Raw genomic sequence first — 57,671 nt, forward strand, 5'->3', positions numbered from 1 at the left:
TGCGTTTGTAAACGTTTGTAAACGGATAAAGCATCCTTCACAGTGAATTCCGGAATCCAATTTTTACATAAATATTCACTAAATTCACGGCTCTATAATCGCGCGACTATGAGCATTGATAAGGCATATGATGAATGGTCCGGGCAGTACGACACCAACAAGAACAGAACCCGGGATCTTGACGAAATGGTCACAAAGAACATTCTGAAAGATATTCCCTTTAGTAAAGTTCTTGAACTTGGCTGCGGAACGGGGAAAAACACCCAATGGCTCAGCAAACATGCTGATGAAATACTCGCAGTAGACTTTTCAGAAAAGATGCTGGAAATAGCGAAAGAAAAGGTCACTGACTCGAAGGTGAGATTCCAAAAAGCAGATATCATAAAAGACTGGGACTGGACTTCAGTAAAATACGATCTTGTTACCTGCAACCTTATCCTTGAACATGTTGAGGAGCTCAAACCCGTGTTTGAAAAGGCCTTTTCCAACCTGGAACATCACAGTTATTTTTTTGTTTCTGAATTACATCCCTTTAAGCAATATAAAGGCACTAAAGCAAGGTTTGAAAGCACAAATGGAAAAATCGAGCTAGAAACCTATACCCACCATATTTCGGAATTCATATCAGCTGCCAACGATGCAGGATTTGAACTTGAAAAACTAAATGAATGGTTCGATGAAGACCTGCGTGAAACACCAAGATTAATAAGCTTTCTATTTCATAAAAAATGATCGCAAATACACCCCGCCCGCCTTATTATGCCGTGATCTTCACTTCCATAAAAAAAGAAGCAGATATTGGCTATCACGAAATGGCCGTAAAAATGGAAGAACTTGCTAAAGAACAGCCTGGTTATCTTGGTTTCGAATCGGCCAGGGAAGAACTGGGAATAAGCATTTCCTACTGGAAAGACCTGGGAAGCATTAAAAACTGGAAGGCCAATTCAGAACATCTTATAGCCCAGAAGTTAGGCAAAAAAGACTGGTATAAGGCTTATAAAATCCGGATTGCCAAAGTAGAAAGGGACTATAATTTTTCGATCTAAAAATTAGTACGCAACCATTTCCCATTTTAGTCATCTCATTAAAAAGAACCTGATCATCCAGATAAAAAAATAAAATGAGAACTTACCTAAATCTATTTTTTGCTTTCCTATTTATAACGATGAACACTTCCTGTAATGAAGACGATGTGGAAGTAGATTGTATTACCGGCGAGGCAGCTATTATCAATGAGGTGGAGGCACCAGAAACTGCTAAAGTTGGCGAGGTAGTCTCGATAGAAGTCACATTTTCTATGAAAAACACCTGTGGGAGCTTTGCAGAATTTAAGGAGAGTTCTACCGAAGAAGGAAAGATCATTAAAGTTTTAGTGAGTTACTTTGGCTGTACCTGCGGCCAGGCAATCATAGAAGACACTCAAAGCTATGAATTCACTCCCGAATCTGCAGGAGTTTATCAACTGAATTTCCGGTCTTCCACTTCCGAATTGACCACCATCAATATTGAAGTGACTGAATAGCCCTAAGATCTGATCTTAAAACATTAATTCCATTTTTTATTTATATTTAAGAATGGAAAAAACCTGTCTGGAATGCGGAGAGAAAATAATAGGCAGAACCGATAAGAAATTCTGTAGTGACTATTGCCGCAATTCCCATCATAATAAGGCTAATAAGGAAACATCAAACCTTGTTAGGAATATAAATAATCTACTTCGGCGAAATCACCGAATCCTGGAGAGTCTGAACCCCACAGGTAAAACCTCTGTTAATAAAAGTAAACTGCTTTCCCGCGGATTTGATTTTGAACACTTCACCAGCATCTATACTACAAAGACTGGCAACCAGTATTTCTTTGTATATGACCAGGGTTATCTTAAACTGGATAATGATTATTATGCTCTGGTAAGGAAAAATCAATAGTTTTTTTAAACGATACAGTTATAAAATACCCCGAAAATGGTATGTGTGCTAAGTTCATTTTTACTAGTTTAACCCGCAGTTTTAATTTTAATGATTGCCGAAAGAATCTACCATAGCCAGAAAACTTCAATAATCTACACATATGAAACCGTTTATCACCCAATTCTTAACTACAGGGTTTTTGATTTTTGTAAGCCTTCCTGTCCTAGCTCAAAATGAGGAAAAAACTATCCTGGGATTATGGTATAATTCAGATAAATCAGCAAAAGTGGAAATCTACAAATGCAAGGATGTAAAGAATGAATATTGCGGAAAAATTGTATGGCTTGAAGAACCCACAGACGAAGCTGGAAAACCAAGGTTAGATAGGAAAAATCCGGATGTGGAACTACGAAGCAGGCCCGTGATGGGAATTCATTTAATGAGTGGTTTTGAGTACACGGGTGGTAGTGAATGGGAAGATGGGGAAATATATGACCCGGAAAAAGGAAAAACTTATGCTTGTAATATGAAATTACAAGAGAATGGAGAACTCGAGATAATCGGTTACATAGGTTTCTCACTAATGGGACGCAAAATGGTTTGGACAAGGGCCGAGTAAACTTTATGTTCATATAAAGAGAAATTAGCATTTCTTTCAGACAATCAATGGTTTAGGCTTTCTATATTTCGGCCATGAAAAGGATATTGCCTGTTTTAGTTTGCCTGTTCAGCTTTTATATGATGTGGTCCCAAAACCCTGCGGATTATAAATGGGAAAATAGAGCCGTGGTGGTTTTTACCGATTCTGCTAACTCTGAAAAATTCGAAGCTCAGAGAAAGGAACTAATAGCTGATATGAAAGGCTTTGAAGAAAGAAAGCTCGTGCTTCTGCACTCCACACCGGGGAAGTTCAGGAGAAGCCTGCCTGTAGACTCTGAATGGATAGAAAATATGGAAATCCATAATGAAATGCTGGATAAGGATTCAGACTTTGAAGTGATCCTGATTGGCCTGGATGGTAGTGTAAAATTAAGGCAGAGGGAACTTCTTGAGGCCAGGTATCTTTTTAATCTTATAGATTCCATGCCTATACGCCAGGCCGAAATAAAAAGAAATAATTATTAGAGCTGAAATAATGGATCATGGAACATTTGTTCGTATACGGGACATTGCAGGATAAAAGAATTCAGCAAAAGTTGTTTGGTAGATCTGTAGATGGCAAAGATGATCTCCTTTCAGGCTATGAAAAATATCGTATAAGAATCCCTGATAATCCCTCAGGAATTTTCTACCCGGCCATAAAATCTTCAGCAGACCAAAAAAACATCGTGCAGGGCACATTGCTTCAACTAGATCGAGAAGAGCTTATAAAGGCTGACCGATATGAGGGTAATTCATATTTACGTAAGAAACTTAATCTGGAATCTGGAATTACGGCCTGGGTATACGTGGCCAAAAGTTAAATCAGTGATGCCAGTTTTGACCTTTAAGTTTTAAAGCGGCATACAATACGTCTCTCTGACTTATTTGCCCTATAAGTTTCCCATTCTCCACAATTGGAAATCTCCTAAATTTCAACTCTATAAACTTTTTGGCGGCATCCATCACATTCATATTCCCGTCAATGGTTTCCACCTTACAGTTCATTCGTTTACCCACCGTAAGATCGGCCATGGGCATATTATAATAGCGGCTGTCTGAGATTTGTTTCATGCAGTCACCTTCAGAGATTATCCCCAGCAATTCGTTCTTTTCATTTACAACACAACCTCCGGAAATACCATGCTTGATGAGTTTTTCCATCACATCCATGATATTTTCATTCTCCCTGAAGGTCACCAGGTCTGAAGTCATATAATCCCTTACTAAAATCGGTACTTCGGCAGGCTTTTCAGGCTCTGCTCTTTTTCCCATGAAACTTTTGATTCCCATTATTTAAAGCTTTTGATTCTTAATTACTTAAATATACTAATTTTTAGTTTATACTAAGCTTGCTTATTTTGATAGCAGGAATAATCAAAAAACTTGGTTAACTTTAAGATTTCTGAACCTAATTGCATGAATAACAAGTTTACCGGCTTATTCGCCTTCCTTCTGATAATTATTATGGTATGGCTTAATTTCAATTTTGATCAGCCAGAATTCGACCCCGATGCAAATAAATCTCAAACAGAATTTTCCACAGTCCGCGCCTTTGAACATGTTAAGGCTATAGCGCAGAAACCACATTATGTGGGGAGTCCTGCTCATAGCAAGGTAAGGAATTACATCGTTGAGCAGTTACAGGAAATGGGGCTGGAAGTACAAACACAGGAGGCCTATAACCTGAATGAAGAAGGTGTGCTGGCAAAGCCTCAAAATATTCTGGCAAGGATGAAAGGTTCAGGCAATGGAGATGCTTTAGTGCTTATGAGCCATTACGACAGCGCTACGCATTCTTCTTTGGGCGCCAGCGATGCCGGTAGTGGGGTGGCAACTATTCTTGAAGGAATAAGAGCCTTCAGGGAAAAGAATTCTTCTCACAAGAACGATATCATTCTACTTTTTACCGATGCTGAAGAACTTGGACTGAACGGTGCAGCTCTCTTTATTGAGGATCATCCCTGGGCGAAAGATGCAAAACTCGCTCTTAATTTTGAAGCCAGGGGAAGCGGAGGGAATCCGTTTATGCTATTAGAGACTAATGGAAAAAATGCGCGGCTTATCGAAGCCTTTAAAGAAGCAGGTCCCGCTTATCCCGTAACAAATTCCCTCGCCTACAGCATCTATAAAATGCTGCCCAATGACACCGATCTAACGGTACTCAGAGAGCAGGCCAATATCAATGGCTATAATTTCGCATTTATAGACGACCATTATGATTATCACACGGCGACCGATATTCCTAAAAACCTGGATATGGAAACGCTCGCGCATCAGGGAAGTTATCTAATGCCCCTTCTTGGTTACTTCAGCGACAAGGATCTTAATAATTTAACCAGTGACCGGGATCTTATTTATTTCAGCCTGCCATTCGGTGAATTTTTCACATATCCTTTTGACTGGATAATGCCAATGCTTGTACTGGCCATTATTATTTTTCTAGGGCTGATAGTTTATGGGTTCAAAAAAGAAAGACTTCGGTTAAAAGACATATTTCAGGGGTTTCTTCCTCTCATTTTAAACCTTGTTGTCTCCGGATTAATTATGTGGGCCTTCTGGAAGTTCTGTCTTTATATCTATCCTGAATATCCTGAAATGGAACAGGGTTTCACTTACAATGGATATATATACATAGCGGTTTCTATTTTCCTAGCTCTTTCGGTAAGTTTTATGCTGTATCATGCCTTTAGAAAAAAGACAAAAGCAGCTTCTGTTTTTATAGCTCCTCTTTTTACCTGGCTTTTCATCTGTTCGCTTATCGCGGTTTATTTAAAGGGTGCTTCCTATTTCATAATCCCTGTATATTTTGGCCTGCTTCAGCTTTTTATAATGATAAGACAGAAGAAACCTAACAGGTTGTTGATGGCCCTGTTATCGGGTCCGGCAATATTCATTCTTCTGCCCTTTATTTGGAGTCTTCCAGTAGCCCTGGGCTTAAAAATGCTCTTTGTCACCGCGATTCTGACATGCCTGCTATTCTTTTTATTTATCCCTGTTTTCACTTATTTCAGAAAACTGAAATCCTTCGCGGTGCTTTGTTTTCTGACCTTCAACGTGCTGATCTTTACCGCTCACTTTTATTCCGATTTCAATGCGGAACGGCCAAAACCGAACAGCCTCGTTTATCTTAAAGACGTGGATAAAAATAAGGCGACCTGGTATTCCTATGACCAAATGATTGATGATTGGACCGCTGAGATTTTTGGTCAGGATCCAATTGAGAGATCGAATACCGAATCCAATTTTAGTAGTAAATACGGAAGTGCTTTCAAATATAGAAACGAAGCTCCTTTGATCGCCATTCCCGAACCGGGAGTAATCCTGGAAAAGAAAGGCATAGACAGTCTTCAAAATCGGTTATACTCCCTTAAGATAGCTCCGAACAGGCAGATCAACAGGATAGAACTATATGAAACAAAAGATGTTGATTTTAAGGAATTCAAAGTAAACGGGCTTGAAGCTGATGATATTTATCTCGGGGAGAACGCATTTCATATGTTCAAAAGGCGATGGAAAGAAAGACTCCTCACCTATTATGCTGCCAATCAGGATACCCTGAGAATTGAATTCAGTATAGACGGGGAAGACGAACCAGAATTTGTACTTTACGAGTCGGCATACGACCTTATTGGGAATAAGGATTTGAAGGTTGAGGAAAGACCGGATGGAATGATCCCGAAACCTTTTATTCTTAACGATGCGACAATTTTAAAGAAAACAATACACTTAAAAAACTAGGATGAAAATTGCAATACTGGGATGTGGATGGCTTGGACTGGAGTTGGGAAAAAGACTAAGAAAACAGAATCATGAAGTAAAAGGCTCAGTGACCAGGATGGAAAGAATGGGAGAGTTAAGAACCGCGGGGCTCATCCCTTACTCGATAAAACTATACGAAAAAGGCGTACAGGGAGATATCAGGTCTTTTCTTTCTGGAGTTAACGTTCTTATTGTAGATATTCCACCGGGACTCCGGAAAAACCCTGAAATCGATTTTGTAAAGAAGATCAGGAATCTCATCCCCTATATTGAAAAAGCTTATGTGCAAAAAGTGATCTTTACAAGTTCAACCTCGGTTTACCAGGATATGGAAGACTTCCCTATATATACGGAAGAAGATAAAACAGATAATTCGAACAATACTGCAATACAGCTTCGAAATACTGAGCTGCTTTTTTTGAACAATGAGAACTTTGACGCCTCTGTTTTAAGATTTGGAGGTTTAATCGGAAGTAAAAGACACCCAATAAAACATCTTTCTGGCCGAAAGAATGTCAAAAATCCGGATGCACCTGTAAACCTGGTTCACCAGGAAGACTGTATCTCGGCCATTCTCATATTGATGGAAAAACAAAAGGATAATTCGGTCTGGAATGTGGTTTACCCTGAACATCCGTCAAAAAAAGACTATTATTCAAAAGTCGCTTCAGAAAAAGAGCTACCGAAACCAGAATTTGAACATTCCAAAACATCAAAGGGGAAAAAGATAAGTTCGGAGAAGATCATAAAAGAATTAGGTTTTAAATTTAATAATCCAATAGCTTAAATTTATTCTTTATAGTAGACACTAAACTCTGCATTTATTAGCTTAGACTTCGACGGATCATTTGCATTGAAAGCACGGTAATTCATTATCCCTTCAATGTGATACCCCGAATCTAAAATAATTTTTATGGTTCCTATATCAGAGCGGTAGGCATCCGAATTCCATGAAACCCCGTGTTCAAAATAGTGGCAATAGTTGTGATTCCTACTAGTTCCAATATAATAGATCCCCGGACCGTAATATTTTTGTATAAAACCGCCCATAGCCTGCATATTCTTTCCACCTTCTTCTATCGAAGCTCTAACTTTCAATGCAGAGAATGTATTTTTATCTTTATCAATCCAGGTATAAATTTCGGCCTCCACCTCGTGGTTAAGAAACTCAGATCTCTGGTTTTCTACTAGCCAGTCTTCCTCGTCAATTTTTGCTCTAAAGTACTCTTCTATTAATATGAATGGCTCATCGGCAACCTCTATTCCAGGCTCTTCGATAAATTCTTCAACTTCGTCTGCCTCGCAGGATAAAAAGATGACAAAGAGTATAAAAAGGACGGATAATCTAAGATAAAAATACATGACCCCGAAGTTTAGATTGAACAAACTGCAGGGTCTTAAGTATATTAAGATAAAACTTTAAGTGTTGATTATCAATGTTTTATAAATTTTTTCGATAAAAGAAATAAAAAATCAGCCCCAAGTGGGGCTGACATTTATAGAGTTCAAATTTTTCTTACTTATTTATGGATTATAAGCTTCAGCATAGGGTGACCAGATCTCGTACATTGGGTCTCCTTTCGAGCTTTTTCCTGAGTGATGCCAATCACCATCCTTAACTTCATAATCAAAACCAAGGCTCGCTCCTACCCTGCTATTATCCCTTGAGAAGAATTCGATATTTTCGGTATATTTTCCATTTTCAGCGGTATAGGTCCCTCCTCCTGTACCAAAGAATTCGCGCGTCTCGGAATTAAAGGCTACCCACTGGAAACGGTCACCTCCAAGAATTTTTATCGTCCTACGGTCACCAGGGGTCATTCGGCTAAGCTCACCATCTCTTTTTCTTCCCGTAATAACCCAGTTACCGCTCAGGTCATTTTCATTATCTGAAATTCGTTCCCAAATCTCATCCTGAGTTACATCGTTGATCTCTATCTTATTGTTACCATCCAAAAATGTAAGCTTGGGATCCAGGGTCTCTCCAACCTTTTCGGGGTATTCCGTATGAAAATCAAGGCTTTCGGTATAATCGCCGGACTCATATTCTCCTCCCTGCGCCCACAGAAATTCATTAGATCCTGACTTCTTTGCTCCTTCGGCAAAATAACCATCCTGATAAATTCTTATCACCTCCTTATCGGTTATCTCTTTTCCATTTTTCTCGATAAGCTTCCAGGAACCTTCCAGGGATTGCGCATAGAAAGCAGTACTAAATAAGAAAACTGATAATAAAATTATTCTTCTCATAACTTATAAGTATTTGATACTTATAAATTTAAAAAGAATACTTCCAAATAGCGTTAAAGCTTTATTAAGCTACTTTTTCTCCCCGTATTTATCGTATTCAGGATACAGGAAGTTATTATAAGGGAAACGGGTTATATGTATCTTTCTTACGGCTTCGTATACCTTTCTTCGGAAATCTTCGAGGTTCTCCTTATTTAATGCTGAAATGAAAAGGACATTATCTCCCAGCCTGTTCATCCAGGTCTTTTTCCATTCTTTTAATGAATAATGAGCTGAAGTTTTTTCGGTGATCAGGTCATCCTCGTCCAGCTGCTCCGGTTCATAGGCGTCAATCTTATTAAATACCATCAACGTAGGTTTTCCGAGAGCTTCTATCTCGGAAAGAATCTGGTTAACCGAATCTATATGCTCTTCAAAGTTAGGATGAGAAATGTCCACCACATGAAGCAGAAGATCAGATTCCCTAACCTCATCCAGTGTAGATTTAAACGACTCCACAAGCTGGGTAGGCAGTTTTCTGATGAATCCTACCGTATCGGTAAGCAGGAAGGGTAAATTGCGAATCACAACCTTCCTAACGGTCGTATCAAGCGTGGCAAAGAGTTTATTTTCAGCAAAGACCTCACTTTTACTTATTACGTTCATTAGTGTAGATTTTCCCACATTGGTATAACCTACCAGCGCAACCCTAACCAACTGGCCACGGTTACCTCTCTGAACTTCCATCTGTTTGTCGATGGTTGCAAGTTTCTTTTTAAGGAGACTGATCTTATCCCTAACGATCCTACGGTCGGTTTCGATCTCGGTTTCACCCGGACCACGCATTCCAATACCACCACGCTGTCTTTCAAGGTGAGTCCACATTCCGGCAAGCCTAGGGAGTAAATATTCATATTGAGCCAGCTCTACCTGTGTACGCGCATAACTGGTCTTGGCTCTTTGAGCGAAAATATCAAGGATAAGCCCTGTTCTGTCCAGGATCTTACATTTCAGTATCTTTTCAATATTCTTTTGCTGAGCGGGAGAAAGTTCATCATCAAAGATCACCGCCCCGATCTCTTCCTCTTTAACGAACTGTTTTACATCTTCCATCTTACCCGATCCAATGAAGGTCTTTGGATTAGGCACATCCATTTTCTGGCTAAAACGCTTTATAACCTCTCCTCCCGCGGTATAGGTTAAAAATTCCAGTTCATCCAGGTATTCCTCAAGTTTGTCTTCATCCTGTTCCCTGGTAACAATACCAATAAGAACGGCTCTTTCAAAGGATAAGTCGGTTTTTTCAATCATAAGTACAAAGGTAATCAATAGATAGCTTTTGCATCCCAGCCTTACTTACTTCAACAAAAATTTAACTGAAAAGCAAAAGCCTGCAAAATTTACAAGTTTGCAGGCAGTGTATAAGTTCTAATTTAGTGTGTTCCTAAAACCCGTAATTAATTCCGAGTCCGAAGACTTCTCTTATCTGAAAAGCGCCAACAGCATTATCATCATAGATAGCCTGGAAGAGTAAATTTGCAGACAGGTATTTATTGATTCCCATTTCAAGGTTCATCAAATAATCTATATCCACATTGCCCGGTTCTTCCAGATAATTGGAATAAAGGCTCAGGGAATTTTGCATATTCACATTTTCAAGCAATTCAAAATTCGCCAGGGCACTTAAGGATGCTCCAAATTCAAATCTGGTGCTTTCTCCAGCGTCTACTCCAAAATAATCGCCATCTACATAATCTGCTCCCGAAGTGAATTTATCGTCAACAATAATCAGCCTCGCTGTTGCCGGAGCAAGATTGACCATTAGATCGTCACTTTTTTTCCACATGATTCCAGGCCCGGTCTGTAAGTATCCAGGTGAAAGGAAGTGCGTGGTTTCAGTACGAAGGGTTTCTCCCGTATCGGGATCTTCACTAAACACATAACCCTTCGCAAACTGGGTTCTGAAATTAAGGAACCAGGAATAATAAAAGTTGGTCTCTTTTATCTGTTTACCCGCAATCGAATTGATCTCCAGCCTGTCACTGGTCTTTCTTGCAAAATCATCATCCTTTACCTTGGTAAGACCATAGTTTCCAATAATCTTATTATCCCAGGTAAAATCATCCATTCGATAATTAAAATCGTAGTTTACCGTTAAGTTTCCGGCGATACTCGAGGTTCCTCCTCCGGTCCATTCCTTATTAAAGGCTGACTGGTTAAAGAGCAACTGAATATTTCCTTTGGTATTCCACCCGTTAGGAGGGATTGAATCTTTTTCTTTTTTATCCTGGGCTTTAACAACGCCTATTGATGAAAGGATTAAAGCGGCAAGTAAAAATTTCTTCATAACTATTTTTTTGGTTGTTTATATAAAGGAACCGAGGAACAAGCCTCACCATACATAAGGCTTTTCACTATCGGTTGCAGTTTATTTATAAGAAATAGATATGCGTTTTTAGGTACAAGCTTATTAGAACAACCTTTTATGATAACTGGCTTGTCCTTTAAATCGGAAACATCGAGTTTATCAATTACCTCCTGATAGAGATGACTTTCAAGGTTTTCAAGATCCCCGATCACAACTTTTTTAGCATACGGCTGAAGATATGTCGTAATAAGCATATATGCCCATGCCGGGACTATTGCATCGGTAGAACAGGTGAGAGCGATATACTTGTCACCATACTGTGACCAGTCATGTTCCTTCGCCTGATCCCTGAAATCTTTTTCACGCAAAACAAAACCTTCATATAACCACTGGCTGAGATCAAATAGAATACGTTCTCCCTTTGGATAATGATCTTCCAGGTTAAAGGTTATCAGTTTACTTTGCGCTACGCGATTTAAAATTTCTTCAGCCATTATGAATAATTATAAAAGTCCCAGCTCCAGTTTAGCTCCCTCACTCATCAGATCCTGGCTCCATGGCGGATCAAAGGTTATTTCAACCTCACAATCCTTAACCATATCCAGAGATTTTACCTTCTCTTCTACCTCCATAGGAAGAGATTCTGCAACGGGGCAGTTTGGAGTGGTAAGGGTCATTAATATTTTAACATCATAATCGGTACTTACCATCACATCGTAAATAAGCCCTAATTCATAAATGTCTACCGGAATCTCCGGGTCATAAATCGTTTTGAGAACGGTAACGATCTTCTCTCCCAGTTCCTGTGTATTTATTTCCTGTTCCATTTTAATTCAGTTGAGTTTGATATGCCACTGCATACATTTTAAGTTGTTTTATCATGCTTACAAGTCCGTTGGCTCTTGTAGGCGATAAATGCTCTTTTAAACCAATTTCATCTATAAAGGCGGTATCAGCCTCAATGATCTCGGATGGGTGCTGATTAGAAAATACCCTTATAAGGATAGCCACGATACCTTTAGTGATAATAGCATCGCTATCGGCGGTAAACGCAAGCTTATCCCCATCGAGTTCCGCATGAACCCAAACCTTACTCTGACAACCTTTAATAAGGTTCTCATCAATCTTATATTTTTCGTCAATCAGAGGTAGTGATTTCCCTAGTTCTATCATATATTCATAACGCTGCATCCAGTCATCGAACATGGAAAACTCATCGATTACCTCCTGTTGTTTCTCCTGTATCGTCATATCTCAATTTTAAGCAAAAGTACAATAACAAGTACTGCTATTCAACATTTTCTGCCAATCTTAAGATAGCTTCAATTAATGGTTTGATAGTAGTGGGCGCATTACCGTGATCGAACGAATTAGTCTTATAAATGGTATCATTCTTACGAATGCTTAAAATAGCGTGTGGAGCTGCATCAGATGCTCTGGCATCGGAGGGCGCTTTTAACTGGCTGATCTTCGAAACTTCCACTCCTTCAAGTTTTTCCAAAAGCTCACTCCACTGATTTACTTTTAAATTCATAGAAGATTCAGAACTGTTTAATCCCGATGATTTTATTTCAAGGCTATCCGGCGAGACCTTATAAATGGTAGAAGAACCTCGGGTAAAAGTTTCGTAACTGATATAGGTTATTGAAGTCTGCTCAGATTGTTTACAATCATTCGCAGTGAAGATCATTAATATTATGGCTATAATTGAAGTTCTCATATCTTTCGTTTTAGGAATTAATGCATAATACGAAAAAAGGCGCCACGAGGGCGCCTCTTTTATATATAATTAACTCAATGTTAATCGGCCATTGTCGCACGGAAACCTCCGTTAGCAAATACACTAAGCATTCTTGATTTCTGGCCTTCGGTAAACATGTTCAAACAAGGATCATCTGAATAATCCATGAAGTTCATGGTCATATCGGCCGTTCCACAGTTAATCGTTGGATAGCCCGGACATCCACGGCTAGGAGCATCAGAATCTGGAGTATCATCTACATAATCTGTAGCTCCACATCCGCCATCGCCCCAGATATGACGAAGGTTCAACCAGTGACCAACTTCGTGAGTCGCTGTTCTTCCGGTAGAATACTGAGTCGTCCCTGTAAATCTGTGATCAAGGACCACCCCGTCTGTAGACCAGCTTCCGCCCGGGAACTGCGCATAACCAAGAATATTTCCACCTCTGTATGGCATGTTGCTAACCACCCAGATGTTTAAAAACTCCTGTGGGTTTACAACATCAGAACCATCACTTGAAGAAAATTTCATGCTATCGTCTGGTCTCCACTGACGTTTTTTCGTTTTTACACGAATTACATCTTCCAGAACGAAGCGTATATCAATATTCGCTTCAACTGCTGAAAACTCAGAAGGAATAGTGTTTCTTCCAGGGTTTTGAAGGTTAAAATCTTCATTCAAAGCATCAACCTGCTCCTGAAGCTGCGAAAGAGGAATATTCTCATCGCTGGAATTGTACAATACATGAAAAACGACAGGGATTTCAATTTTCCCATCGGCTGCAAGACGTTTTGTCCATCCGTTGTTGATAGCTTCTTTGGTATGCTCTTCAACAGCAGCCATCTTAGTTGCCAGTTCGGGGTTTTCAGCGAGCTTATCTCCTAAAACGCCCATGGTTCCACATTGATCTTCAGCGATTGCAAGAGATTCTTCCTGCGGTAAAGCCATAGTCTCTTCTGCAGCTTCATCTGCAGACTTTTGACAGGAGGCAAAAACTAAGGTTAAGGCCGAGGCCAGTAAATAAATTCTTTTCATTTAAAAAGTTTTGGGTTAATGAATTGTTTCCTGCCGACAACATTAGATGTATAGGTCAAAAAATATTAACATTGCCGACTTTCTAATTGTTTGGTTTAAGCTTAAACATTTTGACACTTTTTCGAAGTTTTTTCGAAAAATACTCGCCGAATATAGCTAAAGTTTTAAGCAATCCTTAACAGGATAAAAAAGAATTATTAACACAAAAAGGTATTTCATCGCAAAAGGAGGTTCTTTTAACGATGAAAATGTTAAGAAAATGTAAGAATTTTATTGAAGCATCATCTTGGCTTTCTTTACCCCTTCTATAAATCTATCTACCTCATCATGAGTATTATAAAAGGAAAAAGAAGCTCTCACGGTGCCCGGTATTTTGAAGAAGTCCATTACAGGTTGGGCACAATGATGACCTGTACGAACGGCAATTCCCATTTTATCCAGAAGAGTCCCTATATCATAAGGATGTAAGCCTTCAATGTTGAATGAGATCACGGCTGTTTTCTCGGCAGCTTCGCCATATATTTTCATGCCATCGATCTCCTTAAGCTTCTGGGTGGCATATTCAAGTAGTTCATACTCATAGGCAGCAATCTCATCGTAACCTATCTGGTTCATATAATCCAAAGCCGCACCAAAGGCAATTCCCCCACAGATATTTGGAGTTCCAGCCTCGAACTTATGGGGCAGACCGGCATAGGTGGTTTTTTCAAAAGAAACAGTGGCGATCATTTCGCCACCTCCCTGGTATGGAGGGAGTTTTTCAAGCCAGTCCTCTTTCCCGTATAAGATGCCTACCCCTGTAGGGCCGCACATCTTGTGAGCCGAAGCAACATAAAAATCAACATCCAGGGCCTGCACATCGGCTTTGATATGAGGAGCCGCCTGGGCTCCATCAATTAAAACGGCCGCATCAACAGAATGCGCTTTTTCAATAATATCAGCTATGGGATTAACACTCCCCAGGGCATTGGATACATGATTTACAAATACCAGCCTCGTATTCTCATTAATAAGTTTTTCGTATTCCGAATAAATGAGCTCCCCCTTTTCATCCATAGGGATTACTTTAAGAACGGCACCTGTCCTTTCACATAGCATCTGCCAGGGAACTATATTGGAATGATGCTCCATAGCAGAAACAATAATTTCGTCACCTTCTTTCAGAAATTCAGAAAATCCGCTGGCAACCAGGTTTATCCCATGAGTAGTACCCGAAGTGAAAATGATCTCATATGCTTTTTCGGCATTGAAATGCTTTTGAATCTTTATCCGTGCCTGTTCATATTTATCAGTTGCCTCCTGTGAAAGGGAATGAACCCCACGATGAATATTCGCGTTATAATTAGAGTAATAATCTGAAATTACATCTATGACCTGCTGTGGAGTCTGGGAGGTCGCGGCATTATCAAAATAAACCAAAGGATAGCCATTAACCTTACGGTTAAGAATTGGAAAATCCTTACGGATCTTTTCAACCTCAAAAGTCTTTGCCTGAGTTTGATGACTCATCCTGAATGGTTTTAGATATTAAAGTTACAGATTAAAGCCCAGATCAACTTCAAGTTTTGAAGCGATAAGTTTATTGATCCTCTTTTTAACTTCTGGGATCTTCACGCTTTCAAGCACATTATTGGCAAAAGCGTACATCAATAAACCTCGGGCCTCTTTACGCGGAATTCCTCTTGATTGTAGATAGAACAAGGCTTCTTCGTCCAGCTGACCAATGGTACAACCATGGCTACATCTTACATCATCTGCAAAGATCTCTAACTGAGGTTTTGAATTGATGGTAGCCTTGTCGTCTGCCAGTATATTATTATTAGCCTGATATGCATTGGTTTTCTGAGCTTCCTTCTCCACCACAACTTTTCCATTGAAAACTCCTGTAGAGCGGTCTCCAAAGATCCCTTTATAATCCTGGTGGCTTTCACAATTAGGCTCAATATGATGCACAAGTGTATTATGATCTACATGTTGTTTATCTTCTATAATGGTCACACCCTTCATTGTAGAATCGATACGCTCACCTTTCTGATAAAAATTCAGATTATTCCTGGTTAGCTTTCCACCAAATGAGAAAGTATGAACAGAAACAGTGCTTTCACCCTGCTGCTCAATAAAGGTATTGTCGATTAAAGATGCAGAATCCTTATCGTTCTGGATCTTATAATAATCTACAATCGCTCTTTTGTCAGCATAGATCTCGGTCACCGAATTTGTAAGAACAGGATGATCTGTCAGACTTTGATGTCTTTCGATGATCTGAACCTGAGAATTCTCATCTACCACGACAAGATTACGTGGCTGAAGAAGTAAAGCTGACTCATTTCCGGTTGCAAAATTGATGATCTGGATTGGCTTATCGGCCTGCTTGTTCTTATGAATATGGATAAATGCTCCTTCTCTTGCAAATGCAGTATTAAGAGAATTAAGTCCCGATTTTGGCGCCAACTTATTGAAATAATTTTCAATTACAGGGCGGTATTTATCGCTATTCAAAGCGGAAGACATCAGGCATACATCAATCTTATCATGCGTGGTTTGTGAAAGATGAGAAGAATAGATCCCATCTATAAAAACCAGATCGTAAGTATCGATATCATGAATAAAATATTTTTTGACATCCTTATAATCTATCGCGTCTTCCTTCTTCGGAAAAACACTATAATCATGCTTTAAGATCGAGTTAAGCGATGTATATTTCCAGTTCTCATCCTTTCGGTTCGGAAAACCAAGGTTCTCAAAATCCTTGATTGCCTGATTCCTGATATTATAAATACCATTGTCTGTATCCAGTCCTTCTTCAAAGGCAAAAAATGATGAGATAAGTTTATCTTTTAATTCCATTTTTTTAAAGTTTAAAGCTGAAAGCGCTAAGCTTCTATTTCAACTTTGATTTTAATCCTCGAATTAATTAGTAATTCTCAAATTAATTAAACTGCTTTTTCCTGCTTCACCCAGTCGTAACCTCTTTCTTCGAGTTCATAAGCAAGCTCTTTTCCACCTGACTTCACGATCTTACCATCTACCATTACATGAACCACATCTGGAACGATATAATTAAGCAGTCTCTGGTAGTGAGTAATAAGCAATACCCCATTGTCTTCTCTACGCAGTTTGTTTACTCCATTGGCCACTACTTTAAGAGCATCGATATCCAGACCTGAATCTGTTTCGTCCAGAATAGAAAGTTTAGGATCCAGCATAGCCATCTGGAAGATCTCATTACGCTTCTTTTCTCCTCCTGAAAAACCTTCATTAAGAGAACGTGAAAGAAACTTTCTGTCAATTTCCAGCATCTCCGCTTTTTCACGAATCATTTTCAACATTTCGTTGGCAGGCATATCTTCCTTTCCGTGGGCCTTGCGCTGAGCGTTGATCGCTGTCTTAATAAAGTTGGTCACCGATACACCCGGAATTTCCACCGGGTACTGAAAAGAAAGGAAAACACCCTTATGTGCTCTTTCTTCAGGATCAAGCTCGGTAAGATCCTCTCCTTCAAAAAAGATCTCTCCATCGGTCATTTCATATTCCTCTCTACCGGCTATCACAGACGACAAAGTACTTTTTCCTGAACCATTGGGGCCCATGATCGCATGAACCTCACCTGGTTTGATCTCAAGGTCTATTCCCTTAAGTATTTCCTTATCTTCTATGCTGGCGTGTAAATTCTTTATTTTAAGCATTTCTATCGATTCTGAATCTGCCTTAGGCAGAAGTTTAATTTTTCCTTTTTTATTCTTTTATCGTGTCTGAAACATTTTCTGCTTCGGGAACTTCAATTATTTCTCTGATCTCAATAACCTCATCCCATCCCTCCTGTTGAGGATTTGGGAGGATCTTTGCTTTCACAGTTACCGGGATCATATCAAAGTCATCAGATTTTAAGGGAGCTACTTTTCCGGCGAGTATCTTCGAAAGGGAGTCCATAGTTACTCCATAAACAAAATCCTCTCCTCTTATAACCGCCGCGTTTGTCCCATATACGATCTCTCCTGTTAAAACCTGAATGCTGTCAGTAACTTTTTCTGTCTCTGGTTGTTCCATCAACTCCTTTCTGTCTTCATCCTGACAGGAGAAAAATATCAGTGTTAATAATAATACTCCTAATAACCTCTTCATATCAAGTCCACCGAACTATATTATCCAACTGAACCTTCCAGTGAAATTTCAAGTAATTTCTGAGCCTCCACTGCGAATTCCATAGGCAATTTATTAAGCACTTCTTTACTGAAACCGTTTACGATAAGAGCGATAGCCTTTTCGGTATCGATACCTCTCTGGTTACAATAAAAGATCTGGTCTTCACCAATCTTACTCGTAGTAGCCTCATGCTCTACCTGTGCCGATTTATTTTTTACCTCTATATATGGAAATGTATGAGCTCCACATTTATTACCCATTAGCAGGGAATCACACTGAGAAAAATTCCTTGCGTTCTCTGCCCGTGGATTTATCTGCACCAGACCACGATAAGAATTCTGTGATTTACCTGCAGAGATCCCTTTCGAAATAATGGTACTCTTAGTGTTCTTGCCAAGGTGGATCATTTTAGTTCCGGTATCTGCCTGCTGGAAATTGTTGGTAACCGCGATGGAATAGAATTCTCCAACTGAATTATCCCCTTTCAGGATACAGCTGGGATATTTCCAGGTTACCGCTGATCCTGTCTCTACCTGGGTCCAGGAAATCTTAGCATTCTTCTCACAGAGTCCTCTTTTAGTCACAAAATTAAAAACCCCTCCTTTACCTTCTTTATTTCCAGGGTACCAGTTTTGAACAGTACTGTATTTTATCTCTGCATCATCCAGCGCGATTAATTCTACCACGGCTGCATGCAGCTGATTCTCATCCCTTGTAGGAGCCGTACAACCTTCCAGATAACTTACATAACTACCAGGTTCAGCGATTACAAGTGTTCTTTCAAACTGTCCTGTTCCCGCCTGATTAATACGGAAATAAGTAGATAATTCCATTGGGCATCTTACACCCTTAGGAATATAACAGAAAGAACCATCACTAAACACAGCCGAATTCAATGCTGCATAAAAGTTGTCTTTCTTGGGAACAACAGTTCCAAGATATTTTTTAACCAGTTCAGGATGTTCCTGAATAGCTTCCGAAATTGAGCAGAAGATAATCCCCTTTTCAGCCAGGGTCTTCTTAAAGGTAGTAGTAACAGAAACAGAGTCCATCACCACGTCTACCGCTACTCCGGCAAGCTTTTTCTGCTCGTCCAAAGAAATCCCAAGTTTCTTAAAGGTTTCCAGTAATTCCGGGTCTACCTCGTCTAAACTTTCATACTTCGGTTTCTTGTTCGGTGCCGAGTAATAAGAAATATTCTGAAAATCGGGTTTTGGATATTTAACGTTCGCCCATTCCGGCTCGGTCATTTCTTCCCACGCACGGAAGGCTTCCAGACGCCATTCCGTCATCCATTCCGGCTCATTCTTCTTTTTGGAAATTGCACGAACGATATCCTCATTCAAACCAACGGGGAGGGTATCAGACTCTATATCTGTATAAAATCCGTACTCATACTCTTTGGTTTCGAGTTCTTTTTTTAAATCGTCTTCAGTATATGCCATGTTCTCTTAATTCTAAATTTAGATTTATGCCACCAGTCGTGGCAAGCAATTCTTCTTACAGTGAAAAACTTTCACCGCATCCGCAGGTTCTTTGTGCGTTTGGATTATTAAACACAAAACCCTTGCCGTTTAGCCCTCCTGAGTACTCAAGAATGGTCCCGGCCAGGTAGAGAACACTGCGCTTATCGACAACAATCTTCACATTGTTATCCTCAAAAACCTTATCTCCTTCGCTCTGCGCCTTATCGAACTTTAATTCGTAAGACAATCCTGAACATCCACCACTCTTAACACCTACACGAACGTAATCAGATTCTACACTGAAACCTTCCTCAGTCATCAGGGCGGAAATTTTCGTTTTAGCCTCTTCGCTAACTTTAATCATAAGTTATAAAGATTAATTCTAAATTGGGAACAAATATACTACAAAGCATGTGTTTTACCATAGACCAGGCATATGTTTTAAGAATTGTCTGATAGAGCCCTTCAATGAGGAACCAGGAAACTCTTACATCCTTAAAAAGCGGACTTACTGATAAACAAAATGCCCTGCCGGGTTTATGCTTTGATTGAATTTTATATGCTTACTTTTGCAATTAAATTCAATAACAATGTTTCAGAATAGTCAGGAAAGCAGAACAAACCTTTCAGAATTAGGAGAATTTGGACTTATTGATCATCTTACCAAAGATTTTAGCCCGAAGCTCGATTCAACGGTAAAAGCAATTGGAGATGATGCTGCCGTTCTCAATTTTGAAAATCAGCAAACCCTGGTAAGTACCGATCTGCTTGTTGAAGGAGTACATTTTGATCTTTCTTACATGCCTTTGAAGCACTTAGGCTACAAAGCCGTAATGGTAAACCTTTCAGACATTTATGCTATGAACGGAACAGCGACCCAGGTTACTGTGTCTATTGCTGTATCAAACCGTTTTCCTGTTGAAGCTCTGGAAGAATTGTATGCAGGTATTCAGCTTGCCTCAAAAATATATAATGTAGATGTGGTTGGAGGCGACACCACCTCTTCCACTTCAGGCCTGCTCATTAGCGTAACTGCTCTTGGAGTTGCTGAAAAAAACGAAGTAGTTTACCGCGAAGGAGCAAAACCAAATGATCTTCTCGTTCTTACCGGTGATCTTGGCGCTGCCTATATGGGACTTCAGGTGCTGGAACGTGAAAAGGAAGTTTTCAAGGCTAATCCCAATGCACAACCAGATCTTGACCAATATACTTATCTTATCGAAAGACAATTAAAGCCGGAAGCCAGAAAAGATATTCCACCTTTGCTAAAAAAACTGGAAGTTAAACCAACTTCCATGATCGATATAAGCGACGGACTCTCTTCTGAAATAATTCATTTATGTAAAAGCTCAAAAGTAGGCGCGAACCTCTTTGAGGAAAAGATTCCATTAGACCCGGCAGTAATATCAGTATGTGAGGAGTTTGAACTGGACAGTACCACAATAGCTTTAAGCGGCGGGGAGGATTATGAACTATTATTCACAATCTCTCAAAGCGATTATGATAAGATAAAAGGAAACCCGCATTTAACGGTGATTGGCCATATGACAGAAGAAAAAGAAGGTATGCATCTTATTACGCGGGCCAGTCAGAAACTTCCGCTAATTGCACGAGGCTGGAACTCTATGGGTCAAAAGGAAGAATAAATTAAGAAGCTTTTGCGAGGAATACCTGCTTACGTTTTTTGTGAATTTTAGCAAGGTAAGCATTAGTCTCCTTGAATTTTGGAGTAAGCCTCGCCAGAAGGCCGTCCGCAGTATCTGTCATTTCCATCCCGCACTTTTTACACTTGTATTCATGTATGTGATTTGTGATGTTTTTAGACACTCTTAATTTGTGACCGAAAATACTGCAATGAACCTTCGCAAATGAGAATAAAGTAGGGTTTGCTTTTTTCATATAAGTTAAATTTCTGGTTTCTAGATTACTAAAGTATAAAAAAAAGTTAATGGTTCGACAAAAAGCGTTAATTAATCGATAAAATGCAACTTTTGTGTTAAATTTGATGGGTCTTCCATATATGAATTATGGCCGTTTCTCATCTTATATAATTCACACCCGGTCAGCTCGGAAACCCTTACTAATTCTTTGATTTCCAATATCGGATCATCTTCTGAAGCCGCTATGATTTTCTGTCCTTTGAAAGCTTCAAGCTCCTTTAAATAATTTGTGCGAATTTTCATACCTATTAAGGCTGCCTGAATGTTTTTTACTTCCATTTGCATGGCCCGGGACTTTAATTCTTCGATCTCTTCAGCATATTTCCGCTTACTATTATCTGCATACAGGTTAGAGATCGCCACATTCACATATGCCTTTTTATTTTCTCCGACCAGTTTAACAGATCTTTCACGAATTTTCCGCTTTTCCACAGAATCCTCAACCGGTGTTGAATTTATCAACATAACGCTCTTCAACATCATAGGAAAATTTTTCAGGAATTCCAAACTAACATAACCTCCCATGCTATGTCCGGCGATGCTTATTTGCTGTATGTTCAGGCTTTTAAGCACTTCATTCACCACATCGCTCATAAGTTCCATGGAATGTATTTCTGAAACTCCTTGCGACTTTCCATGACCGGGTAAATCAATGCAAATAACCTGCCGCTCTTTTTGCAGTTCCTTAACAATTGGCCACCATATTTGAAGGTCTTCCAAAAATCCATGCAACAAGACAAGCGGAACCTTAGCTCCCCCACCATAACATTCATAATTGATATTTGCTCCTTTATACTTCAGCTTGCTCATTTTTTATAAAAAAAAAGCCGCGGAATCCAGGAATGATAATTCAGGAATCCGCGGCAAGTATTATATATTAAAGTATTCCTAAGCGTCGAAGCTTTAGGAATTCATGATCTCTTCGATCTCTTCTGCCTCAATAGGTATATTTCTCATCAAATTGAATGGTTCACCTTTCTCCTGAATTACCACATCATCTTCAAGCCTTATTCCAAAACCTTCATCCGGAATATATATTCCCGGCTCGACGGTAAATACCTGGTTCGCTTTCATAGGCTCGGTAAGAATACCATAATCATGAGTGTCCAAACCAATATGATGCGAAGTACCATGCATGAAATATTTCTTATAAGCAGGCCAGTCCGGATCCTCGTTTTGAACATCAGCTTTATCAAGTAATCCCAGATCCAGTAATTCTGAAGTCATCATCTTACCAACCTCAACATGGTACTCTTTCCAAAGAGTTCCGGGAACCAGCAATTTAGTCGCTTCTTTCTTAACCTTATTCACAGCATTGTAAACCTGTTTCTGCCTGTCAGTAAACCTACCGGAAACCGGAATAGTCCTACTAAGGTCACTCGAATAATTAGCATATTCAGCCCCGGTATCAAGGAGAATTAGTTCCCCTTCTTTACACTGTTGATTATTCTCAATATAATGTAATACACAGGCATTTTTTCCGCTGGCAATTATAGGCGTGTAAGCGAAACCTCTGGAACGGTTCCTTATCATCTCATGATAATACTCGGCTTCGATCTCATATTCCCAGACTCCGGGCTTCACAAAATTTAGAGTTCTTCTAAAAGCTTTTTCGGTTATATCGCAAGCTTTCTGCATAAGATCAAGCTCAATAGGATCTTTTACAGATCTTAATCTCTGTAGGATAGGATTAGCCTTGGCCACCTGGTGAGCCGGATATTTCTCCTTACACCATTTTATAAAACGAGCGTCTCTGGTTTCCGTCTTATGAGCTGCACGATAATGTTCATTAGTATTAAGGTAAACTGTTTCACATTGGGTCATTACCTCAAAAAAGATCTTTTCAAAATCTTTCATCCAGTAAACGGTTTTAATACCGCCTACTTCAAACGCATCCTCTTTGGTTAGTTTAGCTCCTTCCCAAACCGCGATATGATCGTTGGTTTCAGTAAGAAATAAAATCTCTCGATGCTTTTCTTCAGGCGCATCAGGAAACAGAACCAAAATACTTTCTTCCTGGTCTACTCCACTTAAATAGAAGATATCCCGGTTTTGCTGAAATGGCATAGTACTATCGGCGCCAATGGGGTAAATATCATTGGAATTGAAAACCGCAAGGCTTTTAGGCTTCATTTGAGCCATGAAGTTTTTGCGGTTCTTTATAAAGAGTTTTGAGTCGATTCTATCGTATTTCATAAATAAATCTTTTCGTTTTTTCAAAATTAAAGGATTTTAATCCAATAGCTATAAAAGCGAATTAAAATTTCGAATAATACAAGGTTTTGCTATTTTTAGGCTCTTACTTTAAAAAATCATGAAATACAGCTACACATTTTTCAGTCTGCTTCTTCTATCTTTTTCACCCATTTTTCCGCAACAATCTGCCACTTCAGGTTCTGCCATCAAAATGGCTATTGAGAAAAAAGAAGCCCTCACACAAAATTCAATTGTTAAGAACATTCCTCTAAAGAATATTGGCCCTACCGTAATGAGTGGAAGGATAACCGATATTGCCGTTAATCCGGAAGACCCTACCGAATTTTACGCGGCCTATGCTTCCGGTGGATTATGGTATACCAATAATAATGGAACAACCTTTACTCCTGTAATGGATAACAGTCCTACACAGAACATTGGAGATATCGCGGTAGACTGGAAAAATGGAACCATCTGGGTTGGTACAGGTGAGGTAAATGCTTCCAGATCGTCTTATGCCGGAATTGGTTTACTGAAATCTGAAGACCATGGAAAAACCTGGCAATTTATGGGGTTACCAGACTCACACCATATTAGCCGCATCCTGATAAATCCTGCAAATCCCGATGAAATAATCGTTGGTGTTACAGGTCATTTATATTCGACAAATAAAGAACGTGGGGTCTATAAAACCACCGATGGCGGTAAGACCTGGACCAATAAGCTTTTTATCAATGACGAAACCGGAATCATAGATGTTGCAGTAAATCCAAATAATTTCAATGAAATGTATGCTGCAGCCTGGGATAAAGATCGTAAGGCATGGAATTTCAGGGAGAGCGGTGAGAACAGTGGCATTTATAAAAGTACCGATGCCGGAGAAACCTGGACAAAAGTTTCTACCAAAGGCTCAGGATTCCCAACGGGAGACGGAGTGGGAAGAATTGGTCTTGCTATTTATGATTCAAACACCGTTTACGCAATTGTAGACAACCAGGATCGAAGAGAAAAGACCGAAGATGAAATAGAAGAGAAAGGACTTCAGAAGGATGATTTCAAAAAGATGAAAAAATCTGAGTTCCTTAAACTCGATGAAGAAGAACTTGAATCATTTCTAAGAGATAATGGCTTTAAGGAAAAATATACTGCCAAATCGGTCAAGGAATTGATCAGAAAAGACGAGGCAAAACCTGAAGATCTGGCCATCTACCTGGAAGATGCTAATTCGCTCATGATTGAAACTCCTGTGATTGGCGCCCAGGTTTACAAGAGTACCGATGGCGGAAAAACATGGAAGAAAACTCACGAAGATTATCTTGATGATGTTTATTACAGCTACGGATATTATTTCGGGATGATACATGTTGATCCACAAAATAAAAATGCTATCTACATCTATGGCGTACCGATCCTTAAATCTAAAGACGGTGGAAAAACCTTCAAATCTATCGATGCCGAAAATGTTCATGCCGATCATCACGCACTATGGATAAACCCGAATAGAAGTGGACATCTTATTAATGGAAATGACGGAGGGATCAATATCTCATACGATGATGGCGAAAACTGGATCAAGAACAACTCTCCTTCGGTTGGCCAGTTTTATGCTATCAATATAGACAACCAAAGCCCTTATCATGTTTACGGAGGTCTGCAGGACAACGGAGTCTGGGCAGCTCCCCACAACAACGAAGAAAGTGTTAACTGGACCGCAGAAGGAGATTATGCTTATGAACGGCTTCTTGGCGGAGACGGAATGCAGGTTGAGATAGACAGCCGAAATCCCGATATCGTTTACACAGGGTTTCAGTTTGGAAACTATTTCAGAATAAACCGTAAAACCGGTGACAGGCTTTATATTCATCCGAAACACGACTTAGGTGAAAGCCCTTATCGCTATAACTGGCAAACCCCCATCCTGCTATCGCCGCACAACCAGGATATTCTCTATATGGGAGGAAACAAACTGATGCGTAGTATGGATCAGGGAGAGACCTGGACAAGCATTTCCGAAGATCTTACCGGAGGTGGTAAAAAAGGCGATGTTCCCTACGGAACACTTGCCAGCATAAGCGAATCTCCATTTCAATTCGGCCTCATCTATACCGGGAGTGATGACGGTTATATCTATCTGACTAAAAATGGTGGTGGCAGCTGGACCAATATTGGAGAAGATCTTCCTGATGATCTCTGGGTTTCTAGGGTGATCGCTTCAAAACATTCAAAAGAACGAGTTTATGCAACGCTTAATGGCTATCGCTGGGACGATTTCAAAGCTTACGTCTATGTTTCAAACAACTATGGAGAAACCTGGAAAGACATTAGTTCAAATCTTCCATTATCCCCAGTGAATGTTATCAGGGAAGATCCAGATAATGAAAATGTACTTTACCTGGGAACCGATAACGGCGTGTATGTTTCGCTGGATCGCGGTGAAAACTGGCAGCCTTTCAGTACCAATTTCCCTCATGTCGCAGTACACGATCTAAGGGTTCACCCTAAAGAGAAGGATCTTGTCGTTGGAACTCATGGCCGGTCAATATACATTGTAGATATCGCTGCGATATCTGCTTTAAAGACCGAAGAATTGAAAGATGCCCTGACTGTTTCCTCGGCCGAATCGATTCGTTTTTCTTCGCGTTGGGGTAATTCTTACAGTAAATGGATAGACCCATACAAACCGGAATTGCCACTCACATGGTATTCTGCTAAAGCCGGAATGGCAAAATTTACAGTGAAGTCTGAGTCGGGTGATATTCTCCAGGAATTTGAATTTGAAACGGAAAAAGGTTTCAATACAGGCAAATATGACCTTACGATTACCGAGTCGGCTTCAGAAAAACTCGAGAAGAAAAATGAAAAGATTGATATTAAGAAAGCCGCTGATGAGAAATTCTATATTCCAAAAGGGAAATATAAAATAGAACTAAAGCTTAATGGCAAAACCGCCGAAACTGAATTTGAAGTAAAATAAAACCTTTTATTCATAGAGACCCAGGCGGTTTCTTAGCCGCCTGTTGTCTTTTTGAAGCTCACGGATCTGTTTTAAAAGATGGTTTACAGCTTCAAGGCCTTCCAGGTTTATATCGAGATCTCGGTGTAGACGTATCATTTTCTCGAAATCGGCCAGGTAATCATAATGAATATATTCGGTTTCCTCGATCTTCACGATTTCTATGATACCGCTTTCATATAAGGAATTAACAAACTGATATTCCACTTCGTATCTTACGCAGATCTCCTGGGCTGGGATTAAATCTTCCTTGTTCATAATCCTGATTTTTTCAGTTCTTCGAATAATTCTTTCTGTTTCGCAGAAAGGTGCGTTGGGATCTTCACTTTATAAGTAATGTAAAGATCCCCAAACTGATTCTCTCTTTTGTATTTTGGAAAGCCTTTCCCTTTTAATTTCACCTGTGCACCATTCTGAGTTCCGGGCTTCACCTTTAGTTTTACTTTTCCGTCGAATGTCTTCACGTGTATCTCTCCTCCAAGAACCGCTGTGCTCAAATCTAACTGTTCGGTAGAATAAAGATTTTCCTTTTCTCTGCGGAAACTGGTATCGTTAAGAATATTGAAAGTGATATAGAGATCACCTTTGGGCCCACCCTGGATACCTGGACCCCCATGTCCTTTAATCTTTATCGTCTGACCATTCTCCACACCTGCCGGAATAGTAAGACGAATATTCTTTCCGTTTACGGTAAGTGTATGTTTCTGACTCTTATAGACTTCGCTTAATCTTAGTTGAAGCTCGGCATTGTAATCCTGTCCTTTAAAATGGCCTCCCCGGTGTGAACCCCGGGCGCGGGCACGACCTCCGAACATCTGTTCAAAAAAATCTGAAAAGGTATCATCATCAAAACTACCGGAATAGCTATACGACTGCCCGCTTCCTCCAAAACCTCCGCCGAATCCACCACCGCTAGCAGCCTGTTGCCTTTTTGCCTCCTCAAACTGGTCAGCATGCTTCCAGTCTTTGCCGTATTCATCATATTTTTTTCGTTTTTCAGGATCACTAAGCACTTCGTGAGCCTCATTGATCTGCTGAAAACGCAATTGCGCATCTTTATCATTTGGATTAAGATCGGGGTGATATTTTCGCGCGAGTTTTCTGTAAGCTTTTTTGATATCGGCCTGTGATGCCGACTTATCCAGTTCTAAAAGTTTATAGTAGTCTATAAATTCCATGTTAGAGATCAAGCTTTAAAAACACCAGAATCCAGTTCTTTTCTTTTCAACTGACTTTCTATAAGTCCAATTTGACCTATATGGTAAATATCATGCTGAATGATTCCCCTTATAAGATATTCAAAATCATAATCTTTTCCTTTCACCTTTTCATCCAGATAGGAATCATCTGTCTGTTCATTCAGAAGTTCATATATACTGCTCTGGGCAGCAACCAGTTTTGCCTTTAAAGCCTCCCATTCTTCTGCCGAGTTTACTTCCACTTTAGGCCAGTCCCTTTCCGAATCGATATCAATATCATAGACCTCATTCGATTCGAGTTTTTCAATAGCAAATGTCTTCCACGCAATAAGGTGTCCAACGATCTCAGCCACGGTATGAGACTCGGGAATACAGGTCTTGTAACCAATCTTATGAGGAACATTCTCCAGTTTTCGCATTACTGATTGCCCGTACCATGGCTCCCCCTCGAATATCTCTGAAAGGGATCTTATCAGCTTGTTTGTTCTCTTTTTCATTTCAATGTAGGATGAAAAAGAAAATTACGAAAATTGAATTTTAGCACCCGTTAAGCTTTTGCCAAAAACCGCTTTCTGCCAGCTAGAGAAGGCTGTTAAGGCTTGAGAATGCAAAATGTCTCAAGTCGCTCAATTTCAAAAGAATCAACAAATTATAAAGTATTTTAAACTAGTTCTAAATAGACCTTAAAAAGACTGCCAAAGTTTGTTAAAAAACATTATGAAGTGTATTTTTGCTGCACTTTATCAAAATAATTCAAAACATTTATGGCGAAATCTGCGCTTTTAAAGTCATCTCTTGCGAAAAAATACTGGATGGCTTTCACCGGCCTTTTTCTGTGCCTGTTTTTAGTTGGACACCTTTTCGGAAATTTGCAATTATTAATCCCTGTAAGTGAAGGAGCCAGGGATCAGTTCAACGAATATGCACTATTCATGACTACCAATCCTGCTGTTAAGGTATTATCCTATCTTACTTATTTCAGTATCATTTTTCATGCTATTGACGGGATTGCACTTACTATCAATAACCGAAAGGCAAGACCTCAGGGTTATGTGAGTTTTAAACCTTCTACAAACACTATGTGGTCCTCGAGAAATATGGGGATTCTCGGAACTGTAATTCTGGCGTTTATCGTAGTACATATGACAATGTTCTGGGGAGAAATGAAATTTGGCGGACTGGACGAAACGATCTATACCACTGCAAATGGTGAAGAGGTAAAAGATCTTTACACTTTAACTATTAAGACCTTTCAGGATGCTGAATTCGGACTGCTTTGGGCAATAGCCTACGGCGTAGCTATGCTTGCTATCGCATTTCACCTTTCTCATGGTTTCTCTAGCGGATTTCAGTCACTTGGTATTAATCATCCAAAATACAATGTTTTTATAAAGAAGATCGGAATGGCTTTCGCGATCCTTATTCCGCTGGCCTTTGCCGTGATCCCTTTTTATATTCACTTTGTATTAGAAAAAATTTAAGCTATGGGAGTATTTGAATCTAAAGCACCTAAAGGCCCATTGGCAGAAAAGTGGACCAATCACAAAAACGATATAAACCTTGTTAACCCTGCCAACAAACGTAATATTGATGTTATAGTTGTTGGAACCGGACTTGCCGGTGGTAGTGCCGCCGCAACCCTGGCTGAACTGGGATACAACGTAAAAACATTCTGCTATCAGGATTCTCCCCGTAGAGCTCACTCCATTGCGGCTCAGGGAGGTATCAACGCAGCAAAGAATTACCAGGGAGACGGTGATTCTATCTACCGTCTTTTCTACGATACTATCAAAGGTGGTGATTACCGCTCAAGAGAGGCGAACGTTTACCGACTTGCAGAAGTTTCCGGTAACATCATCGATCAGTGTGTGGCTCAGGGAGTTCCTTTCGCGCGTGAATATGGTGGTCTTCTGGACAACCGTTCTTTCGGAGGGGTTCTTGTATCAAGGACTTTCTATGCAAAAGGACAAACCGGTCAGCAGTTACTGCTTGGAGCATACTCAGCGATGAACCGCCAGATCAACCGTGGAAAGATCCAGGCTTTCAACAGGCATGAAATGCTTGATATCGTAAAGGTTGACGGAAAAGCCCGAGGTATTATCGCCAGGAACCTGGTAACTGGAGAACTTGAAAGACATTCAGCACATGCGGTGGTGATCGCTTCGGGAGGTTACGGTAACGTATTCTTCCTTTCAACCAACGCGATGGGAAGTAACGTAACTGCCAGCTGGAAAATACATAAAAAGGGAGCTTATTTCGCTAACCCTTGTTTTACTCAGATCCACCCTACCTGTATTCCGGTTTCGGGAGATCACCAGTCTAAACTGACGCTGATGTCTGAATCCCTTCGTAATGATGGTAGAATCTGGGTTCCGAAGAAAAAAGAAGACGCTGAAGCTATCAGGGCGGGCAAGAAAAAACCAACCGAGCTTTCAGAAGAAGAAAGAGATTATTACCTGGAAAGAAGGTATCCGGCATTTGGTAACCTTGTGCCTCGTGATGTGGCTTCAAGAGCGGCAAAAGAGCGTTGTGATGCTGGTTTCGGAGTAAATAAAACAGGTGAAGCAGTTTACCTTGATTTTAGTTCAGCCATCATGCGTTACGGAAAAGAAGCTGCAACCACTCAGAAGATCGATAATCCTTCAGAAGCAAAAATAAAGGAGTTAGGAAAAGAGGTTGTGGAAGCCAAATATGGTAACCTTTTCCAAATGTACGAGAAGATCGTAGATCAGAATCCATACGAAACTCCAATGATGATCTATCCTGCGGTGCATTATACCATGGGTGGTGTCTGGGTTGATTATAACCTACAAACAACTATTCCGGGATGTTACGCGATCGGGGAAGCTAACTTCTCAGATCACGGTGCCAACAGGCTGGGTGCTTCTGCCCTGATGCAGGGACTTGCTGATGGATATTTTGTTCTTCCATATACCATTGGTAACTATCTTTCTCAGGATATCAGGACCGGTAAAATCCCAACCGATTCTCCGGAATTTGATGAGGCTGAAAAAGAAGTTCGTGAAAGAATTGAAAAGTTCATCAATAATAAAGGAACTAAATCTGTAGACCATTTCCATAAATTGCTTGGTAAGATCATGTGGAACAAAGTGGGAATGGCCAGAAATGCAGAAGGCCTCAAAGAAGCTATCGAAGAGATCAAGCAACTTCGTGAAGAATTCTGGAAAGATGTGAAAGTTCCTGGTTCTGCTGACGAAATGAATGCCGAGCTTGAAAAAGCCGGTCGTGTGGCCGATTTCCTTGAGCTTGGAGAACTTTTTGCTAAAGATGCACTTCACAGAAATGAATCCTGTGGAGGTCACTTCAGGGAAGAATATCAAACCGAAGAAGGGGAAGCCCTTCGTGACGACGAGAACTTTATGTATGTAGCCGCCTGGGAATACACTGGTAATCCCGGAGAAGCCGTACTTCATAAAGAAGAACTGGATTACGAGAATATCGAAGTAAAAACAAGGAGCTATAAATAATTTGAAAATTTGAAAATGCGTTAATTTAATTGACTAATTTTCAAATTCTCAGATTTTCAAATTGAAAATATGAACCTTACATTAAAAATATGGCGTCAGAAGAACGCCGACACCAAAGGAAAAGTAGTAACCTACCAGGTTGCAGACATCTCTCCAGATATGTCTTTTCTTGAAATGATGGATGTTCTTAACGAGCAGCTTATCGAAAAAGGAGATGAACCCGTAGCTTTTGACCATGACTGTCGCGAAGGAATTTGTGGATCATGTAACCTGCAGATCAACGGTGAACCTCACGGGCCAGACCGTGGTGTTACTACCTGTCAGTTACACATGAGAAGATTCAAGGATGGTGACACCATCGTAATTGAACCTTTCCGTGCGAAGGCATTCCCGGTGATCAAGGACCTTGTGGTAGACAGAAGCTCTTTCGACCGCATTCAACAGGCCGGTGGTTATATTTCTGTGAACACTTCAGGAAACACCCAGGATGCCAACTCTATTCCAATTGAAAAAGATAATGCAGATATGTCTTTCTACGCGGCCACTTGTATTGGTTGTGGTGCCTGTGTTGCAGCATGTAAGAATGCCAGCGCCATGCTTTTCACCGCTGCTAAAGTAAGTCAGTTTGCTTTACTTCCTCAGGGTGAAGTAGAGGCCGACCGCCGTGTACTTCAAATGGTAGAGCAAATGGATAAGGAAGGTTTTGGTAACTGTACCAATACCGGAGCCTGTGAAATTGAGTGTCCAAAAGGTATTTCTTTAGAGAACATCGCAAGAATGAACAGAGAATATTTGAAAGCCAGCGTTAAGTAATTAACAATCGTTTAAGCGAATATAGAAGGTCCCGGGCTTTGCAGTCCGGGATTTTTTATGCATTTTAATTAAAAATTCCATGATGGCAGATATCAGGACTATTTCTTCAAAATTACCAGATACCACTCCAAGCATTTTCTCTGTAATGAGCAGAATGGCTAATGAGTATAACGCCATCAACCTGTCGCAGGGTTTTCCGAATTTTGAAACAGACAAAAAACTGAAAAAACTTGTGACCAAAGCGATGAAAAAAGGTTACAATCAGTATCCCCCGTCACATGGTGTACAGGAATTGAGAGAGGAGATCGCAAAAAAGATCGCTGATCTCTATGACAAGGAATATGATCCTGAAACTGAGATCACCCTTACAGCCGGTGCTACCCAGGCGCTCTACTGTGCGATTACGGCATTTATTCATCCCGGCGATGAAGTAATTGTTTTAAAGCCCGCTTACGATAGCTACGAACCTACCATACAGATTAATGGAGGGAAACCGGTTCTTATACAGCTAAAGGGTGAAAATTATAAGGTTGACTGGAACGAGGTGAAAGAGGCCATCACGCCACGAACGAAAATGATAATTATAAATACGCCTCATAACCCCACAGGGACTGTTCTTTTAGAAGAAGACATGAAAAAGCTGGAAGAGATGCTTGAGGGCACCGATATTATTTTATTGAGCGACGAAGTCTATGAGCATTTGATATTTGACGGGATAGACCATCAGAGCGCCTCAAAGCTTCCCGGGCTCGCTGAAAGAGCCATCGTTTGCGCTTCCTTCGGAAAGACTTTTCATAACACAGGCTGGAAGACCGGCTATTGTGTGGCCCCTGAATATCTAATGAAAGAGATCTGGAAGATACATGAGGTGACAGTATTTTCAGTAAATCACCCAATGCAGAAGGCTTATTCGGAATACATCAAAACACCGGAACATTACCTTGAACTTTCTTCATTCTATCAGAAGAAAAGGGATCTGTTCCTTAATCTGATCGAGCAATCAAGGTTCAAATTTTCCCCATCCTTGGGTACCTATTTTCAACTTTTGAATTATTCTGATATCACTCAGGAAAATGATGTAACTTTTGCAGAGAGACTGGTTAAAGAACATGGCCTGGCTTCTATCCCCGTTTCGGTTTTCAATATTGACCAAAAAGACCACAAACAACTAAGATTCTGCTTCGCCAAGACCGATGAAACTTTAGAGCAGGCTGCAGAAATATTGTGCAAATTATAAGATGAATCTCAATATTAGGATCAGAAGTCGTGATTTTGTACTGCATCCTTCCGGAGCTGTTTACTGGCCGGAACAGGAGATCCTTCTTATAGCTGATGTTCATCTGGGTAAGATTTCACATTTCCGAAAACACGGAAGTGCCGTACCTGTTAAGGCCATTGCCAATAACTTCAGAAAAATGGATACACTTTTAAAGGAGTTCGATCCTGAACATATTGTCTTTCTTGGAGATCTTTTCCACAGTTCAATAAATATGGAATGGCATATGTTTGAAGACTGGCATTCTACCCTTGATAATCAGGTTCATTTAATTGCCGGCAACCATGATATAATTTCACCTTTAAAATATGAGAAACTGGGCATAAAGCTTTTTTCTGAAGTAAAGGTTGACGGGTTTCTTTTAAGCCACCACCCTGAAAAGCGAGATGGACTATTCAACATCTGTGGCCACATTCACCCAGGATATAAAATGAGAGGTGATGGCAAGCAACAGTTGAAACTCTCATGCTTTTTTCAGAGTCAAAATCAGTTTATTCTTCCAGCATTCGGAGACTTTACAGGCAATTATTTTATGGAACCCGAAGAGGACGACCTGGTTTTTGCCATCACCGGAAAAGAAGTAATTTTAGTAAACTAAATTTCACCTTCCATGTTAAAGAGACTGGCCATTTTCAATTTTCTGTCAGTAATTCTCAGTATTGCCCTAAATTTCCTGGCGCAAACAGGGCAGATAAACGGGAAGACCATTGGTGAAATAAGTGATAAATACCAAAACCTTTTCACACCAGCCAATTATGCCTTTTCCATCTGGGGACTCATTTTTACAGGTTTACTGGTGTTTTCTAGCTTCATGCTTTACCAGGCCTTTTCAAACGGAAAGTATACTGATTTCATCAAAAATACTTCCGGCTGGTTTATAGTCACCAATATAGCGATGAGTGGCTGGATCGTTGCCTGGCTTTACGAATACATTGGCCTTTCAGTGATCTTTATGTTCCTTATTCTAATAAAACTGCTTAAGATCATCCTCAACAATGATATGGAAAAGTGGGATGCACCCATACAGACCATAGCATTTTACTGGTGGCCTATCTGTCTTTTTTCAGGCTGGATAAGCGTGGCCGTAATTGCTAATATGGCTTCCTATCTTTCTAAAATTGGCTGGGATGGAGCCATTTTTTCTGAAGTCGAATGGACGGTGATCATGATAGGTGTTGCAACCATAATCAATTTGCTAATGATACACCTGAGAAATATGCGTGAATATGCTGCTGTGGGCATATGGGCATTAGTAGCTATTTATGTAAGACACCAGGGACCTGAAGAATTGATAGCAAAAACCGCCCTGGGCGGAGCTATTCTTTTATTTCTGAATATCTCCTATCATGCTTTTATCAACCGTAAAACCAATCCGGTTTACCGGCTGCTTCATGGCCAGAAACTTTAAACCATAAATTTAATATCACCCGCCCAGCTTGGGTAGCTGAATATCATACCTTTCAGAGTCTCACAGCTCAGTCTTCCGCACATAGCCATAACAAACATATTGATCATTTCACTTGCTTCGGCACTTACAAGATGTGCTCCAAGTATAAGTCCTGTTTTTTTATCAACCAGGGTTTTGAAAGCATAATAATCATCATTAATTCGTTTGGAATTAAACCATTGCGGGACATTCTTTTGCTCTACATGAAAATCATAACCTTTTTCTCTGGCCTGCTTTTCATTTAATCCAACAGAAGCCAGATTAGGAAGGGTAAATACCACCGAAGGTTGTGGAGGAAAATCAACGGTTTTAGATCGATTCTTATTCAGAATATTTGCAGCTACAATTCGGGCCTCCTGTGAAGACAAAGGCGTTAATGGCAGTCCCTCACTGGCTGAAACATCACCACAGGCATAAACACTTTTATTCGTGGGGCTTTGAAGATGTTCGTTAACAACAACACCTTTTTTTGAAAATTCAATATTACCTTTTTTTAGATCCAATTCATCTATAGCAGGTACTCTCCCGGCTGCATTTATAACCAGTTTGGCCTTAACGGAAATCTCCTTTCCGTTTTGAGCGGCCTTCACGCGATAATTTGTCCGCAGTTTTTCAACTTCTTTTACACGGGCATTAAAAATGAATTTGATGCCTATATCTTCTGAAGCCTTCTGAAGATATTTCACCATATCCTCATCAAAATTGCCCAGAGGTCTAGATTCGGCATCTATAAGGGTGACTTCAACCCCGCACCTCGCGGCCATATGGGCGAATTCCATTCCTATGTATCCTGCTCCAATAAAGACCATGCTTTCAGGCAATTCTTCCAGTTCAAGAAAATCGTCACTTATAATAGGCAGGTCTCGCCCCGGAATTGGCAATTCCAGAGGTTTATTCCCCGTAGCAATTACAATATTTTTCGCCTTCACTGTTTTACCTTCAACAGAAAGGGTATTTTCATCAAGGAATTTTGGGGACTGGTGATACATTTTAATACCTAAGGCTTTCAGGTCTTTTTCGGTTGCGGCGGGAACCGCCTCTGTAAAAGACTTTTTGAATTTCATAAGATCTTTCCAGCTTATTTCAGGCATTTTAGTGATCGCCTTGCCTTTCATTTTTTCGGCCCGGTCTATTATTTCGGTGAGTCCCAGAAGTACTTTTTTAGGATCGCAACCCCGATTTGCACAAGTGCCTCCGAATTCCCGGTTATCAGCTATGGCAACTCTAAGGCCCTCTTGCACGCATTCTTTAGCTACGCTTTTTCCGGCCGTACCTGTGCCCATCACAAAAACATCAAATTCTTCAATCCCCATATTTGCAGTGTTTCTCATGAATGTACTTATCATATAACAGATTTTGCGTTAGAGAAATGGTAAAATTCCAAAATGCTATATAATCGTTAAAAATGAATTTTTCGGTTGTAAGGCTTTGAGTATGAAATTATCTTTGCGGCAATGAGTACAAATCTTATCGCCCAAAGTTTTGCACAATCCCCGCTACAGCAGGAATTGCAGAATGCTATTTCCTATTCTGAAAATATCAACGAAAAATTACACCTTAAAGGCCTTGTGGGATCGGCCTTATCTTTTGTGATTTCCAATGCTTTTAATGAGTCTGAGCGTCCCTTTCTTTTAATTTTCAATGATAAGGAAGAAGCAGCCTACTACCTGAATGACCTGGAACAGCTGGTTGGCGAGAAGAACGTACTTTTTTATCCGGGAAGTTACCGTAGACCCTACCAAATAGAAGAAACCGACAATGCCAATGTTCTTTTAAGAGCCGAAGTACTTAACCGGATAAATTCAAGAAAGAAACCGGCCATTATTGTAACCTATCCAGATGCGCTTTTTGAAAAGGTAGTGACCAGAAAAGAACTTGACCGAAGCACCTTAAAAATAGCTGTTGGTGATGAACTTTCGATCGATTTTGTGAATGAAGTCCTTTTTGAATACCAGTTCAAAAGAGTGGATTTTGTAACCGAACCTGGAGAATTCTCGGTTCGCGGAGGGATCATCGATGTTTTTTCATTTAGTCATGATGAACCTTACCGAATAGAATTCTTTGGTGATGAAGTAGATAGTATCAGAACCTTTGATGTGGAAACCCAGCTTTCCACCGATAAAAAGAAGAAGATCTCGGTAATGCCCAATGTGGAGAACAAACATCTCGATGAAGTCCGGGAGAGCTTTCTAAAATATATTTCGGCAAAAACTGTCATTTTCATTAAGAACCTGGACCTTCTTGCGGCGCAAACCGACAAGCTGTTTAAAAAAGCTGAAGAAGCCTTTAAGGAGCTATCGGAAGATGTAAAACATAGTGAGCCGAAAGAACTTTTCTGCAATGCTGAATTATTAAAAAAACAACTCCTGGAATATGCTATTGTTGAATTAAGCACACAGGCCTTTCTGAATCCGAAAAAGCAATTTGAATTCAACACTAAACCTCAGCCCTCTTTCAATAAGCAGTTTGATCTCTTAATCGAAAATCTTATTGAAAATCAGCAAGCCGGTTACACGAATTTCATCTGTTGTGTGAGTGAGCAACAAGCCAAAAGATTCCACGATATTTTTGATGACCAGGAACAGGAAGTAAAATATCAGACCCCGGTATTTTCAATGTTCCAGGGATTTATTGATGAAGACTCAAAAACTGTTTGCTATACCGATCACCAGATCTTTGAACGTTATCACAAATTTCACCTTAAGAATGGTTACGCTAAAAAACAGGCGATCACCCTTAAAGAACTTACTAATCTGGAAGTTGGAGATTATGTAACCCATATAGATCATGGGATTGGAAAGTTTGGCGGACTACAGAAGATAGATGTTGAAGGAAAAAAGCAGGAAGCCATTAAATTGATCTATGGTGAACGTGATATCCTGTATCTGAGCATTCACTCTCTCCATAAGATCTCAAAATTCAACGGAAAGGACGGGAAGCCTCCGAAAATATACAAACTGGGCAGCAATGCCTGGAAGAACCTGAAGAAGAAGACCAAGGCACGAGTTAAACATATCGCTTACGACCTTATCAAATTATATGCAAAGCGCCGACTCGAAAAAGGTTTTAAATACGATCCTGATTCCTATTTACAGCACGAACTGGAAGCCTCTTTTATGTATGAGGACACTCCCGATCAAAGCTCGGCGACCGAAGCCGTGAAAAAAGACATGGAGAACGAGCGACCAATGGATCGACTTGTATGTGGAGATGTAGGCTTCGGAAAGACCGAAGTTGCCATCAGGGCGGCCTTTAAAGCGGTTGATAATGGCAAACAGGTAGCCGTACTTGTGCCAACCACCATTCTGGCATTCCAGCATCACCAGACCTTTACTGAAAGACTAAAGGATTTCCCGGTTCGTATAGACTATCTTAACCGTTTCAGAACAGCGAAAGAGCGCAGGGAAACCTTACAGGACCTGGAAAACGGAAAAGTGGATATTATCATTGGTACGCATCAGCTGGTAAATAAAACCGTAAAATTCAAGGATCTCGGTCTGTTAATCGTAGATGAAGAACAGAAATTTGGAGTGGCCGTAAAAGACAAGCTTAAAACGATTAGGGAAAATGTAGATACTTTAACGCTAACGGCAACGCCAATTCCAAGAACGCTTCAATTCAGTTTGATGGCTGCGCGTGATCTTTCCACAATTACAACTCCCCCGCCCAACCGTTATCCTATCGAAACCCATGTGATCAGATTTTCAGAAGAGATCATCAGGGATGCTATTTCCTATGAAATTCAGCGTGGCGGCCAGGTATTCTTTATCCACAACAGGGTTGAGAACATTAAGGAAGTGGCAGGTATGATACAGCGACTGGTTCCCGATGCCAAGATAGGTGTGGGTCACGGACAGATGGAAGGTAAGAAACTGGAAAGATTGATGCTCAGCTTTATCAATGGTGAGTTTGATGTCCTGGTCTCAACCACGATCGTGGAAAGCGGACTGGATGTTTCAGAAGCCAACACCATTTTTATTAATAATGCCAATAACTTTGGGCTTTCAGACCTTCACCAGATGCGGGGCCGTGTTGGTAGAAGTAACAAGAAAGCATTCTGTTATTTTATCACTCCGCCTTACTCTGCCATGACCGAAGATGCCAGGAAACGTATCACCGCCCTTGAGCAATTTTCAGAATTGGGAAGCGGTTTCAATATTGCGATGAAAGATCTTGAGATTCGGGGTGCCGGGGACCTTTTAGGTGGTGAACAAAGCGGATTTATTAATGATATCGGATTTGATACTTATCAAAAGATCCTGAACGAAGCGATCGAGGAATTAAAGGAGAACGAATTCAGAGACCTTTACGCCGAAACTGAAGATCTGGAGCATAAGGATTTTGTAAAGGACACCCAGATAGACACCGATTTTGAATTGTTGTTCCCCGACGATTATATCAACAATATTACTGAAAGGCTTAACCTTTATACCAAACTGAATGAGCTTAAAACCGAAGAGGAGCTTCAGCAATTCGAAACAGAATTGATAGACAGATTTGGTGAATTACCCGTACAGGCGGTAGACCTGTTAAATAGTGTTCGAATAAAATGGATCGCTTCCCATATGGGCTTAGAAAAGATCATTATGAAAAAAGGCAAGTTTGTGGGCTATTTTATTTCCGATCAAAAATCAAGATTCTACCAGACCCATAATTTCACAAAGATCCTTCAGTATGTTCAAACACATCCGCAAACCTGCAAGATGAAGGAAAAACAAACCAGAAACGGTCTGCGTTTACTGCTGACTTTTGAAAAAATAACTTCTGTTGAGAAAGCTTTAAAAGTGTTGCAACCTCTGGATTTCAGGGAGAAGAAGGAAGAAACTGTTAGTTAAAGATAAACTTCCGGACCTTTCCGTCAGATTCCATCTGACACCTTCCCTAAAATTTAGGGAACGAGCTTTTTGTATGAATTTATCCTCTCCTATTTCCTAGGAGGGGTGTCAGCCCCAGGCTGACTGGGTGGTCAGTTAATTTCTAAAATTATCCTTTATCTCCTGCAAGACCTGTTCAAGATTTTCAAAAACAAGCTTATTCTCAAACCTTACCACCCTAATTCCTAAATTATTTAAATCCTGTGTTCTATTTGAATCAGATTCATGAGCCAACTCATTGTAATGTCCTTGTCCGTCAAGTTCCACAACCAATCTTTCTTCAGGACAGTAGAAATCGGCAATATAATTTTCAATACTATGCTGTCTTCTAAATTTTCTACCTCCTAGCCTTCTATTCTGCAAGCATTTCCAGAGAAAAGCTTCAGCAGGAGTAGGAGATTTTCTTAGCTTCTTGCGATATGGTTCCAGGTACTTTTTGTTGTGAATTCTTCTCATGATGATCTTAGTTTTGACCCTTCCGTCCAGCTAAAGCTGGACACCTTCCCTAAATTTTAGGAAAAGAGCTTTTTAAATAAATTAATTTCCTGTTACCCTAACATTATCCAGATCATAAGTTGTGGTTTTATCTGGGGCTGAGCCAAGGTATCTGAATCCTATCCATACCTTTCCTCCGAGACAGGAAATATCGATTTTAGATTTTGTAAAAATTCTGGAATTACTACCTGAAGGTCCAAGAGGAATATTAGCATCCAGTTCAGTCCATTCCGTTGTTTGAGGATCACCTGTGAAATTACTGGTTACATAAACTTCCATCAAAATACCTTTATCATAAGATGACAAAATATCAAAACTCAGAACTTCGCTGGTTGAATTGTCAAGATCAATCACCGGTGTCACCAACCAGGCTTCCAAAGGACTTTCCAAAGTATTGTATGCTGAAATCCTTAGGATACGGTTACCACTGGATAGAGTAGGTTTGAATTTCGTTTCTCCCCCACTCACATTAATGTTTGTCCAATGCCTGGAATTAAGGGTTGTATTTGATGTAACACCTTCAAAATTTTCCTCAAATATCATCTTAGTCCCTTCATTAGTATCATCTCCGCAATCCAGATAAACTGGATCGCAACGTTGGCCGTTCATATCCAATTTATCTGGTGAAGTTATCATTATTACATAATGCTCATCGAAAAAATCCCTGGTCAGGATTCCCTCAATGCTACCGGAACCCTCGGGAATCAAAAGGGATTTGAAATTTGAAAAAGTGCTGGTGCTCAACAATACGGTTTCTCCAGTTTCGCAACTTTCCAGCTGGCGTTCACCGTCGTACTGATCGGCCGGATTTGAAGCAAAGGAATACACCTGATCTTCTTTTACCAGGTTTCTGTCAAACTGAACATTTTCAAGCTTTACATAAAGGTTCTTTTTCTCCTGAGAAAAATTGGAGATTTTGATCTCTAAAGGAACTATCTCTGCAGTTTCTTCGGTTCTCATCACATGGTCATCGATCATGGAATTCGGAATTGGGACTACATCGCCCCTGTTCTGAATTCCTAATTGCAGAACTCCGTTGTTATACCAGAGACTTAATCCGTCAAGTTTCACATAAATCTTTCTTCCAAAATTGAAAGTTTGAAATAATGAGTTATGGTCAAGTAAAATCTGTATTCCAGAAGTTGGATTCACTGGTTTATCCTGAACTATAAGCTCTTTATAAAAATTCCCTCCAGCATCATCGGAGATCACATAACCCGAAAACCAGGTATTAGTTCTCTGAAATGTATAAATCTCCCCTGTTTCAAAATTATAATTGCCTTTTACCGCGTCTATACTGGTGAGATTACCTTCAAATTCTATTTGCACCGGATCAATTTCAGGCAGTCCAAAATCATCGGTTTTCACACAACCAGCCAAAATCAAAATGATTATTAAAATCACATTCTTAAAAATCTTCATATTCATACTTCTTAAAACCTTAAATAAATATTCGCAAAAAAAGTCGTTCCCTGTCCATACCAGTATTTAGGAGCAAACAGCGATAATTCTCTATCCATATCCTCTTTTAAACTCCGATAATTGGCATTTCTACCCTGCTCGTAACCGCCACTTTTATATAGAACATTAAAAATATTATTGAGACTGATAAAAGTGCCCAGGTATTTATCTTTGATTCGCCAGGACTTGCCACCTACGGCATTCACCAGGAAATAATCATCAAACTTTTCCTGTTGCAGAAGTTTGGTTGCGATCTCGGGGTCATACTCAATCAGAGACAAACCATCATAATCCTTTTGAAAATTTGTAGTTCTTGTAAGCGGATTTATATCAATAAATGCATTTGAAAAATAGTTGAGAGTGGTTCCAAACCACCAGAAATCGGGATCCCGATATTCAAAACCTAATTGTGCCGCGGTTTGTGGTCCACCTGGCAAATAATAATTCTTCAAATAAGCTTTACCATAATCAAGTCTCGTGTCGAAACTTGCAGAGCTTAAGGACAGGTTTGGATTATTAGCATAAATATATTCGCCCAAAGCCAGGGCAGATTTTACTTTGATCGTGGAAGTAAGTTGAGATTCGGCACCAACTTCTATCCCGTAATAATGTTTGTTCATGTCGCTCAATACTTCCTGAACAAAAGCAGTAGTATTTTCAAGCTCCATACCGGAAAGCCCATCGGCATAGTAATAAGAAACCTCGGTAACATCTGAAATTTCAGTAAAGTAACCAGTGAGCCTGAAATTGAGAAATGAAGAGCGATAACGATATGAAAGATCGCCTGTTTTTATTTTCTCTTCATCCAGATCGGGAACCAAAAGATTATTCTGTCTTGGATTAATAAAGGCATTCCGGTATCCGGGAGATTTAGTGAAATAGCCAGCGTTCAGTTCAATATTCTGCCGTCCGGATATTTTATAGACCGTCCCCGATTTAATTCCGAAATTGAGAAATTCGGCCACTGCGCTTTTACCTAATGAACTATCCTGGAAAACACCGTTCTGATAATTACCATTTCTCTGATAACTTACTGACTCCAGGTTTCCACCTAGATAAACTTCCCATTTTCTGATTGTCCATTGTAGCTGACCAAAGACCTCCGATTCTTCAGCATTTATATCATAATCATACTTATAGCGATCTTTCTCAGCAACAAGTCGGTTAGGATTTTGCAAATCGCTTTGTGCTGCCAAGCCCGGAATATCCCCAAATTCATCCAGAACAAAAATGTCTATGTCCAGAAATTGATTTCCTCCTAAAAGATCTTTAAGTCGCGCAAAATTCTGACTCTCCAATCGGCTAAATCTTATAGAGGAATTTAATTTCAGATTATTCTTCAGCTCTAAATCCAGAATGGAATTGACCGAAATCTGCGAATCCTTATTAACATCTTCCGCCAGAGCATAGATACTATTCTGTCCATTTTCTAAAGCGGTGAGATTTGCCGAATACAAGGAATCCCAATCCAATTGACCGTTTTCATTTATTTCATTTTGTGCACGATAGGCCGCTTCAAAATTCTGGTTGTCCTCAAATCTTAAAAAGTAGGAGGGCAATTTCTGAAAATAGACAGGATCGGGATTTGCTCCTCCTCCGTAAAAAGAGGTTTGACCATTTGCCAAATTCAGGGTGGTCCCTCCATAGTCGATCCTGGAATTCGCCGTTTCTCCAAATTGATATGAGAAATTAGTATTCAAGCCGGCCTTTTTTGAAATAGACCAGAAATGATTCAGCATAAGGATGGGTTCTTTGATCTCACGCATCCGGGAATTCCTTATCTCACTGTTCTGATATCCCCAGTAAGGATTGTAGGTTCTACCTTTAAGCTCAAAGATCTCCTCGGTTAGCGCTGCTGAACGACCGCGAATATTAGGAGTATAAATTCCGCTAAAATTGATTGAATGAGCTTCATTAAGTTTCTTTTCTGCAGAGACAAAAAAAGAATTTGCATCATAGACCGTCCCATCTACATATCCTTCTTTTGCAAACCTGCGGCCAAGAGAAAGAGCATAATACCAACCATTCCTTTCTTCGCCCGAAGCATAAGTGGCCATCATACGCCCGGTATAACTTCTATTAGAACCTGCAAGAGAAAGCCGGCCGCCTTTTTGGTATTTAGAGGCTCTCATGAAAATATTTGTACTTCCGCCAAGAGCTCCAAACTGATAGTCATTTGCAGCTATTCCATTAGTGAAGACCTGGTTGCGTTGCACATCATTGAGTCCTCCCCAATTGCTCCACTGAGGCCTGCCATCATAAAATTTATTCATTTCCAGCCCATTGATAAGGATCTTTCCGTAATCTGAACCCAGACCTCTCGGTCTAAAGAAGGTCTGGCTAAAATCGAATGCGGCGGCATTGAGAAAAACATCCCTACTGGATTGAAGGATGCCGGAAACATTATCAAATTCAGCTTCTTCAGAAAGCAATTCGGCATCGGTTAGGCTTATAATGGCCTGTTGATTTTGTTCAAAAGCCGGATCCACCTGTAAGAGAACAGTTCCTAGATCTTTTTTTGAACTGCCAATATTTACTGGAATACGCTTAAGCAGATAGGCAGATTTGTCAATTCTCAAAATATATTCGCCAGGGGCAATATCGTTCAGGTCCAGCTGGAATTCACCATCGGAATCAGAAAATACATCCGTAAAATAACCTTCGATAGAAACTTTTACCTGTGGTAAGGGCACTTCGGTAAAGGCATCTGCAAATCTACCTGTAATGGAGATGTGCTGGGCGTTCAAAACCATGCCGGTGAGCATGGTAATGACCACCAGAATAACCTTTATGTTCATTTAATCGCCCCAAAATAATTTTGATAAAATTTAAGCGAGTAAATATATACTAAACTTATTTTCAGTACTTTAAAAAAGTAATAAATTTTTAAAAATTTGAGGAAATACCTGATCTGTCTATTCAGAAATCTGATTATTCTGAGTATTCATCTGACCTTTTTTAGTCCTTCCGCTCAGGAAAAAAGAGATTACCTAATAAGTACCATTGCATTTTATAATGTAGAAAACCTATTTGATACCGAAGACAATCCCGAAACTTTTGATGATGACAGGACAGCCTCGGGAAAAGATGCGTGGACCGATGACAAGTACCAAAAAAAGATTGATAATATAAGCAGGGTACTTTCAGAAATCGGTTGTGATATGACTCCGGAACCGGCGTCAATTATCGGTCTTTGCGAGATAGAGAACAGAAAAGTGCTTGAAGATCTTATTAACCACCCTAATTTGAGAAATTACAATTATGGTATTATACATTTCGACTCTCAGGACGAACGAGGCGTGGATACGGCACTTTTATATAGAAAACAATACTTTACTCCTCTGGACACTAAAAACCGGAGGCTGGTGATCTATGAAGCCGACAACCCTTCAAAAAGGGATTACACCCGGGATCAATTAGTGGTAACCGGACTTTTGAACAAGGAAGAGATAAGTTTTATCGTAAATCACTGGCCATCGCGGGGCGGTGGAGAAGCACGAAGCGCCTATAAAAGGGAAAAAGCAGCGATCCTTAACAAAAGGATCATCGACTCCCTGGTAAAATTAAATCCTGAAGCTAAAATCATCAGCATGGGAGATTTCAACGATGATCCAACCAATAAAAGCTTTAAAAAGATCCTGAAAACGGAAGGAGAGAGAAACCGACTTTCAGAAAATTCGCTTTTTAATCCTATGGAAATCATGCTGAAGGAAGGCAAAGGTAGCCTCGCCTACCGGGATAGCTGGAACTTATTTGACCAGATCTATATGACTTCGAACCTTGTGAAAAGGAATGGACAAGGATATGAATTCTACAAAGCAGGCATTTTCAATAAGCCGTATCTTATCACTCAAAATGGGCAGTTTAAAAGCTATCCTTTCAGGACTTATGGCTACTCGGGTTATGAAGGCGGTTATAGTGATCACTTTCCGGTTTATATCTACCTGATAAGGCAGATCAATTCAAATTAAAGATTCCTATCTAAGTCATCCTCACCCGATAGCTATCGGGTGAGGATGATCTCCAAAAAACAAAAAGCCCCGGAATATCCGGAGCTTTTTAATTATAAAATTTCCACATTTCGACAGGCTCAATGTGGTAATAACTCTTTAAAAGTCTAGAACCAGGCTGCCCAAGGAATCCTGGAAAGCATCACCACTAGTGCCAGTCCGTAAAAAATAGCCAGTATCTTGAATTTTGGCTTTGAAGTCAGTTTCTTTTTATGTTTTGAATATCCAATAGTAATCAGAGCAATAGCTATGATCATCATCAGGGGATGTTCCACATTATAAAGCCTGAGTACAGAATCGCTCATCACGCCTCCCATACCTTCTTCAGCCCACATTTTAAAGTAAGGGGTAGTGAAATATAAAAAAATCCCAATAAGGAATTGGATATGAGAAACAATAAGAGTAAATAAAGCGATCCTGAAATTGGTCGCAGAATACTCCTTATTAGCGGCAAAGCCAATTATTCCATTGAAACTTGCGATAAGAAGCATAAAAAGCACCAGGTATGCCCAATAAGAATGAATAAACTGAATGGTTTCGTACATGATAAATCTAATTTTGGTCTTTGCTAAAATACTAAAAGCTTTTGTTATTATTCCCAGCGATTCTCGGCATCTGCACCACCCCAGATCATCGTTGCCAGATAGGGGTTGTCTATAAATGGATTTCGATTACCCTGCGCGGCTTCAATGACATTATTTCGCTGAATTTCAAAGGCTGAAACCGGATCGGCTACATTCCACTCTAAAAATAATTGCAGCGATCCAACAGTTTCAAAATCCTCACCGTATCTCAGATTCACATACATCACCATACGAGCCACATCACCACGCCAGTCATCACCAGGATACCATTTATCTCCATCTACAAGTTTATATTCTCCACTGCCACTGGTATAAGGATAATTAGATCTCATTTCGTTCACATCTATATCGGCGGCCCTCATATGGTGCATATCGTTCTTAGCCTCTTCGGAAGAGAGTCTTGATTGAGGATAGATATGCTCGGTATTGAAAGTTTCCCATTCATCTCGTGTACTACCTTCCCAATACTCATCCTCAGGTCTGCTTTCACCAGAATACATGAGGATTACATTAGCAGGATTATCAGGATCCTCATCGGCATCATATAGGTAATCATGTCTCTCGTAATATTCAAGACGGTTAACATGTTGTGTTGTTGTAAATGAGGAAAGTTCATTATACAACAGATCCGGATCTATAGAAAATGTAGCATCAGAGTAATAATCGGATAAATTACCCGGAATATTAAAACTTACCGGTTCAACAACCGAAATAGTCACTTTTGCCGTAGAACAGGTGGAATCATCATCACAAATCGTATACGTAAAGCTATCTTCCCCGGCAAAGCCCGATAAAGTTGAATAGGTAATAGTCCCATCATTATTCAAAGTAACCGTCCCTGAAGTACCTGCATCATCAGTCGAGGTTATTTCTGCATCATCAATAAGATCATCATTATCCAATACGCGGTCCAAAACAACATTAGTGGCATTTGTTTCTATCACATAGGAATCATCATTTGCTACCGGAGAGCCTTCATCTTTTACATTTATCCTTATGGTTGCGGTTGAACAGTTTGGAGATTCGTCATCATCACAAATAGTATAGGTGAAAGAATCTTCTCCTGTAAAGGCATTGGGAGCAGTATATACGAAAGATCCATTCTCCTTTTTTACTACAGTTCCTTTAGTTCCATCTGTATTGAAATCGGAGAGGCTTGCCCCATCTACTAAATCATCATTGTCCAGATAGTTATTGATCTCATAGGAATCATTTTCAGTGGTCTCATAAGTATCATCATTTGCTACCGGAGACCCTGCATCCACAACAGTTATTTTGACTGTTGCAGTGGAACATCTGTCGGAACTGCCTGGTACACAAAGATCGTAGGTGAAATCATCCTCTCCCTTAAAATCTACCGGAGGAGTATACGTCCAGGTTCCATCCCTGTTATCCCTAACCTCACCCCCCTGGGTGGTTTCAGAATCAAAATTAGATATCCTGGCATTATCTACTCTGGTATCATTTTCCAGAAGTAGATCGGTTTCAAAGGTGAGATCTTCATTTTCGGTGGCATTTATGGAATCATCCTTCGCCACCGGGTCATCCTTGGCAGGGTTTGGACCAGGCTCAGGACTATCTTCACTACTACAACCGAAAATAAGAATGGTTGCAGCCAGAATTAAAAACTTCTTCATTTTAATGGGTTTGGGAATGCAAATATCGTTTAAATGAGGTAATTAAAAAACCTCTTATCATTGGAGATAAGAGGTTTTATATTAATTAGGAATGATCAAATCTTATACTTCGTAAAGGACCCAATCTCCATTTGCATCCTTGATCACGTAGATCTCTCCGGTAGTATTCGTACCGTTGTAAACCGCGTAAGTGATAAGGTATTTTTGTCCTACTTCCGCATTTGGAGCGATTTCATCAAGTAAAATGTTCATCGCTTCAAGGATCATATCATCATCCCAGCTAGAAGAGTTTCCTCTTTTTTCGAAGTTACTGTATCTAGCCATACTATCTGTTGGGCCTGGATATTCAGAAGCAAGCTCTGCCGCGATAAACTGGTAATCATCTCCGCTAAGAGTATATTTGATCGTATTATCTGGCACCCACTCTGAACCATTATTTCCAAAAGATAGAGTTTGCTCAATAACCGATGGGATATCACTAAATGATCCGTCCTTGAAGATGAAGTTAGCATATCGGGTAGAAACTCCCTGGCCACTTCTATAGAAATCGTAAGCTACAGCCGCGAAATCTCCTTCTTCGGCATAAGGGAACATCATTTCTAACCAGATAGCGATCTTATACATCGCTTCATCCTGATCTGAGAAGTTAGGATATGATTGACCCATTTCAGAATAGTCCTCTCCTTTAAGTGTCAATGGCATATTCCAGCTACCATTGGTATAAGCATAAGTCTTAGTCTCTTCGATAGTAGAAACTGAAGTAGCTATCTCATAGGAATCTCCATTCTTTATTAAAGTAAGAGTTCCTGAATAATAACCACCCTGATAATATTCATATTCTACCTCGTAAACCTTTCCATCCTCGGCGTCTGGGAAGTTTGTTTGAAGAACTGTTTCAAATGCCGTTGCCAACATAGCATCACTCCAGTAGGTGCTTCCACCAGATTGTCTGTTAAAGTTCCCATAATTATCAAGGTTTGAAACTGAAGAACCAAATCCGTCCACATCACCAAGATCACTAATGATCAATTCAATATCAGATTCGGTTAGAACATAAGTCTCTCCTTCAGGAGTGGTTTGGAACTCAACAAAGTTATTCCCGTCGAATCTAACGGTTTTTGTCTCAGAACCAGGACTCCCAGTATACACATCATAAGTAACCTCATAAAGCTGTCCAGTAACTCCGTCTACATTTTCAGAAAGCACAGCGTCAATAGCCTCGAAGATCATTTCATCACTCCAGTAGGCATCCTTATCTTCTCTTCTGTCAAAGTTGTTATAACGAGCGGCACTTTCAGCTGCATCTGCATAGGTATCTGCAAGTTTGTCTTCAACGATATCGAAATCATCGTCTGAGAATTCATAAGGAATATCTGTAGCAACCACATTATAGGTAGCTTCTACATAAGAACCTTCTTCTGCAGTATCAAACTTCTGCTCAAGAAAAGTAGAAACCTGAGAAGACGCTGAGAAATAATTCTCACTTCCCGGATAATCGTCGTTTGCTAAAGTGTAATCCTCAACTCTTATCGGAGCATATAGATGATATACCACTTTAACTGAAGATCCTTTTCCAAGTGCAGGGAAATTTTCCGCAAGCACGATCGGAATCAATTCTTTAGCCTCATCTTCAGAGCTGAAGTTTGGATAGTTAAAGTCAAGAATATCTTCATAGTCATCCTCTGTTAAGGTATAATCAATATTCCCTTCAACATTATCCAGCTGCGCGTCTATTTCTTCGTGGATGTCTTCCATAGGCTCACAACCTGTAAAAGCGAGGCCTACTAACATCATTATTAATAAATATGTTTTTTTCATTTTAATATTTTTAGAAATTAACTTTCAATCCTACAGTGTAAGTACGTCCAAACCCGTACCATACAGAAGCGGTTTGAGCATTTGAGTTAACACCGTCAAATGCAAAACTCACATATTCTGTATCAAGAAGGTTGTTCACGTTTCCATTCAAGGTAGCTGCAAGAGCCCCAATTTCGAATCTATGAGTAAGCCCAAGATCAACCAAACCGTAAGCAGGCACTTCCCATGGCATATAACCATCATCTGAACTAACTCCAAGCGGATCGAATTCAGCGAAAAGGTTGTCTGCATAAGTCCAGTTGGCTCTAATAGTTGTACCGTTTATAATCTCATAGTCACCTCCAAGAGCGAACGTATTTTGAGCTGCACCTCCAACAGGGATATCCTTAAGGAATAATTCAATCGGCTGCTCATTTACTGGATTTTGTTCCTGGTCATAAATAAATACGTTACCAACATTACTGTCCCAATTCCAGTCACCAATAGAAGCCATACCTGTAATAGTAAATTCATCAAAAGGCTTGTAAGTGAAGTCAATTTCAATACCCTGGTGAAGCGCATCTACTCCAAGAATATTCGCGAAATAGTTTTCACCGGAAGCACTATCAAAGAAAGATTGAGTAAATGGTTTATCATTCCATCTAGTACGATATAAGTTTACATTTGCCCTTAGTTTTGCACTGCGGAAACCATAGCCTAGCTCATAGCTAAAGATCTTCTGATTTTTTGCTTCTGAGTTAATGTCATTACGATAGTTCTGGAACACCTGGTTAAAGAAAGGCGCTCTTTCAAAAAAACCAATGTTCGCAAAAACATTATGCTTATCATCGATGTTATAGTTTGCACCACCTTTTACACTAGGAGCTACAAAGCTGATCCAGTCAGTTTCCTGAAGCGGATCTGAATCAAGATAGTTGAAATAATCAACTCTTTTATATGAAGTATTAGAAATAGCTCCTGAGATGAAGGCAGAAAGATCATTTTTAGAGTATTCTGCCTGAAGGAATCCACCTTCCCAGTGAACTAGTCCATCATTGTAATAGTTGATCTTGTCTCCTACTCTGGCAACATTAGTTGGATTGTTCTCATCGCTATCTTCATCAAGCCAGTAAGAACCTCCTAAAAGATCCTTTACTTCCTGGAAGTGCTTCCCTTTATAATATCTAAGATCTACACCGGCCAAAAGGTCAATATCTTCAGTGATCTCGGTAGTGAAAGTTGAAAGGGCTCCATACCAGTTGTGATCGTTTCTGGAATTATAAAGAATTGTTTCAGAACCAAGAGCTCCATTATCAACATTCTCATTAACTACCTGGTCAAGGTCAAATGGCTGAAGGTAACCGCTTCTATATGGTGAATCTACACTTCTTAGGTTAGCAGCACCTTCGTATCCTCCACCACCTCCAGTTCCGAAGGAAGCGTAAACAGCAGTAGATAATTTACTTCTGTTAGAAATAGTCCAGTAATGGTTAAGCGACATCTGTGGCTTGTGGTAGAAGTTATCCTGAATATGAGTAACCTCACCGTTTAGGTAACCCCAGTCACCGTTAAATTTAACGCCTCTTTCGCTATCGCGATATACACTTATATTATGAGCGGTTTCACGCTGTCCGTGCTCCTGTGGTGCACCAAAAGCAGTGAAAGATAGTTCATGATCTTCATTGATCTCCTTTGCGAAGTTGATAAAGTATGAGTAACCGGTGAATTCAGTTCCATCTACAAATCCGTTTCCAGAAGTTCTGGAGGCAGAAACAGTAGCTGCAAATCCATTTTCAAGTTTTCCGGTAGAAACAGTTCCTCCAACTTTTAGGTAACCATCGTTACCTGTAGTGGTAAAGATATTACCTCCTTTTGCAGCGTCAGTAGATTTAGTAACGATATTTACGGTACCTCCAATAGAAGGAACAGCAACCTTGGAAGCTCCTAGACCTCTTTGAACCTGCATGGTTCTCGTAACATCAGATAGACCGGCCCAGTTACTCCAGTAAACACGACCGTTTTCCATATCGTTCACGGGAACTCCGTTTATCATAACGGCAACGTTCTCTGAGTCGAATCCTCTTAGACGAAGTTCAGCATCTCCAAAACCACCACCTTGCTTGTGAGCATAGATACCGGGAGTGGTCTTAAGAATTTCAGGGAATTCCTTGTTACTTAAGCGTAGCTCTATCTCTTCTGTTTTGATAGTAGATACAGCTACTGGAGTTTTTCTGTCTATTGCAAGAGAGAAAGTAGTGATAACGATCTCGTCAAGCGCATCTGCATCTGGAGATAAAATGATTTCTCCAAGATCTGCAGTCCCATTCTGGATAGAAAATTTAACAGGTTTACGTTCATAACCAACGAAGCTGATCTCTATCGTTCCGGTAGCCGCATCAACCTGCAGGCTAAATTTACCGTCGAAATCAGTCATTGTACCATTGTTGGTGCCTACTACCGTCACGTTCGCGCCTGGCAGAGGTCCATTTGTTTCAGAATCGATTACCGTTCCGGTAATGGTTCCCTGAGCAAAAATTGTAGCAGACGCCAAAAGCATCGCTAGCAGTAATAATTTCCTCATTTGTTTAATAGTTTGTGTTTGATTAAAATTCACTGCAAAAAAAACACTTTCCTACAAAACTTTCATTATCCAAATGTTAAGACTTTTAACTTTTTATTCACTGGCTCAGAAATGTAACAATATGCATTCTGTTATGATCTCCCGCCAATACTTAGATCAAAAGCCTATCTGCCTAAAAAACAATTTGTTAATATCTACACCCAGAAAAAAATTTTATGTTAAAGCAACCCCACGGTATTACATAAAAAAAGCTCCGGATTTTCTCCGGAGCTCCTGGTATTCCTATTAAATATTTATTATTTCAAATAGTAATTTAAAAGTGCTCTTGTAGAAGAATCATGATTATTCACGTCTCTATCATCAAACTCTGCAAGAATTTTATTCGCAAGTTGTTTACCTAATTCTACACCCCACTGATCGTAACTGAAAATATTCCAGATAACCCCCTGCACAAAGATCTTATGCTCGTATAGGGCAATAAGTTTTCCCATACTTTCAGGAGTGAGTTTATCTATCAGAATGGTGTTGGTAGGTTTGTTTCCTTCAAAAACCTTGAAAGGCTTAAGCCTGTCTATTTCGTCCCTGGTAAAATTCTTGAATTTCAGTTCTTCCTCAACCTCTTCTTCATTCTTCCCATTGAGCAAAGCTTCGGTTTGAGCAAAATAATTAGCCATCAACTTATCCTGATGTGCTTTATCTTCAAAAAGTGATTTTTTAAAGCCGATAAAATCAGCAGGAATGAGTTTTGTTCCCTGGTGAATCAACTGAAAGAAAGCATGCTGGGAATTCGTACCGGGTTCACCCCATATAATCGTTCCAGTCTCATAATCCACTCTCTTTCCATTACGATCTACACTTTTACCATTGCTTTCCATAATAGCCTGCTGCAGATAAGACGGGAATTTATCGAGATATTGTGAATAAGGGATCACAGCTTCACTTTCTGCCTTGAAAAAGTTGTTATACCAGATACTTAAAAGAGCAAGTTGTACCGGTAAATTTTCTTTGAATGAAGTTTTCCTGAAATGTTCATCCATTTTGTGAGCCCCATCGAGCAGAGAAGCAAAGTTATCGTACCCAATAGCAAGGCAAATAGACAGCCCCACTGCGCTCCACAATGAGAAACGTCCTCCTACCCAGTCCCACATAGGAAAGATATTATTTCTATCTATTCCAAAGGACTCTACCTTTTGAAGATTGGTAGAAACAGCTACAAAATGCTTGGAAACCTCTTCTTCCGGCACCGACTTCAGAAACCACTCTCTAACCGTCGTTGCGTTGCTGAGTGTTTCCATCGTTGTAAAGGTCTTAGAAACAACAAGGAAAAGCGTAGTTTCAGGATTAAGATCCTTTATGGTCTCATGCACATGGTCACCATCTACATTTGAAATAAAATGCATATTAAGATGGTTCTTATAGAATTTCAGACTTTCGGTAACCATCACCGGGCCAAGATCTGACCCTCCAATCCCGATATTTACCACATCGGTAAAATTCTTTCCTGTGTAACCTTTCCTGGTACCATCAATAATTTCGTTGCTAAAGTCCCTGATCTTTGCCTTCACTTCTTCAACTTCAGGAAGAACATTTTCTCCCCTTACATTGATTTTAGTATTCTTATCGGCTCTCAACGCCGTGTGTAAAACAGGCCTGTTTTCCGTTTGGTTAATTGCTTCCCCGGAAAAATAACTATTGATAGCTTCCTCCAGATTGCATTCTTCTGCTAACTTAAGTAAAAGACTTCTGGTATCTTCTGTGATCCTGTTCTTACTATAATCAACATAGAAGTCTTCCCACTGAATACTGAATTTCTCAGCACGATTGTCATCATTAATGAACATATCTTTCATATGCTCATTTTCAATTTCTTTAAAATGACTTTCTAATTCCTTCCAGGCTTTGGTTGTGGTTGGATTTATATTTTTCATCTATATATTTTTGTAGGGAATTTGATCTAGTTCTTCTTTCAAAGGCTCTATATAAGCAAAGTATTCGTCCTTGAGTTCTTCTTCAATGTGTTTTGCTGAAGGCAGGTTCTGACGGTAGGGATCAACCTGTCTTCCATTTACCCAGAATCTATAACATACATGCGGTCCTGTTGCCAATCCTGTACTACCAACATACCCTATTACATCACCCTGCTTCACTACCTGTCCGGTTCTAACCGCTCTCTTGGTCATATGTAAATATTGAGTAGTGTATTTACTGTTATGCCTAACTTTTACATAATTGCCATTCCCGGAAGTATAGCTGGAGGCGATCACGGTACCATTAGCGGTACTTACAATTGGCGTACCGTACGGAGCCGCATAATCGGTGCCTAAATGGGCTTTCCACCTTTTCTGAACCGGATGAAAACGTCTCTTGGTATACCTTGAAGATATCCTGGAATAATTGAGCGGAGCTTTAAGGAAAAAGCTCTGTAACGCCTTCGCTTCAGAATCGTAAAAACTCGGTTTTCCCGACACAGTATCTGTAAGATACCTGAAAGCATAAAAAGGCTTGTCTGAATGCTTAAATACCGCGGCGTCTACTTTTTCAATTCCCGCGAAAATAGTGTCCTCAATGTATTTTTCATGATAGACCATCTTAAACTGGTCTCCCTTTTGAAGTTTAAAGAAGTCTATACTCCATTGGTAAATATTTGATAATTCGTAAACCAGCAGGTTGCTAAGTCCTTGTGCCTGCATCGCTTCAGAAAGGGATGAAGTAATAACTCCAGAGACTTCCCTTCTCTTTACCGTAACAGGACGTTTACGTTTCGCAGCATAAATACTATCTGTTAGAGAAACCACCGTGTAATTAATCTTATCATTCTCGTATATAAAGAACTTCGGGGTCCTGGCCGAGTCTTTGTCTTTCAGGATCATATACTTCTTACCTGCTACGATTCGTGCAGGATTAAAAGTATCTTTTACTTTCTGGGTGATCTCATATACTTTTCCGGGATCAACACCACTTTTATCCATTATAGCGCCAAAAAAGTCTCCCGACTTTATGGTATCTTTCACTACCTCATAATTGTTAAGCACAAAACCGTATTCCTTTTCCACAGGAGGAAGCTTCTTCTCCTTAACCTCCTTTACGGCCTGGTCTTTTTCATCATCATTGCAGGCAATAAATACCAGCATCATCATTAACAATAAGCCTAGTTTCTTCAATTCTTTGTTTTTTATTTTTCTGTATTAAATGTGTGATTAACCCATTGTTTGCCCCAATCCTCCTGCTCTTCCTTACTCCATAAATTAGGAAAGAAAGATATTTTTTGAAAGCCGGGAGGTAAAAACTGTTTCCAGTTGGTCCCTCCAGTAGCCTTTATTGTCGATTTCTCTTTACTAAGATAACGATACGCCGCCCCCATATGCATTAAAAGCCAGTTGATGTTCACATTAACATCAAGATTTCGCAATGCCTGAATCAGATCCTTATTGCTCCTGTCCTCTTCAGTCATATTAAGATAACGATGGTAAATAGTGTTCCCTTTTACCTGACCTGCTATTCTTAAAAACCGGGGAGTATATCTTTTTTCAAATTGTCTCAGGGTCAGTGTTTTTTCACCTGTCTTAAGATCAATACCTCCTTTTTTCCAGTAAATATTCTCATAAAGCTCTTCCAGACTGTCATCTTCTGAAAAGTCCTTCCTAATATCAGCTGAGACCAGATGTTCCATCGGGGTTGAGTACAATTCGATCATTCTGAACTGCGCCGACTGAAAACCACTTGCAGGCAGAAGTGCCATCCTGAACTTCAGGAATTGCTCCCTATCCATCCCTTTGATCATCACGTCAAAGGAATCTATAAGGATTCGAAAGTAACGATTTATCCTTTTAAGCTTTTCAATAAAAAACGAGGGGGTAAGCGCCTCACTTTCTATGATCTGTTTTTGCTCATGAATAATGAGTTTAAAATATAATTCTGTGATCTGGTGATAAGTGATGAAAATAGTTTCATCGGGGAAATGGGTATTTGTTTTTTGAAGACTAAGAAGCGTATCCACACTTATATAATCCCAGTAAGAAAGATAACGATCGTAAAGAAGACCATCTAAATAGGACCCCATATCCTGACCCGAATTCCTGAATTTTTCTTCAAGTTTATTAATGCGTTCGGCGATTTCGGGCTTTATTTCCATATTTAATTCATTATAATACTAAACTGATGTTTAAGGCCTTTATAAGCCTCCAAATCGGCATCTAAAGAACCAACGGCCAGATCGGCCTCAATCTTAATAGGGATCTTATTCTTGTCATCACTCACCCAGAAGGTAAGACTTTCCTTTTCTTTAAATACCCGGCCCGCCAAAACATAAGGCCTGAATTTTAAAGTAGCCACCTTTCCAAATTTGGTTTTGATCACTTCCCTGCCAAGGAAAACAAGCTTAAAATCTGTGTTCTCATCATCGATAAACATTTTAAGCGTCATTTCATCTCCTGGCCTAAGATCCCTCCCATTAATTTGGTTGCGAATATAATAAAATGCCGACAACATATCATGTACATTATCGGGAACCCAATAGCTATTTCTCTTATTAGTTTCTCTATTTAGTACATGAGCCTTATTATCCCGGTGATCAAAGTCTATCTCAAGATCCTTGGTATAACCACCTTCGTTAATTTTCCTGATAAATTTATAGGGCTTACCCGTTTTACGATCAATGTAGGTTTGATAGTCATCATCAACCTTGAAAAAAAGACTTAGTAAACCTGTGGATTTTCCACGGCCTTTAACATGGTAAACAGGTTTATTATTGAGACTGGTTTCATCTACTTCAAGAGTAGCATAGCTGGCATTGAAAAGACCATAATGAATACGGAATTTGAACCATTCTCCGGCTTCAAATGCCTGCTGGGAGAATCCCTGAGTAGTGGATATAAAGATATATATTAGCGTAATCGTAAAAAGTCTTCTCATCACATTAAATTTCCTAAGTTACAGTATTTTATAGGGTTTATACGCTAATTACAATTACTATTCCAAAAGTATTAAAACAAAAAACCCCATCAAATTAATGACGGGGAATTTTGTCTTATTAACCAACTAAAACTTAAATTATGAAAAAAATTAAATCATTCCTGGTAACCACTCCAAAAATGCGGTGCAAAAGTCTGATATTTCTACCTTGCCTGCAACGCTAAAATAAACTTTAACTAAAAAATTGTGTGATTGTCAGAAATTCAATTTTCGTATTTAAATTTTAGCAGTTTTTTAATCTTAATTTAATGTACCTCGTAAATCCTGCTCCCTTTCTATTGCTTCAAATAAAGCCTTAAAGTTTCCTTTTCCGAAAGATTGGGCTCCTTTACGCTGAATTATCTCAAAAAACATAGTTGGTCTGTCCAGAACCGGCTTTGTGAATATCTGCAATAAATATCCTTCATCATCCCTGTCTACAAGAACTCCAAGTTCCTTAAGAGGTTCAAGATCTTCGTCGATCTCTCCAACCCTGTCCAAAAGATCATCATAATACGTCTCCGGAACATATAAAAATTCAACACCTCGATCTCGCAACCGAGTAACAGTCTCGATAATATTATCTGTAGCCAGTGCGATGTGCTGAACACCTGCTCC

54 protein-coding genes (1 of these 54 cut by a window edge) are annotated in these 57,671 nt (G+C 39.8%); 19 read left to right on the top strand and 35 right to left on the bottom strand.

The features are described 5' to 3' along the window. Positions 1-108: 108 nt before the first annotated feature. The 7 genes from NE848_RS08665 to NE848_RS08695 all read left to right on the top strand — a co-directional run bounded on the left by NE848_RS08665 (position 109) and on the right by NE848_RS08695 (position 3,370). Positions 109-732 carry a class I SAM-dependent DNA methyltransferase gene (locus NE848_RS08665; RefSeq protein ID WP_252112523.1) on the top strand — a complete coding sequence of 208 codons (624 nt, stop codon included), beginning with the start codon at positions 109-111 and terminating at the stop codon, positions 730-732. Beyond that, positions 729-1,046, top strand: a complete 318-nt coding sequence (locus NE848_RS08670; RefSeq protein WP_252112525.1) for an antibiotic biosynthesis monooxygenase family protein — start codon at positions 729-731, stop codon at positions 1,044-1,046. The genes NE848_RS08665 and NE848_RS08670 overlap by 4 nt, the downstream gene beginning before the upstream one ends. Positions 1,047-1,120: 74 nt before the next feature. Further along, positions 1,121-1,522 carry a hypothetical protein gene (locus NE848_RS08675; protein ID WP_252112527.1) on the top strand — a complete coding sequence of 134 codons (402 nt, stop codon included), beginning with the start codon at positions 1,121-1,123 and terminating at the stop codon, positions 1,520-1,522. A gap of 52 nt (positions 1,523-1,574) precedes the next feature. Continuing rightward, positions 1,575-1,925 carry a hypothetical protein gene (locus NE848_RS08680; RefSeq protein WP_252112529.1) on the top strand — a complete coding sequence of 117 codons (351 nt, stop codon included), beginning with the start codon at positions 1,575-1,577 and terminating at the stop codon, positions 1,923-1,925. A gap of 142 nt (positions 1,926-2,067) precedes the next feature. Next, positions 2,068-2,526 (top strand): DUF2147 domain-containing protein, encoded by a 459-nt coding sequence (locus NE848_RS08685; protein ID WP_252112531.1) that lies wholly within the window; start codon positions 2,068-2,070, stop codon positions 2,524-2,526. Positions 2,527-2,600: 74 nt separating this feature from the next. Beyond that, positions 2,601-3,032, top strand: coding sequence for a DUF4174 domain-containing protein (locus NE848_RS08690; protein ID WP_252112533.1), 432 nt, complete (start codon positions 2,601-2,603; stop codon positions 3,030-3,032). Positions 3,033-3,049: 17 nt separating this feature from the next. Then, positions 3,050-3,370, top strand: coding sequence for a gamma-glutamylcyclotransferase family protein (locus NE848_RS08695; protein ID WP_252112535.1), 321 nt, complete (start codon positions 3,050-3,052; stop codon positions 3,368-3,370). A 1-nt stretch (position 3,371) separates the two neighbouring features. On the opposite strand, the gene NE848_RS08700 is transcribed toward NE848_RS08695, so the two are convergent. Then, positions 3,372-3,839 carry a CBS domain-containing protein gene (locus NE848_RS08700; protein WP_252112537.1) on the bottom strand — a complete coding sequence of 156 codons (468 nt, stop codon included), beginning with the start codon at positions 3,837-3,839 and terminating at the stop codon, positions 3,372-3,374. Positions 3,840-3,965: 126 nt separating this feature from the next. On the opposite strand from NE848_RS08700, the gene NE848_RS08705 reads away from it, so the two are divergent. Next, positions 3,966-6,287 carry a M20/M25/M40 family metallo-hydrolase gene (locus tag NE848_RS08705; protein ID WP_252112539.1) on the top strand — a complete coding sequence of 774 codons (2,322 nt, stop codon included), beginning with the start codon at positions 3,966-3,968 and terminating at the stop codon, positions 6,285-6,287. A 1-nt stretch (position 6,288) separates the two neighbouring features. Further along, positions 6,289-7,095, top strand: coding sequence for a Rossmann-fold NAD(P)-binding domain-containing protein (locus tag NE848_RS08710; RefSeq protein WP_252112541.1), 807 nt, complete (start codon positions 6,289-6,291; stop codon positions 7,093-7,095). A gap of 2 nt (positions 7,096-7,097) precedes the next feature. Here the strand turns inward: NE848_RS08710 and NE848_RS08715 are convergent, their stop codons facing one another. The 15 genes from NE848_RS08715 to NE848_RS08785 all read right to left on the bottom strand — a co-directional run bounded on the left by NE848_RS08715 (position 7,098) and on the right by NE848_RS08785 (position 19,656). Further along, positions 7,098-7,670 (bottom strand): hypothetical protein, encoded by a 573-nt coding sequence (locus NE848_RS08715; protein WP_252112543.1) that lies wholly within the window; start codon positions 7,668-7,670, stop codon positions 7,098-7,100. A 162-nt stretch (positions 7,671-7,832) separates the two neighbouring features. Then, complete coding sequence (locus NE848_RS08720) at positions 7,833-8,558, bottom strand: hypothetical protein (protein WP_252112546.1); 726 nt, start codon at positions 8,556-8,558, stop codon at positions 7,833-7,835. 69 nt (positions 8,559-8,627) lie between these two features. Continuing rightward, a complete protein-coding gene (hflX, locus tag NE848_RS08725) occupies positions 8,628-9,848 on the bottom strand; it encodes a GTPase HflX (RefSeq protein WP_252112548.1) in 1,221 nt (406 codons plus the stop codon). A 133-nt stretch (positions 9,849-9,981) separates the two neighbouring features. Beyond that, the gene (locus NE848_RS08730; protein ID WP_252112550.1) at positions 9,982-10,884 is read right to left on the bottom strand and encodes a DUF3078 domain-containing protein; all 903 of its coding nucleotides are present in this window, start codon (positions 10,882-10,884) and stop codon (positions 9,982-9,984) included. A 2-nt stretch (positions 10,885-10,886) separates the two neighbouring features. Then, positions 10,887-11,399, bottom strand: coding sequence for a DUF2480 family protein (locus tag NE848_RS08735; protein ID WP_252112552.1), 513 nt, complete (start codon positions 11,397-11,399; stop codon positions 10,887-10,889). A gap of 9 nt (positions 11,400-11,408) precedes the next feature. Then, positions 11,409-11,732, bottom strand: coding sequence for a DUF59 domain-containing protein (locus tag NE848_RS08740; RefSeq protein WP_240097339.1), 324 nt, complete (start codon positions 11,730-11,732; stop codon positions 11,409-11,411). Between the two features lies 1 nt (position 11,733). Then, positions 11,734-12,156 (bottom strand): SufE family protein, encoded by a 423-nt coding sequence (locus NE848_RS08745; RefSeq protein WP_252112554.1) that lies wholly within the window; start codon positions 12,154-12,156, stop codon positions 11,734-11,736. 37 nt (positions 12,157-12,193) lie between these two features. Beyond that, positions 12,194-12,625 (bottom strand): hypothetical protein, encoded by a 432-nt coding sequence (locus NE848_RS08750; RefSeq protein WP_252112556.1) that lies wholly within the window; start codon positions 12,623-12,625, stop codon positions 12,194-12,196. A gap of 80 nt (positions 12,626-12,705) precedes the next feature. After that, a complete protein-coding gene (locus NE848_RS08755; protein ID WP_252112558.1) occupies positions 12,706-13,683 on the bottom strand; it encodes a zinc metalloprotease in 978 nt (325 codons plus the stop codon). 270 nt (positions 13,684-13,953) lie between these two features. Beyond that, complete coding sequence (locus NE848_RS08760) at positions 13,954-15,192, bottom strand: aminotransferase class V-fold PLP-dependent enzyme (protein WP_252112560.1); 1,239 nt, start codon at positions 15,190-15,192, stop codon at positions 13,954-13,956. Between the two features lie 24 nt (positions 15,193-15,216). Next, on the bottom strand, positions 15,217-16,530 hold the full coding sequence (sufD, locus tag NE848_RS08765) for a Fe-S cluster assembly protein SufD (RefSeq protein WP_252112562.1): 1,314 nt from the start codon (positions 16,528-16,530) through the stop codon (positions 15,217-15,219). Between the two features lie 86 nt (positions 16,531-16,616). After that, on the bottom strand, positions 16,617-17,369 hold the full coding sequence (gene sufC, locus NE848_RS08770; protein ID WP_252112564.1) for a Fe-S cluster assembly ATPase SufC: 753 nt from the start codon (positions 17,367-17,369) through the stop codon (positions 16,617-16,619). 49 nt (positions 17,370-17,418) lie between these two features. Continuing rightward, complete coding sequence (locus NE848_RS08775) at positions 17,419-17,805, bottom strand: hypothetical protein (RefSeq protein WP_252112566.1); 387 nt, start codon at positions 17,803-17,805, stop codon at positions 17,419-17,421. A 20-nt stretch (positions 17,806-17,825) separates the two neighbouring features. After that, positions 17,826-19,271: a Fe-S cluster assembly protein SufB gene (gene sufB / locus NE848_RS08780; RefSeq protein ID WP_252112568.1), complete on the bottom strand. Its 1,446-nt coding sequence runs from the start codon at positions 19,269-19,271 to the stop codon at positions 17,826-17,828. 55 nt (positions 19,272-19,326) lie between these two features. Continuing rightward, on the bottom strand, positions 19,327-19,656 hold the full coding sequence (locus NE848_RS08785; protein WP_252112570.1) for a HesB/IscA family protein: 330 nt from the start codon (positions 19,654-19,656) through the stop codon (positions 19,327-19,329). A gap of 226 nt (positions 19,657-19,882) precedes the next feature. On the opposite strand from NE848_RS08785, the gene thiL reads away from it, so the two are divergent. Continuing rightward, on the top strand, positions 19,883-20,938 hold the full coding sequence (gene thiL / locus NE848_RS08790) for a thiamine-phosphate kinase (RefSeq protein WP_252112572.1): 1,056 nt from the start codon (positions 19,883-19,885) through the stop codon (positions 20,936-20,938). Between the two features lies 1 nt (position 20,939). Here thiL and NE848_RS08795 read toward each other — a convergent pair whose 3' ends face one another. The 3 genes from NE848_RS08795 to NE848_RS08805 all read right to left on the bottom strand — a co-directional run bounded on the left by NE848_RS08795 (position 20,940) and on the right by NE848_RS08805 (position 23,428). After that, on the bottom strand, positions 20,940-21,191 hold the full coding sequence (locus tag NE848_RS08795) for a hypothetical protein (RefSeq protein ID WP_252112574.1): 252 nt from the start codon (positions 21,189-21,191) through the stop codon (positions 20,940-20,942). Positions 21,192-21,262: 71 nt separating this feature from the next. Further along, on the bottom strand, positions 21,263-22,042 hold the full coding sequence (locus NE848_RS08800) for an alpha/beta fold hydrolase (RefSeq protein WP_252112576.1): 780 nt from the start codon (positions 22,040-22,042) through the stop codon (positions 21,263-21,265). 93 nt (positions 22,043-22,135) lie between these two features. Then, entirely contained in the window at positions 22,136-23,428 is a 1,293-nt protein-coding gene (locus NE848_RS08805; protein ID WP_252112578.1) for an aminopeptidase P family protein, read from the bottom strand. Positions 23,429-23,546: 118 nt separating this feature from the next. Between NE848_RS08805 and NE848_RS08810 the strand changes: the two genes are divergently transcribed. Further along, the gene (locus NE848_RS08810) at positions 23,547-26,402 is read left to right on the top strand and encodes a VPS10 domain-containing protein (RefSeq protein WP_252112580.1); all 2,856 of its coding nucleotides are present in this window, start codon (positions 23,547-23,549) and stop codon (positions 26,400-26,402) included. 6 nt (positions 26,403-26,408) lie between these two features. On the opposite strand, the gene NE848_RS08815 is transcribed toward NE848_RS08810, so the two are convergent. Genes NE848_RS08815 through NE848_RS08825 form a run of 3 tightly spaced genes read right to left on the bottom strand, consistent with a single transcriptional unit; the run spans position 26,409 to position 28,137 of the window. Further along, positions 26,409-26,699, bottom strand: coding sequence for a chaperone modulator CbpM (locus tag NE848_RS08815; RefSeq protein WP_252112582.1), 291 nt, complete (start codon positions 26,697-26,699; stop codon positions 26,409-26,411). After that, the gene (locus tag NE848_RS08820; protein WP_252112584.1) at positions 26,696-27,619 is read right to left on the bottom strand and encodes a DnaJ C-terminal domain-containing protein; all 924 of its coding nucleotides are present in this window, start codon (positions 27,617-27,619) and stop codon (positions 26,696-26,698) included. Before NE848_RS08820 ends, NE848_RS08815 begins: the two co-directional genes overlap by 4 nt. Before the next feature lie 8 nt (positions 27,620-27,627). After that, complete coding sequence (locus NE848_RS08825) at positions 27,628-28,137, bottom strand: DinB family protein (RefSeq protein WP_252112586.1); 510 nt, start codon at positions 28,135-28,137, stop codon at positions 27,628-27,630. A gap of 267 nt (positions 28,138-28,404) precedes the next feature. On the opposite strand from NE848_RS08825, the gene NE848_RS08830 reads away from it, so the two are divergent. From NE848_RS08830 to NE848_RS08855, 6 genes are all read left to right on the top strand, one after another. Beyond that, positions 28,405-29,121 carry a succinate dehydrogenase cytochrome b subunit gene (locus tag NE848_RS08830; protein WP_252112588.1) on the top strand — a complete coding sequence of 239 codons (717 nt, stop codon included), beginning with the start codon at positions 28,405-28,407 and terminating at the stop codon, positions 29,119-29,121. Positions 29,122-29,124: 3 nt separating this feature from the next. Beyond that, positions 29,125-31,128: a fumarate reductase/succinate dehydrogenase flavoprotein subunit gene (locus NE848_RS08835; protein WP_252112590.1), complete on the top strand. Its 2,004-nt coding sequence runs from the start codon at positions 29,125-29,127 to the stop codon at positions 31,126-31,128. A 69-nt stretch (positions 31,129-31,197) separates the two neighbouring features. Then, on the top strand, positions 31,198-31,941 hold the full coding sequence (locus NE848_RS08840) for a succinate dehydrogenase/fumarate reductase iron-sulfur subunit (RefSeq protein ID WP_252112592.1): 744 nt from the start codon (positions 31,198-31,200) through the stop codon (positions 31,939-31,941). Positions 31,942-32,023: 82 nt separating this feature from the next. Next, positions 32,024-33,178 carry a methionine aminotransferase gene (locus tag NE848_RS08845; RefSeq protein WP_252112594.1) on the top strand — a complete coding sequence of 385 codons (1,155 nt, stop codon included), beginning with the start codon at positions 32,024-32,026 and terminating at the stop codon, positions 33,176-33,178. A gap of 1 nt (position 33,179) precedes the next feature. Then, positions 33,180-33,815 (top strand): ligase-associated DNA damage response endonuclease PdeM, encoded by a 636-nt coding sequence (pdeM, locus tag NE848_RS08850; protein WP_252112596.1) that lies wholly within the window; start codon positions 33,180-33,182, stop codon positions 33,813-33,815. 12 nt (positions 33,816-33,827) lie between these two features. After that, entirely contained in the window at positions 33,828-34,625 is a 798-nt protein-coding gene (locus tag NE848_RS08855) for a tryptophan-rich sensory protein (RefSeq protein ID WP_252112598.1), read from the top strand. Here NE848_RS08855 and NE848_RS08860 read toward each other — a convergent pair. Further along, on the bottom strand, positions 34,622-36,010 hold the full coding sequence (locus NE848_RS08860) for a dihydrolipoyl dehydrogenase family protein (protein ID WP_341482785.1): 1,389 nt from the start codon (positions 36,008-36,010) through the stop codon (positions 34,622-34,624). The two genes, NE848_RS08855 and NE848_RS08860, sit on opposite strands and share 4 nt — an antisense overlap. A gap of 108 nt (positions 36,011-36,118) precedes the next feature. On the opposite strand from NE848_RS08860, the gene mfd reads away from it, so the two are divergent. Continuing rightward, the gene (gene mfd / locus NE848_RS08865) at positions 36,119-39,499 is read left to right on the top strand and encodes a transcription-repair coupling factor (protein WP_252112600.1); all 3,381 of its coding nucleotides are present in this window, start codon (positions 36,119-36,121) and stop codon (positions 39,497-39,499) included. A 135-nt stretch (positions 39,500-39,634) separates the two neighbouring features. Here mfd and NE848_RS08870 read toward each other — a convergent pair whose 3' ends face one another. The 3 genes from NE848_RS08870 to NE848_RS08880 form a co-directional block, all read right to left on the bottom strand. Then, positions 39,635-39,994: an endonuclease domain-containing protein gene (locus NE848_RS08870; RefSeq protein ID WP_252112602.1), complete on the bottom strand. Its 360-nt coding sequence runs from the start codon at positions 39,992-39,994 to the stop codon at positions 39,635-39,637. Between the two features lie 81 nt (positions 39,995-40,075). Beyond that, positions 40,076-41,455: a DUF5689 domain-containing protein gene (locus NE848_RS08875; protein WP_252112604.1), complete on the bottom strand. Its 1,380-nt coding sequence runs from the start codon at positions 41,453-41,455 to the stop codon at positions 40,076-40,078. Positions 41,456-41,466: 11 nt separating this feature from the next. Beyond that, positions 41,467-44,292, bottom strand: coding sequence for a TonB-dependent receptor plug domain-containing protein (locus NE848_RS08880; RefSeq protein WP_252112606.1), 2,826 nt, complete (start codon positions 44,290-44,292; stop codon positions 41,467-41,469). Between the two features lie 96 nt (positions 44,293-44,388). Here NE848_RS08880 and NE848_RS08885 point away from each other — a divergent pair, with 96 nt between their 5' ends. Beyond that, positions 44,389-45,465 carry an endonuclease/exonuclease/phosphatase family protein gene (locus NE848_RS08885; RefSeq protein WP_252112608.1) on the top strand — a complete coding sequence of 359 codons (1,077 nt, stop codon included), beginning with the start codon at positions 44,389-44,391 and terminating at the stop codon, positions 45,463-45,465. A gap of 146 nt (positions 45,466-45,611) precedes the next feature. On the opposite strand, the gene NE848_RS08890 is transcribed toward NE848_RS08885, so the two are convergent. The 9 genes from NE848_RS08890 to hppD form a co-directional block, all read right to left on the bottom strand. Continuing rightward, complete coding sequence (locus NE848_RS08890; protein WP_252112610.1) at positions 45,612-46,049, bottom strand: hypothetical protein; 438 nt, start codon at positions 46,047-46,049, stop codon at positions 45,612-45,614. A gap of 47 nt (positions 46,050-46,096) precedes the next feature. Continuing rightward, positions 46,097-47,725: an Ig-like domain-containing protein gene (locus NE848_RS08895; protein WP_252112612.1), complete on the bottom strand. Its 1,629-nt coding sequence runs from the start codon at positions 47,723-47,725 to the stop codon at positions 46,097-46,099. Between the two features lie 102 nt (positions 47,726-47,827). Continuing rightward, positions 47,828-49,543 (bottom strand): hypothetical protein, encoded by a 1,716-nt coding sequence (locus NE848_RS08900; RefSeq protein ID WP_252112622.1) that lies wholly within the window; start codon positions 49,541-49,543, stop codon positions 47,828-47,830. 10 nt (positions 49,544-49,553) lie between these two features. Next, the gene (locus NE848_RS08905) at positions 49,554-52,103 is read right to left on the bottom strand and encodes a TonB-dependent receptor (protein ID WP_252112624.1); all 2,550 of its coding nucleotides are present in this window, start codon (positions 52,101-52,103) and stop codon (positions 49,554-49,556) included. Positions 52,104-52,399: 296 nt separating this feature from the next. Then, positions 52,400-54,031, bottom strand: a complete 1,632-nt coding sequence (gene pgi / locus NE848_RS08910) for a glucose-6-phosphate isomerase (RefSeq protein ID WP_252112626.1) — start codon at positions 54,029-54,031, stop codon at positions 52,400-52,402. Further along, positions 54,032-55,264 carry a peptidoglycan DD-metalloendopeptidase family protein gene (locus NE848_RS08915; protein WP_252112628.1) on the bottom strand — a complete coding sequence of 411 codons (1,233 nt, stop codon included), beginning with the start codon at positions 55,262-55,264 and terminating at the stop codon, positions 54,032-54,034. An 11-nt stretch (positions 55,265-55,275) separates the two neighbouring features. Continuing rightward, positions 55,276-56,235: a tryptophan 2,3-dioxygenase family protein gene (locus tag NE848_RS08920; protein ID WP_252112630.1), complete on the bottom strand. Its 960-nt coding sequence runs from the start codon at positions 56,233-56,235 to the stop codon at positions 55,276-55,278. Between the two features lie 2 nt (positions 56,236-56,237). Then, the gene (locus NE848_RS08925; protein WP_252112632.1) at positions 56,238-57,014 is read right to left on the bottom strand and encodes a DUF3108 domain-containing protein; all 777 of its coding nucleotides are present in this window, start codon (positions 57,012-57,014) and stop codon (positions 56,238-56,240) included. A 300-nt stretch (positions 57,015-57,314) separates the two neighbouring features. Beyond that, positions 57,315-57,671: the final stretch of a 4-hydroxyphenylpyruvate dioxygenase gene (gene hppD / locus NE848_RS08930; protein WP_252112634.1), read on the bottom strand. It continues 786 nt past the right edge of the window; 357 of the gene's 1,143 nt are visible here — the last part of the coding sequence; its start codon lies off the right edge, out of view; the stop codon is at positions 57,315-57,317.

Source organism: Gramella jeungdoensis (assembly GCF_023805255.1).
Taxonomy (GTDB): domain Bacteria; phylum Bacteroidota; class Bacteroidia; order Flavobacteriales; family Flavobacteriaceae; genus Christiangramia; species Christiangramia jeungdoensis.

What these genes read in the sequence shown, in the direction of transcription:
- mfd (WP_252112600.1), top strand. Translation starts at nt 36,119, where the DNA reads ATGAGTACAAATCTTATCGCCCAAAGTTTTGCACAATCCCCGCTACAG.
- NE848_RS08675 (WP_252112527.1), top strand. Translation starts at nt 1,121, where the DNA reads ATGAGAACTTACCTAAATCTATTTTTTGCTTTCCTATTTATAACGATG.
- NE848_RS08795 (WP_252112574.1), bottom strand. Translation starts at nt 21,191, where the DNA reads ATGAAAAAAGCAAACCCTACTTTATTCTCATTTGCGAAGGTTCATTGC.
- NE848_RS08740 (WP_240097339.1), bottom strand. Translation starts at nt 11,732, where the DNA reads ATGGAACAGGAAATAAATACACAGGAACTGGGAGAGAAGATCGTTACC.
- NE848_RS08760 (WP_252112560.1), bottom strand. Translation starts at nt 15,192, where the DNA reads ATGAGTCATCAAACTCAGGCAAAGACTTTTGAGGTTGAAAAGATCCGT.
- sufC (WP_252112564.1), bottom strand. Translation starts at nt 17,369, where the DNA reads ATGCTTAAAATAAAGAATTTACACGCCAGCATAGAAGATAAGGAAATA.
- NE848_RS08820 (WP_252112584.1), bottom strand. Translation starts at nt 27,619, where the DNA reads ATGGAATTTATAGACTACTATAAACTTTTAGAACTGGATAAGTCGGCA.
- NE848_RS08890 (WP_252112610.1), bottom strand. Translation starts at nt 46,049, where the DNA reads ATGTACGAAACCATTCAGTTTATTCATTCTTATTGGGCATACCTGGTG.
- NE848_RS08925 (WP_252112632.1), bottom strand. Translation starts at nt 57,014, where the DNA reads ATGAGAAGACTTTTTACGATTACGCTAATATATATCTTTATATCCACT.
- sufD (WP_252112562.1), bottom strand. Translation starts at nt 16,530, where the DNA reads ATGGAATTAAAAGATAAACTTATCTCATCATTTTTTGCCTTTGAAGAA.
- NE848_RS08700 (WP_252112537.1), bottom strand. Translation starts at nt 3,839, where the DNA reads ATGGGAATCAAAAGTTTCATGGGAAAAAGAGCAGAGCCTGAAAAGCCT.
- NE848_RS08670 (WP_252112525.1), top strand. Translation starts at nt 729, where the DNA reads ATGATCGCAAATACACCCCGCCCGCCTTATTATGCCGTGATCTTCACT.
- NE848_RS08895 (WP_252112612.1), bottom strand. Translation starts at nt 47,725, where the DNA reads ATGAAGAAGTTTTTAATTCTGGCTGCAACCATTCTTATTTTCGGTTGT.
- NE848_RS08755 (WP_252112558.1), bottom strand. Translation starts at nt 13,683, where the DNA reads ATGAAAAGAATTTATTTACTGGCCTCGGCCTTAACCTTAGTTTTTGCC.
- NE848_RS08800 (WP_252112576.1), bottom strand. Translation starts at nt 22,042, where the DNA reads ATGAGCAAGCTGAAGTATAAAGGAGCAAATATCAATTATGAATGTTAT.
- NE848_RS08715 (WP_252112543.1), bottom strand. Translation starts at nt 7,670, where the DNA reads ATGTATTTTTATCTTAGATTATCCGTCCTTTTTATACTCTTTGTCATC.
- NE848_RS08815 (WP_252112582.1), bottom strand. Translation starts at nt 26,699, where the DNA reads ATGAACAAGGAAGATTTAATCCCAGCCCAGGAGATCTGCGTAAGATAC.
- pdeM (WP_252112596.1), top strand. Translation starts at nt 33,180, where the DNA reads ATGAATCTCAATATTAGGATCAGAAGTCGTGATTTTGTACTGCATCCT.
- NE848_RS08905 (WP_252112624.1), bottom strand. Translation starts at nt 52,103, where the DNA reads ATGAGGAAATTATTACTGCTAGCGATGCTTTTGGCGTCTGCTACAATT.
- NE848_RS08825 (WP_252112586.1), bottom strand. Translation starts at nt 28,137, where the DNA reads ATGAAAAAGAGAACAAACAAGCTGATAAGATCCCTTTCAGAGATATTC.
- NE848_RS08855 (WP_252112598.1), top strand. Translation starts at nt 33,828, where the DNA reads ATGTTAAAGAGACTGGCCATTTTCAATTTTCTGTCAGTAATTCTCAGT.
- NE848_RS08775 (WP_252112566.1), bottom strand. Translation starts at nt 17,805, where the DNA reads ATGAAGAGGTTATTAGGAGTATTATTATTAACACTGATATTTTTCTCC.
- hflX (WP_252112548.1), bottom strand. Translation starts at nt 9,848, where the DNA reads ATGATTGAAAAAACCGACTTATCCTTTGAAAGAGCCGTTCTTATTGGT.
- NE848_RS08830 (WP_252112588.1), top strand. Translation starts at nt 28,405, where the DNA reads ATGGCGAAATCTGCGCTTTTAAAGTCATCTCTTGCGAAAAAATACTGG.
- NE848_RS08710 (WP_252112541.1), top strand. Translation starts at nt 6,289, where the DNA reads ATGAAAATTGCAATACTGGGATGTGGATGGCTTGGACTGGAGTTGGGA.
- NE848_RS08745 (WP_252112554.1), bottom strand. Translation starts at nt 12,156, where the DNA reads ATGACGATACAGGAGAAACAACAGGAGGTAATCGATGAGTTTTCCATG.
- NE848_RS08845 (WP_252112594.1), top strand. Translation starts at nt 32,024, where the DNA reads ATGGCAGATATCAGGACTATTTCTTCAAAATTACCAGATACCACTCCA.
- NE848_RS08875 (WP_252112604.1), bottom strand. Translation starts at nt 41,455, where the DNA reads ATGAAGATTTTTAAGAATGTGATTTTAATAATCATTTTGATTTTGGCT.
- NE848_RS08695 (WP_252112535.1), top strand. Translation starts at nt 3,050, where the DNA reads ATGGAACATTTGTTCGTATACGGGACATTGCAGGATAAAAGAATTCAG.
- NE848_RS08880 (WP_252112606.1), bottom strand. Translation starts at nt 44,292, where the DNA reads ATGAACATAAAGGTTATTCTGGTGGTCATTACCATGCTCACCGGCATG.
- NE848_RS08690 (WP_252112533.1), top strand. Translation starts at nt 2,601, where the DNA reads ATGAAAAGGATATTGCCTGTTTTAGTTTGCCTGTTCAGCTTTTATATG.
- sufB (WP_252112568.1), bottom strand. Translation starts at nt 19,271, where the DNA reads ATGGCATATACTGAAGACGATTTAAAAAAAGAACTCGAAACCAAAGAG.
- NE848_RS08685 (WP_252112531.1), top strand. Translation starts at nt 2,068, where the DNA reads ATGAAACCGTTTATCACCCAATTCTTAACTACAGGGTTTTTGATTTTT.
- NE848_RS08835 (WP_252112590.1), top strand. Translation starts at nt 29,125, where the DNA reads ATGGGAGTATTTGAATCTAAAGCACCTAAAGGCCCATTGGCAGAAAAG.
- NE848_RS08730 (WP_252112550.1), bottom strand. Translation starts at nt 10,884, where the DNA reads ATGAAGAAATTTTTACTTGCCGCTTTAATCCTTTCATCAATAGGCGTT.
- NE848_RS08785 (WP_252112570.1), bottom strand. Translation starts at nt 19,656, where the DNA reads ATGATTAAAGTTAGCGAAGAGGCTAAAACGAAAATTTCCGCCCTGATG.
- NE848_RS08840 (WP_252112592.1), top strand. Translation starts at nt 31,198, where the DNA reads ATGAACCTTACATTAAAAATATGGCGTCAGAAGAACGCCGACACCAAA.
- NE848_RS08665 (WP_252112523.1), top strand. Translation starts at nt 109, where the DNA reads ATGAGCATTGATAAGGCATATGATGAATGGTCCGGGCAGTACGACACC.
- NE848_RS08680 (WP_252112529.1), top strand. Translation starts at nt 1,575, where the DNA reads ATGGAAAAAACCTGTCTGGAATGCGGAGAGAAAATAATAGGCAGAACC.
- pgi (WP_252112626.1), bottom strand. Translation starts at nt 54,031, where the DNA reads ATGAAAAATATAAATCCAACCACAACCAAAGCCTGGAAGGAATTAGAA.
- NE848_RS08705 (WP_252112539.1), top strand. Translation starts at nt 3,966, where the DNA reads ATGAATAACAAGTTTACCGGCTTATTCGCCTTCCTTCTGATAATTATT.
- NE848_RS08810 (WP_252112580.1), top strand. Translation starts at nt 23,547, where the DNA reads ATGAAATACAGCTACACATTTTTCAGTCTGCTTCTTCTATCTTTTTCA.
- NE848_RS08750 (WP_252112556.1), bottom strand. Translation starts at nt 12,625, where the DNA reads ATGAGAACTTCAATTATAGCCATAATATTAATGATCTTCACTGCGAAT.
- NE848_RS08860 (WP_341482785.1), bottom strand. Translation starts at nt 36,010, where the DNA reads ATGATAAGTACATTCATGAGAAACACTGCAAATATGGGGATTGAAGAA.
- NE848_RS08720 (WP_252112546.1), bottom strand. Translation starts at nt 8,558, where the DNA reads ATGAGAAGAATAATTTTATTATCAGTTTTCTTATTTAGTACTGCTTTC.
- thiL (WP_252112572.1), top strand. Translation starts at nt 19,883, where the DNA reads ATGTTTCAGAATAGTCAGGAAAGCAGAACAAACCTTTCAGAATTAGGA.
- NE848_RS08735 (WP_252112552.1), bottom strand. Translation starts at nt 11,399, where the DNA reads ATGGCTGAAGAAATTTTAAATCGCGTAGCGCAAAGTAAACTGATAACC.
- NE848_RS08870 (WP_252112602.1), bottom strand. Translation starts at nt 39,994, where the DNA reads ATGAGAAGAATTCACAACAAAAAGTACCTGGAACCATATCGCAAGAAG.
- NE848_RS08900 (WP_252112622.1), bottom strand. Translation starts at nt 49,543, where the DNA reads ATGAAAAAAACATATTTATTAATAATGATGTTAGTAGGCCTCGCTTTT.
- NE848_RS08805 (WP_252112578.1), bottom strand. Translation starts at nt 23,428, where the DNA reads ATGAAATACGATAGAATCGACTCAAAACTCTTTATAAAGAACCGCAAA.
- NE848_RS08920 (WP_252112630.1), bottom strand. Translation starts at nt 56,235, where the DNA reads ATGGAAATAAAGCCCGAAATCGCCGAACGCATTAATAAACTTGAAGAA.